We start from the raw sequence: 55321 nt of genomic DNA, 5'->3' as shown, positions 1-55321 counted from the left end.
AAATGCCATCGCCTTTGGAAAAACTGTGAGCGACAATTGAATACCAGCTTGCAATTCGTCAATTTGGCATTCCTCGCTTTGCTATTGCGGCGGGGGTGATCAAAAAGATCTCGAACAGGTTCTAAGGCTTGCTGTGAAGCAGGTACAATGCGCCTAATTTATTTAACGAGGTGAATGCGATGTGGCTATTAGCGCTGGAAGCAGGCGTTGCGATGTTTATATTGATTTTCATTGTCTGGTGGACGATGTTTCAAGGCCGTGCGCCAGAAACACCACCCAAGGAAGATAGAAAGCCAGCCGAAGAAGCCACGGATAGCGGCAATCCGCAATAAGTGAACGCAAGCTGGATTAATGCAGGGTACGCGGCAAGGATAAAACAAATTCCGGGATAGCGGCTTCAAAGCGATGCGCATCTTCTGCCACACAGAAGTAAATACCCTTCATGCTGCCCTGCGGGGTTTTCAGCGAACTGCCGCTGGTGTATTCAAAGCTCTGCCCCGGGGCCAGAAAAGGTTGATGGCCGACAACTCCCAGGCCCTTGACCTCTTCTACATGGTTTTTGCTGTCCGTAATGATCCAGTGACGGGAAATCACCTGCGCCGCCACGGTGCCGGTATTCTTGATGGTGATGGTATAGGCGAAAACAAAGTTGTTTTGCTCAGGGTCAGACTGGTCTTTCAGATATTGCGTGACCACAGATACGCTCATTTCATACGCTGCCATATTTTTCTTTCATGATGAATTGTGGTCATTGTGCCAGACCGGGGCAACAGCCGCTTGCCCTCACAAGGTAAAATAGCACATCTTTTTCAAGCGCGATTCCATCATGACCACTTTCCGCATTGCTCCCAGTATATTGTCTGCCGATTTCGCCCGCTTGGGAGAAGAAGTCCGCAATGTCGTCGCCGCTGGCGCTGACATGATCCATTTTGATGTCATGGACAATCATTATGTGCCCAACCTGACCATAGGCCCCATGGTTTGCGAAGCTATCCGCCCGCACGTGCAAGTGCCGATTGATGTACATCTGATGGTAAAACCGGTGGACCGCATCATCCCTGACTTTGCCAGGGCTGGCGCGAATATCATTAGCTTCCACCCGGAAGCGTCGGAGCACATAGATCGCAGCCTGCAAACCATCCGTGATCATGGCTGCAAGGCTGGCCTGGTATTTAACCCGGCCACGCCACTGAATGTACTGGAAAACGTCATCGACAAAATTGACCTCGTTCTCATCATGTCGATCAACCCCGGCTTCGGTGGCCAGACCTTTATCCCGCATACGCTGAAGAAGATCGCACAAGCTCGCAAGATCATTGATGAATCGGGCCGCAACATCATGCTGGAAGTGGACGGCGGCGTCAAAATCGAAAACATTGCAGAAATCGCCCGCGCCGGTGCTGATACCTTCGTTGCCGGCTCTGCCATTTTTGGCAAACCCGATTACAAAGCCATTATTGATGCCATGCGTAACGAATTGGCCAAGGTTTAATCCCATCGCTATTTCATCTTCAGGCTTTTCGTCATACCAGGCGAAAAGCCTTCTTCAGACTACCGCCCTACCATGTTCAGCCAAATCAAAGCCGCCATCATCGACCTCGACGGCACCATGATCGATACCGCACCAGACTTTTTGGTCGCCATCAACCGCATGCGTAGCGATTTTGCCCTGGCACCGCTGACGCTGGATGTTATCAAGACCTTGGTAGGCAAGGGTTCTGAGAATCTCATCCAGAAAGTGTTGTCCATAGATTTTGATGCCGATGGCGTAGCATCACGCTTTAACGATGCATTGGCAGCATATCAACGCCACTATCTGGCCATCAATGGTGACCACAGCCAACTTTACCCACAGGTGCAGGAAGGCTTGCAAGCCATGCGCGATCTGGGCATACGCCTGGTCTGCGTCACCAATAAACCACTGGCGTTTGCCTTGCCATTGATGCAAAAGAAAGAAATACTTCATTATTTCGAGCATGTCTATGGCGGTGACAGCTTTGCAAAAAAGAAACCTGATCCCTTACCCATGCAAGAAGCCTGCAAGACCTTGGGCTTGCCACCGGCACAAGTGCTGGCCATAGGGGATTCCAGCAATGATGCCATTGCTGCCCGTGCGGCAGCTTGCCCGGTCTTGACGGTGCCGTATGGATACAACCACGGCGAAGCTGTACAAAATATTCAAAGTGATGGTATAGTCGAAACCCTGTTGGTAGCAGCACAACTGCTGTCAGCGAAAAACTCTCATTGACTTTCAAACCATTCACATAACGAATGTTTCCCGATAAAAAACGTTCCATGATCACTCCAGGCACTTTTGAGGCCTGGCTATGGCGACGCTGGCAATTCTGTTAAACCACGAATGCCGCGAGTGGCTGTGCACATCCTAAGCACATCTTCTTGCTTGTTATATCAATCTGTCTTATCCGTCCTTACTCTGGTCTTGAGCGAATTTGCGTGCGTTGCTGTCGTAGACGCGTGCATCAGTTTCAAGAACAGGCAGACGGTTGAAAGAAAACCATGACCGAACTCGAATTCAAATCGTTGGCCGCGCAAGGCTACAACCGTATCCCCATGATTGCGGAAGCCTTCGCCGATCTGGAAACCCCGCTCACGCTGTATTTAAAACTCGCACAAACCCAAAACGCCGGCAAGAACACCTTCTTGCTGGAATCCGTCATGGGCGGCGAGCGCTTTGGCCGCTATTCTTTCATAGGCTTGCCCGCCAACACCCTGGTGCGCAGCTTTGGTGAAAAAGTCGAAGTCTTGAAAAATGGCCAGGTCATAGAAAGCCGCGACATGAATCCGCTGGATTTCATTGCCGAATTCCAGTCCCGTTTCAAGGTTGCCCTGCGCCCCGGCCTGCCGCGTTTTTGCGGTGGCCTGGCCGGTTATTTTGGTTACGATGCAGTACGTCATGTAGAAAAACGCCTGGCTGGCAAGGCGCCGAAAGATGATCTGGGCTTGCCGGAAATCCAGTTACTGGTCACCGAAGAACTGGCTGTCATCGACAATGTATCCGGCAAGCTTTACCTCATCGTATATGCCGACCCTACCCAGCCGGAAGCCTGGTCCAAAGCCCGCCAGCGCCTCAAAGAATTACGCGCCATGCTGCGCCGTAGTGTTGATGCCCCCGTGACATCCGCATCGGTGCGCACAGAATCAATACGCGACTTTGCCAAGGAAGATTATCTGAAGGCGGTCGAAAAAGCCAAGGAATACATCATGGCCGGCGACCTGATGCAGGTGCAGGTTGGTCAACGCATCAAGAAGCCGTATGTGGATTCACCGCTTTCACTGTACCGTGCCCTGCGTTCTCTGAATCCTTCGCCCTATATGTATTTTTATAATTTTGGCGATATGCAAATCATCGGTGCGTCACCAGAAATTTTGGTGCGCAATGAAAGCCTGAACGATGGCAGCAAGAAAGTCACCATACGTCCACTGGCGGGCACCCGCCCACGTGGTTCTACACCAGAACGTGATGCCGTACTGGCGAAAGAATTGCTGGCCGACCCGAAAGAAATCGCCGAACACGTGATGCTGATCGACCTGGCACGCAATGACATCGGCCGCATCGCCCAGACTGGCACAGTCAAAGTCACTGACCAGATGGTGATCGAAAAATACTCGCATGTACAACACATCGTCTCGAATGTAGAAGGTGTCTTGCTAGCCGACTTGTCCAATCTGGATGTATTGAAAGCCACTTTCCCTGCAGGCACCCTGTCTGGTGCACCAAAAGTCAGGGCAATGGAACTGATCGACGAGCTGGAACCGGTCAAACGCGGTATCTATGGCGGCGCCTGCGGCTACTTGTCCTTCGGTGGTGAAATGGATCTGGCAATTGCCATACGCACTGGCGTATTGAAGGATGGCATGCTGTATGTGCAAGCGGCCGCTGGCGTGGTGGCTGATTCAGTGCCGGAAATGGAATGGCAAGAAACCGAAAACAAGGCACGTGCAGTATTGCGTGCAGCAGAACAAGTGCAAGATGGCCTGGATGGGGAGATTTAAATGTTACTGATGATAGACAACTACGATTCCTTCACCTACAACCTGGTGCAGTATTTTGCCGAGCTGGGTGAAGATGTGCGTACTTATCGTAATGATGAAATTACGATTGCGGAAATCGAGGCCTTGAAGCCTGATCATATCTGCATTTCCCCCGGGCCTTGTACACCGGCAGAAGCAGGTATTTCAATCGCTGTGATAGAGCGCTTTGCCGGAAAAACACCTATTCTGGGCGTCTGTCTCGGGCATCAGGCCATAGGTGCGGCATTTGGCGGCAAGGTCATCCGCGCCAAACAAGTCATGCATGGCAAGACTTCTGTCATTGCCCACACTGGCGTTGGTGTCTTCAGGAATTTGCCAAGCCCTTACACGATTACCCGTTATCACTCCCTGGCGATAGAACGTGCCAGCCTGCCGGATTGCCTGGAAGTGACGGCATGGACAGATGATGGTGAAATCATGGGGGTGCGCCATAAAACCTTTAATCTGGAAGGCGTGCAATTCCACCCCGAATCCATCTTGTCCGAGCATGGCCACGCCCTGCTGAAAAACTTTTTGACTGGAACAGCATCATGACCATCTCTCAACAAGAAGCACTGACACGCCTGATTGAACACCGTGAAATTTTCCACGATGAAATGCTGTTCCTGTTCCGCAAACTGATGGGTGGCGAAATGTCGCCAGTCATGATTACCGCACTGACCATGGGCTTGCGCGTGAAGAAAGAAAGCGTAGGTGAAATCACCGCTGCAGCCCAGGTCATGCGTGAATTTTCGACCAAGGTACCGCTGGCGAATACCACCAACATGATCGACATCGTCGGTACGGGTGGTGATGGCGCGCATACCTTTAATATTTCTACGGCATCGATGTTTGTCACTGCAGCTGCCGGTGCGCGCGTCGCCAAGCATGGTGGCCGCAGTGTATCTTCATCCTCAGGCAGTGCTGACGTATTAGAGTCACTGGGTGTGAATATCAATCTCAAGCCGGAACAGATTGCCCAGTCAATAGCACAAACCGGCATAGGTTTCATGTTTGCGCCCAATCATCATGCGGCGATGAAGCATGCAGCACCGGTACGTCGTGAACTGGGAGTGCGTACCATCTTCAATATCCTGGGGCCACTGACCAACCCGGCTGGCGCGCCGAATATTCTGATGGGTGTGTTCCACCCTGATCTGGTGGGTATACAAATACGCGTCTTGCAACGTCTGGGGGCGCAACATGCGCTGGTGGTCTGGGGGCGTGACAATATGGATGAAGTCTCGCTCGGTGCACCGACCATGGTGGGTGAACTGGTGAATGGTGAAATTCGTGAATACGATATCCACCCCGAAGACTTTGGCTTACAGATGGTGTCCAATCGTAATCTGCGTGTATCGGGTGCGGATGAATCAAAGGCGAAGATACTCGACGTGATGAACAATGTAGCTGGTGCGGCTAACGACATCGTCGCCCTGAATGCGGGTGCGGCCTTATACGGTGCAGGCATCGCTACCTCGATTGCAGAAGGTGTCAAACTGGCCCAAGCTGCGATTGCATCCGGCGCAGCCAAGGCCAAGCTGGAACAGTTTATTGAAATCACCCAGCAATTAGGGAAGTAAGCTCATGTCCGATATTTTGAATAAAATCCTGGCCGTCAAAGCCGATGAAGTGACGGCTGCCAGGAAATACCAATCCTTTGCCAGCCTGCGTGCTGAAGTCGAATCGAACAAAGAAGCGCGGGCAGACCTGCGTGATTTTGAAGCCAGCTTGCGCGGCAAGATTAGCGCAGGCAAGGCAGCAGTGATTGCTGAAGTAAAAAAAGCCTCCCCTTCAAAAGGCGTGTTGCGTGCCGATTTTCGGCCGGCAGACATTGCGCAAAGTTATGCTGAACATGGGGCTGCGTGTTTGTCAGTGCTGACTGATGTGCAATTTTTCCAGGGTGCGCCAGAATACCTGCAACAGGCACGTGCTGCCTGCACCTTGCCAGCACTGCGCAAGGATTTTATGATCGATCCTTACCAGGTTTATCAAGCCAGGCATTGGGGCGCAGATTGCATACTGCTGATCGTCGCCGCACTCGACCATGGCTTGATGGCAGAACTGGAAGCCTGCGCGCATGAACTGGGCATGGGTGTGCTGGTGGAAGTGCACAATGGTGAAGAACTGGAAGCAGCCTTGAAACTCAACACAGCCATGCTGGGCATCAACAACCGCAACCTGCGCACGTTTGAAGTATCGCTGGATACGACAATAGGCTTGCTGCCACATATCACACCAGACAAACTGGTGATTACCGAATCCGGCATCATGTCTGCAACTGATGTCACCCGTATGCGCGAAGCGAACGTGCATGGCTTTCTGGTCGGCGAAGCTTTCATGCGGGCAGAGAACCCGGGGGCGGAACTGGCTAAGGTGTTTGGCTGATTTGCTGGCTACCGAGTTCCCCCTTCAGAGGAAGGGACTCGGTTAATCAAAACACCTGTGATTTACTGAACAAACTTTCTATACCTGCGTTGACAATAGACAATACACACTCACCACTTGCAACCCTTACCTGTCACCGTATCTGCCACAATCACTCCGGCGACCAGCAAACCGGCCAGCGCGACATTGCCTACTCGCGCTCCGTTTGAGTAGGCATTCAGGCAATCCTTCCGTCTGGCGTCCTGCACATCCCTGCCAAATTTCTCTTCAAATTTTAATTCCGCAGTTGCTGGTATTGGCATACGGTTGGCCTCGGTCCGTCTGTATTTTTTGTCCTCTGCCAATGCGGCTTTTCGTAAACCATTCAGGTCCAATGCGATGCCATCATGTAATGATGATGCTGTCGCGCTTGACGCCTCATGTTCGCTGACCTGATTGCTCATAGCTGGTGCAACTGCAGATGCCCGGGTTCTGTTGTCGCGCAATTGACGAGACAGTTGCGCGGTGGGCTTTGGCAAGGCCGCAGACGTAGGGGCTTGAGGCACCTGAACCTGGGCCCTGGGTATAGCTGCCACAAAACTGACCTCCAGATACTTGTAGATTTCTTGTTGCCCCGCATTTCTTTGCAAGGCCTGGCGTACAAGCAGCAGCAACAGCACATGCAAGAGCATGATGCCTGTCAAATAAGCAGGCTTTTGCCAACCCGGTTTCGACAGGTAAAAGTGCGATGCGGTCATGCGGGCGATGAGCGGAAGTGATGATGGTCTATGACCAAATCATACGCCAGAAAGTTCAGCTTTCCGGTTTTTGCCATAAAACAGTGACGCGCCCGGATGTTTTCCACAATGGAACTCGCAGCACTATAACGGCCAGGGCCGATCAGGTGGGCTTGGTCACCGTGCGAGGAAAAGTAGAATCAGCCGATGCCTTGACGAAATCGATGAAAGCCTTTTTTCCCGCTGGGTGGGTTCAACCCGCTGTAGTCAACCATCCTGTCGGACGTGGCTGTCCGCCTCGGTGCCACGCCCATGCAGGTAGCGCTCGCCTGGTTGCTGCGGCGCGCGCCAAACATCCTTCTGATTCCTGGCACCTCATCCATCGCGCATCTGCGGGAAAACCTGGCGACTGCAGAAATCAACTTGCCGGCTGACGCCATGACGGCACTTGACAGCATAGCGGCAACCGCTGGCAATACGTCATCATGAAATAAAAAAACCGCAATGCAGACATTCTGCATTGCGGTTTGCATTAGGAGCAATTCAGCGCTTATCGTTTACCGGTTTTTTGAAAACTAGGCCTGACAAAACTGCCGCCTTTGGCAGGTGCCTGTATCGACAGCGACAGCGCCGGTACATCATCTGCCTGCAATTTGGCTTGTACGGTCAACAGTTCATCACGACGGAAGGCATGAATCTGCACCGTTTCTCCGATGCGATAACGGCCCAATGCAGTTGCCAGGCTGTCCACCGCATCCGCTGCAGTCACTCTCAGCCCATTAATCGCCATCAATACATCATTGGCTGACAAACCGGCCAGATGGGCCGCACGACCCTCGTAGGCATTGGCGATCTTGCAGTCATTACCGTCACGCACCACGCGTACACCCAGGCTGGCTTTCTTGTTTGCCTTGCCATCATTGGCCAGCACAGCAAAGTCAGCATACATGGCAGCCAGCGGTACATCTTCCGTACCGCGTACATGCTTGTCCAGGAAACGGCGTACATTCACACCGGTGGTGGCTTCGACCAGTCCTTCAAATTCATTTTCAGCCAGCCCTTGTTGCTTGCCGGTCAGCACGCGCTCATAAAAATCACGACCAAATTTTTGCCACAACACGCGCATGACATCATCCAGCGATTTCTTGCCGGCGCTTTCTGCACGTATCGTCAAATCCAGCCCCAGGCCCACCAGTGAACCTTTGGTGTAATAACTGACGATGGCGTTCGGGGAATTTTCATCCTGACGATAATACTTGGTCCAGGCATCAAAGCTCGATTCCGCCACGCTTTGTTTCAGACGACCGCTGCCACGTGTCACCATGTTGATGGTTTTGGTGATCAGCTTCAGATACGCTGCCTCATCAATCACACCGGCACGCACCAGCATCAAATCATCGTAATAGCTGGTGAAACCTTCAAACAGCCACAACAGGCTGGTGTAATTTTCCTGCTGCAAATCATAATGGGCAAAAGCAGCAGGTTTGATGCGCTTCACGTTCCAGGTATGGAAATATTCGTGGCTGCACAGGCCCAGGAAACCGCGGTAACCATCTGTCATTTCTGTCTGATGCTTGAGCGGCAAATCGCTGCGGTTGCAAATCAGTGCGGTTGATGCACGATGTTCCAGGCCACCATAGCCTTCACCGACAACCATGGTCATGAACACATAGCGGTCCATCGGGGCTTTTTTGGTACGCGGTTCAAACAGGGCAATCTGGGTCTCGCAGATTTTTTTCACATCGGCAATGATGCGGTCCATATCCATATTCGGTACTTTGCCGGTCACCACAAAATCATGCGGCACGCCATGTGCTTCAAACGTAGCCATGGAAAAATCACCCATCTCAACCGGATGATCAATCAGCGCATCATAATTGGCAGCCACATAAGTACCAAAGCCATAGCGTTTTGCTTTCAGCTCAGGCAAAGAGGTAGCCACGCGCCAGGTCTTGCAGGCATCCAGATCAGCGCGCTGAATATCCACCACGTGCGGGCTCATTTCCTGTCCATGCACACACAAAAAGACACTGGTGCCGTTGAAGAAGCCATGGCTTTGATCCAGGTGCGCCGCACGTACCGACAGATCCCAGGCATACACTTCATAAGTGATGCGCAATGCTGCCTTGCAGGGGGCAGCCTGCCAGGTATTTTTATTCAGTTTTTTCAGCGTGATTTTTTTTCCGTCAGAACTGGCCTTGATCTGTACGATGTTGCGAGAAAATTCACGCACCATATAGCTGCCCGGTATCCATACCGGCAGGCTGAGCACTTGCCCGGCCACGTCTGGCGCAGCAATGTCCAGCGTAACCTGGTACAGATGCCCCGCAAGGTCTTTGGGCACGATGGAATACAGCAAACCATGCGCCGATGCGGTGGTGATTGTCCCTTGCTTCTTTGTAGTTATCGTTTTTTTCATTCTGAACGATCTTTCCGAATCTTTATTAATTGGTTTGCTGACTTATTTGAGGGCTTATTTGCCAACTTAGTAGCTACGCACATTCGCCGCAATAAAGGTAAATATCTGTGCGCCAACGACCACACGGGTCAGTTGCAAACGCAGGTCAATAAACCATTGCGGCACGCCATAACTCTGGTACAGACGCTTGTCGATGACATAAGCAGCGATAAAACCTGCCACCTGCACCACAAAGCCAAACAGCATGTTTATCATTGAACACCAGGCAATCAGGGTAGGAATCACACCCCAGATCAATGCTTTTTTGGTTTCTTCATGATCACTGCCGCCGGCCATGATGGTCACGCCCCAGTGCAAGCCACCGAGGAAAGACAAAATCACAATGCCGTAATATAACTGCGCCTTGATGAAGTAACCCAACCAGTCGGGATGCACAATCCAGCATGCCAAAGTCAGCAAGACAAAAGGCACCAGACCTAAAAAACCCAGACGTATCACCAGTTTCTGATTGAGATTATTCATAGAGTTGGGCTGCCGTACGACTGCCCCGCATTAAATCAAGTCGAAGAAAAACGCTATTCTAGGGCTAAATAGGCCGTATAGATATATCAGGTAAGGATTTCACTCCGGCAAATCCTGGCGCAAAGGTAAAACATTGTGGCAAAACGATGCGCATTTTGTCATATCCATGCGTATTGAGATATTTTATTTGCATCAATATGTGGATGCGGCCATAACCACCAGTGCACCAGATTAAAACCAGACCAGTGCAGCACAAAGGACTACAGGCGCGGAGTAAGCAAATCCTGAGGCAAGTCAATATCGTGGTGAATACCGGCATCGGCCACCTCAATCTGATGCAGATCAGGTGTTTGCAACAACTGGCGGGCGCCAGTATCACCCTGCAGGGCCAATAGTTGCGGCAGGTATTTTCTGGAGAAACCGACCGGGTTGCCTCTGCGGCCAGCATGTACCGGGGCCACCATGTCTTTGCCGTTTTGCAAAGCCTGCCATAGTTTTTGTATGGTATCCGGCTGCACAAAAGGCATATCCGCCAGGGCAATCAGCCAACCGGCACTGCTGGCACTGGCACGTAAGGCCGCTTGCAGTGAATGTGCCATGCCAGCATCGGCATCATCACAAAACACGCATTGCACACCCAGGGCCTGTAGTTGACCGGCCAGGATGTCACTGCCAGGACGCAGCACAGCTACGACCTGTGGCATGGCAGCCAATAGGTTCAGCGCGCTTTGGCTGGCCACGGTCTGGCCATTGTCCAGCGTTTGCAATAATTTGTTTTCGACACCGCTGGCATCAAAACGCCGCCCACGCCCTGCGGCCAGCAAGATTCCTGTCCAGTGAGCGGGCGATGACATGCGTGGAAGAATGTGTGCTAAGCAGCGTCAATCAATTTGGCTTAGGCGCTGCCATAGCAGTAGAAGCGGCTGCCATGCGGGCTTCCAGGACTTTGACATCCATCGCGCCAGGTACACGGGTGCCGTCCACAAAGAATACCGACGGGGTACCCGTCACACGCAATTTTTGGCCCAGAGCATAAATCTTTTCATGTGGCGTATTGCAGTTGGCCGCTGCTTCTGGCGCGGCTTTGCCATGTAACATCCATTCATCCCAAGCCTTGTTGCGGTCAGCGGAACACCAGATATTTTTTGACTTGACCTTGGAATCATCCGCCAAAATGTTATACATGAAGGTATACACCGTCACGTTATCCATGTTCGTCAGGGTCTTGCGGAACTGTTTGCAATAGCCGCAATTAGGGTCTTCAAACACCGCTATCACGCGCTTGCCATCGCCCTTGACCATTTTCAGGGCGGATTCCAGCGGCAGATCAGAAAACTTTATCTTGCTCAAATCATCCGTGCGCTGCTTGGTGTAGTTGGTGCCACTCTTGGAATCCAGCACATTGCCAATAAACAGGTACTGGGCTTTTTCATCGGTATAGATAATCTCGGACCCGATACGCACTTCATACATGCCGGCATACGGTGTCTTGACGACAGAATCCACCTTCACACCTTCACCCAGGCGCGGCTCTACCAGTTTGCGCACACTGGCTTCCACTGCGGTTTCTGTTGCAGCATTGGCCAGCCCGGCAACACCAAATGCCAACATCAACAGCGCTTGTTTTAATATATTCATCACTATCTATCTTTCAATTCATGGTCTGCCAACGAAGGCCATTCTCAATAGTCGCTATTGTATGCGAGCTTGCACACACCTGCATTCAGGCATTCATTTGCCCATGGCGTGGGCAATCAGCTTGCCTTTTATGACCGGTAATTTGTCCAGCAAGTTCAATCCAAAGTCACGTATCAGACGCAATGGCGTCAGATCAGACTCGAACAGGCGCGCCAGGCCATCTGTCGTCAATTGCATCAATAGCACTTCTTCCTTGCGTGCACGCTGATAACGTTCCAGCAAGCGGGCATCACCGCAATCGCGATGGGTTTCGCGTTCTTTGATGGTTTTCAGCAAATCGCGCACATCTGCAAAACCCAGGTTCATACCGTGACCTGCCAGCGGGTGCACCACATGGGCGGCATCACCGATCAATGCCACACGCTGTGCAATCGCACTGTGTGGTCGTATCAGCTTCAGAGGAAAGGCCCGTATCGCCTCTGGCAAAACCGGGCGCAAAGCGCCAAGCGCCTCGGCGCAATACGGCATCAGGCGTTCAATCAAGGCTGACAATGGCTCGCTCATCAAAGTCTGCGCCAGCGCATCGGGGGCCGACCACACCAGCGAAACACGATTGCCTGGCAGTGGCAGCAAGGCGATAATGCCCTGCTCTTGCACAAACCATTGGCGCGCGACGCCATGATGCGGCTTTTCACATTCAAAATTGGTCACCACACCCTGCTGATTATAGGAGCGGTAATCCAGCCCGATGTCGCAAGCCCCACGCACCCAGGACTGCGCACCATCCGCCCCGACCACCAAGGCTGCGCGCAAGATACTGCCATCTTCCAGCACGATATGCGCGCTATCTGCTTCCTGCACCAATTGTTTTGCACGCCCCTGTACCTGCGTCAGGTTTTGGGCAAAGCGCAAAGCCGTATCCAGCGCCTGGTTCAAATTCTTGTCTTCAACTATCCATGCCAACTCATTCGCATGTGCGCCATACGCATCAAAACCCAGCTTGCCTGCGTCCACCTCAGCACCGCCATGCACCTGCATGGCAGTCACAGGCGCAACACGCGACAAATCCAGCGCATCCCACACTTTTAATGAAGACAGCAAATCATGGGCGACGTGGTTCAGCGCATACACACGCACATCCCAGTCTGCAGACACCGGCACTACAGGCGCCGCCGGTGCCACCAACGTCGGCGCACCACCCGCACTCAACAAACTAACCCGCAAGCCCGCCTGCGCAAACCCCAGTGCCGCCGCCTTACCCACCGCACCGCTACCGACGATGCAAATATCTGTGTCGTAAATCTGAGTTGACATAAGCCCACCACCAAAACCCGATAATCACCCCATTATACGGTAAGCCTACCTACCTGCCAGATGTGCCAAATCAAAGCCCTGTCATAGAGAGAAGCAAAGCTTTTATCAGAAAAAGCTTGCAATCCACCCATTTCATCTCTATAATTCTTGGTCTTGGCCTGGTAGCTCAGTCGGTAGAGCAGAGGATTGAAAATCCTTGTGTCGGTGGTTCGATTCCGCCCCGGGCCACCAAGGAATATGTATAAAAAGAAGGGCTTACAGCGATGTAAGCCCTTTTTGCATTGGTCCTTAGTTCTACAAAAAATGATCGAGTTCTACAATTCTTCCATATCATGGTTTATTCGATCAAGAATCTTTCCTGTTCTGATCTTTCGATTCTGCTGAAATTAAGTGCTTCGGAAGAGTAATTCTCACTATCTGATTTTTCACCAAAGTGGAAGCAAGTGTTTTTTCCAATGCTTGAAGTGCGCCGATCATTTCCGCTTCATCCTCAATGAGTGCCTGATGTAATGCCGCAGTAGTAGATTCAATGCGTGCCGATAAATAGGCAGGAACTTTCTTTTCTGCTATATCTAAATTGATTGATCCATTTTGATTGTCGCCTTGCAGCTCGGAAAGAATCCTTTGCAGTTCCTGTGCATCTTTAAAATGCTGCTTTTGCAGATACACCAAATTTCTATATTTTCCCTGTGCAATGAGTATATGGTTCATCGCGTCCACAGAGTGAGGCCGGACCAAAAAAGTTAAAGACTGCATATCTATTGCAAGAGACTCATCAAACTCATGCAGGATTGGACGCATCTGCATCCACAATGGAAGGTTTGGCATCTTTTCCATAACATGCTTCTTATCTTCCAGCACCCCTTGTTTGTAGATCAAGAAAGCATTTATCATCCTTCCCAAGACCATGATCGCGAGATTTCCTGCTGCTACCTGGTCATCTTCTCTCTGACTCTGACGCATATGCCAATTAATATAGAATGCGGCAGCAGCACCGGCAAAAGAGCCGATCAACGCCTTGAGTAAATCTAAAAAAAAGGTATCTGGAAAAACCATACTCCACCCCCTTCAATATTCAATTAATAAGGATTATAAGTCGAAATATGGTGCACACTGACTTACATCACATGGAATAAAAAATCATTTTCGTTGTCGAAAATATGGAGTCACGTCATTTTAATGGCCGAACACGACTCAAAGGCTTGACCAAATCCCCCTTCCGTTCTCGTGTATAAATTTCTGTAGTTGTTCTATTTTTGTGACCAAGCAAGCTTTGAGCATGCGCCAAGTCTTCAGTATCGGTAGCCGCTTTTGCTCGCAAATCGCGAAACTGGAAATTCACACCCGATACCTCCCTAGCTTTATCAAACCGTGAACACATCGCAAAATATGTCAGGCGCTGCCCATCTGGGTCTTGCAGGAATGCATTATTGACCTTGTCACGTGGCTTCGCCAAGATTCGGGAGATTACATCGGCAAGTTCACCTTCAATGGCAATCCTCAATTTTTTACCGGTCTTATTTTTCTTGATGGATAGCTTGCCATCGGCAATATCAGCCACTGTGATTTTCAGCACGTCTGCCGGTCGCTGGCCGGTGCACAAAGCTAAATCCATTGCATCTTGCACTGTCGGGTGCGCCGCCACCCAGACCGCCGCATATTCGTCGTCAGCAACATCCCTGTCACGCGCCCGTTCCTTGAAGCCTTTAATGCCTATGCGTGCCCAGCAGGCACAGACTCAACCATATGCCGATTGTAACTTCCTTAGAAAACCCTTTCTTGACGCCTGCCAGCAGATTGGTCTTCTTTGAGAATACCGCAGCAAAGCGCACCGGTGAACCAGCGTGGGTTCGAGTGGTACTCCACACTGGACTACTAAGCACCAATCCTGTATCTGGAAAAATGTATTAATGAGGGGTAGTAGCAACGGAAGACAGTAAATTCGTACCTGGTGATGGTCGAATATTGAGAGAGACTCGGTTTTAAATTGTAAATATAAATGCAGAGGTTTCAATGCGGGTATTTTTCACGTTAGGCGGAATATATTCAGTCTATCGGACGTCGAACAGGGCACTCCCCAAAAAACTTTTACTGCAACTTTGTATGATTTTATGCTTGCGTCACTTCAGGATGTGTTTGTAGCGTATTGGCAGTCTTCACAAAGGCTTTATCAAATGTCTTAAATCCGCTTTCTTTGGCACTCATTGCAAGATGCAATGCATCTCCAAAATCCATGCCGCCTTCATACCAATGAAGCGCATAAGCTAGGGCATCCAGATTTTGGGGCTTGAAGTTATCCATCCCACACAGCAGCCGAATCGATTTGGCAATTTCCAAGCGGTCACAATCACAGGACTCCAGCACCCAGACCAGTTCCAAAAACACAGTTATCGGTGCAGTACAGGGTTCGGCGCCATGCAAAAGCTTCTCTGCCGCGCTTGCCTGCGCCGGTGAGTCGTTCAACAGGTAGCGAACAAGGATATTTGTATCAAGGGCTATCATTACACTCTATTCCTTACTTGCATCATCCTGCGCCTTCAGCCTTGCCTTGATTCGTGCTTTGATATCAGCATCATCAGGCAAGGTGCGCCCCTTTTTGGCAAGACATCCCCGCACCTCGCGACCAGCAGCTTTAGGGAAAAGGGTTTTCGGTGTCAGCGATATACCAGTTGCGGTAACGCTTATGACAAACTCTGTACCGGGCGGCAAGTGCATATCATCCCGCATTGCTTTTGGGATAACAATTTGCCCTTTGCTGGATAATTTGACGGTTTCCATATTCCACCTCTTTACGGTAAGTCTTAGCATCTTACCGCATGTCCCCCTTGGGGACAAACAACCCACTTAAAACATGAAATTTCATTCTACAAATGAAAATGCTCTGCGTGAACAAAGGCTCTTATGCAAGTTGTTGATTTTCATCATAATTGGCAAGACTTGAAAATCCTTGTGTCGGTGGTCGCGCTAACTCCCGCTCAGCGTTTGCAGCGATCAAAGGAAACTCAGTGGAAGGGACAATCGGTACGCAACCAACACATCACCAACCAACTCAAAGCACAAGTTAACATAGCTGGGGAATGGCAAACCTGAACTAATATTCATTGCACCACACTTATGCTACATTAGAACGTATAGAACAAATAACCGGTACGTACACTTGCGAAGCAGTGTGGGCAATCGTGCCGTAAGAATGGTAAAGCACTGTATTCAGCTAACAACGACGTTGGTAGCGCCAAAGTGATGCAGGAATAATTAAGAGAGGTAATAAGTTGAAAAATCTTCGTCCAATTGCTTTCGTACTAGCAAGTACAAATCACGGGTCCATGTTGGTGAATAGGCATGACTATCGCATGGTTGAAAATGGTGGATACGGTGTTGGTTATCAACTTTTGAACAATTCGGCATTTGATCCTGCTGAAGTTAATACAGCAGTTCAATTATTGCTATCCAGAAAAGCAAATTTTGGCGATGGCGTTGTTGCGATAGACTGCGGCGCAAATATCGGCGTTCACACCATTGAATGGGCGCAGGCCATGTACGGCTGGGGTGATGTCATTGCCTTTGAAGCGCAGGAGAGAATTTATTACGCCTTGGCGGGCAATATAGCGCTGAATAATTGTTTTAATGCAAAAGCTATTTTCGCCGCCGTAGGTTCCGCAAGCGGAGAAATACTAGTGCCAATCCCAAATTATTTTGCGCCTTCAAGCTTCGGAAGTTTAGAGATAAGACAAAATGAAAACACAGAATATATTGGGCAAGACATAGACTATTCTGAAGAAAATTGCACCAGAACGCGCATGATGTCCATTGATGAGCTGGCCTTAAAAAGACTTGATTTCATAAAAATTGATATTGAAGGCATGGAGATGGAAGCATTGACTGGTGCTGAACAATCCATCAAGCAATTCAAGCCTCAATTGCTGATTGAAAAGATCAAGTCGGATGAAGATGAAATACGCGACTTTTTAGAAGAGTATGATTATGAAATATTCAACGTTGGAATTAATTTGTTGGCGGTACACTCAAGCGACCCGGCAGTAAGTCTAATTGTGATTGAGTGAACAGAGTCAAATCTATTGCAGCGACTCACTATACTGCATTAGAACTCGATTCATAAAAAATCAAATAATATCGTCACAAGATGCACATTCAAAGCAGGGGCTTACGTAATGTAAGCCCCTGCTTTGATATCTGAAATTGCCAATCGAATGCCGAAGACGCATGGCAGTAGTTCCCTCCAGTGACTGTCACGTCCATCTACTCACCACCAAATCAAGCCGTAAAAGTATGAATAACTTCAATATCCCCAACAATATTGTCATTCATTAATTCAAGCTCTTCGGCAGGAATCCACCATTCGGTGTGGATGGCGCCGCCAACCGTCTGGATTTGGTAGTTGTCCATAAAAACCTTTTTCACCTGGAAGCGTGTCACATAACCTGTGCCACTGGCTTCTACATTCCAGTCCCTTGCGATCTGTATCGCATAATCGACATTCGTCACGGGATAAAAAATAGGTTGTTCCGGCAAGCGAGGCGGCCATTTTTTGTAGCCGCTGTCACGCACCAGCGCCAGTTCATGCGGACCAGTCGGGCGGTAGAGTGTGATGGTTTCTATCGTTGTATTTTTCATTTTTTGAATGCGCATACCTGAATATCTTGTGTTAATTTTTGATGGTATTCTGGCGCTTGCATATCCCGTACAAGTGGTAAAGACAGATTACTATAGGCCACTTATTTTAAGATTGAAACTAACTTAGTTACAGTTTGAGAATAAGACGTAGTCTCTTGACGAAATATAACAATGCTAGCGGGAAATAACATAGGCAACTGCAACAACAAGGCCTTCGCCGCTTCATTGTCTGGCTCAACTTGCAGCAAGTTTCCCAGCAAAGGTCACGCCTACTCATATTGCTCCATTTGCTCATTGCAGGTAGCTATATCGAACAAGGTGCCGGCGTGGCTGTCGTAGGTGTCTTGGGTGCTCTCAATATAATGCAGGACGGCTACCGCTCTTTGATTGATGCTTGACGATACGACCAGCGTGCTCAATGATACGCTTGCGCCATAAAAATTGCTGACCACCGTCATCCATGACAAAGCCAGTAAACCATAACGAGACAACTTGTATTTCATCCTCCCGGGAGAATCGATGAACAAGATTTTAAAACGCGCGGCGGTCAGCCTGCTGGTGCTGATTGCCTTGGGTTGCACTGCCGCCTATCTTAAAGTACGCAGTTCAGGCCATCCGCAAATCGATGGCGAAATGAAGCTGGCTGGCTTGACGGCAACGGTTAAAGTTCTGCGTGATGAACTGGGTGTCCCGTATATTTTTGCTGCCAATACCCCTGACCTGTTGCGAGCACAAGGTTTTGTCACAGCACAAAACCGGCTCATGCAGATGGAATTATTCCGCGCCACCTGGCGTGGTGAACTGTCTGCCAGCCTGGGTGCAGAAACCTTGCCCAGCGACATACGCATGCGCGTACTAGGTATACGCCGCAATGGCGAACGCCATGCCGAAAAACTGAGTCCGGAATCCAAAGCTTTCTTCCAGTATTACGTCGATGGTATCAACGCTTATATCAGGGCGTATCCGGATGAACATCCGATAGAACTGAAAGCCCTTGGCCTGGTGCCGCAGCCCTGGCAGGTAGCTGATCTGATCGCGCTGGTGCACTATGTGCATTACACCCATTCAACCAATTTCAAGGCTGAAGTCGTCGCGCAAAAACTGATCGATCACTTGGGCATGCAACGCGCCCGTGAGATTTTTCCGCTCACCATCAATCCTGACTGGAAAAATCCTGCCCCCACTCCGTCAACTAGTACCACTACGCCGCAGGCCCAGTCAGTGCAACTGAACCTGGCCTGGAAAGATTTGAACATCGCGCCAGAAACTCTGAACCATCAGGGGCTGGGATCGAACAACTGGGCGGTCGGGCCTTCACGTTCGCAATCCGGCAAGGCCATGGTCGCCAATGACCCGCATCTGGACAATCGCATCTTGCCTGGCACCTGGCACCCGGTAGGCTTGTTCACACCAGAGATACAGGCAGTGGGTGCAGCCCTGCCCGGCATGCCGGGGATTTTGGTAGGGCGCAACAAGCATGTGGCATTTGGTGTGACCAATGCCTATGGCGATGTGCAGGACTTGTATGTAGAAACCATAGATCCTGCCAACAAAGACCATTATATGGATGGTGGGCGCAGCGTGCCTTTCACTGTCATCAATGAAAGCATACGCATCAAGGATAAAAGTGCGCTGGGTGGATTTACCGAGCAGGCTTTGAAAATACGCTTTACCAAACGCGGACCTGTCGTTACTGATCACCCTGGCCTTGGCCCCAAGGGCGACAAATTGCTGGTCTTGCGCTCTACCGACGCCGAAGTTTTCGCCCCGCAAATCGGTATTGAAGGTTTGCTGACTGCTGCCAATGTCCAAGACTTTGACAAGGAAGTGCAGAAGATAGATTTGATGATGTTCAATTTTGTGTTTGGTGATGATCAGGGTAACATTGCCCACAGGGCGACCGGCGCGGTGCCGATACGTAGCGGGGCCGATGGCGGATTCCCGCGCCTGCCACCGGCTGATGGCAGCGATGACTGGACCGCCTTCATTCCCAAAGACAAAATGCCCGGCATGTTCAACCCGGAACGCGCCTGGGTGGGCACGGCCAATCATGACACGCGTCCCGAAGGTTTTCCCTGGTATTACACCAACTATGTGTCACCCAACTATCGTTATACGCGCATAGGACAAGTACTGGGTGCCACACAAAAAATGACAGTGGAAGACCACTGGAAGCTGATGCATGATGACCGCAATTTACAGTCGGATATACTGCGCCCCGCCCTGATTGCCACACTGGAAAACGACCCGGCCAACAAAGACCTGGCTGTCATTCTGAAAAACTGGGATGGCAGGGACAATGCCGATCTGGCGGCACCACTGGTTTACCAGGCGCTGTATCGTGAAACCGTGATAGGCACTTTCACAGATGAACTGGGGGAAGAGGTGGCGAAAGACATGCTGTCCACCTGGTATTTCTGGCAGCAGCGTTTTGACGCTCTGCTGGCTACCCCAGACTCGATCTGGTTCGACGATGTCCGTACCCCCAACAAGCGCGAAACGCTGGCAGATGTGATACGTGCAGCAGCACCACGTGCACGTGCCAGCCTGGAAGCCCTGCAGGGCAAAGATACCGCCAACTAGCGCTGGGGCAAGGCCCATACCGTGCGCTTCGTCAGCCCCTTGCGCCGCAACGGTGCCGGGCAGGAATTGCTGGGTGGTTTTACCGTAGAACGTTCAGGCAGCGGTGAAACCGTAAGCCGTGGGGTCTACGATTTCCAGAAACCCTATGAAGCGAATTTTTTCGCCTCGATGCAGGTCATCGTTGATTTTGGGGATAGCGATAAAATTGAAGCCGCCCTCGCTGGCGGTGTCAGTGAAAGGCATTTCCAGCCACATCAAAATGATATGGCAAAACTATGGGCACAAAACCAGCATCGCCCTTGGTGGTTTGCCAGCAAGCAGGTGGAAGCGCATGCAAGCAATCGACAAACCCTGGTGCCATAATTGTTCATACACTGAAAAGAACGGGCAACTTGCCACGAGTTGTCCGTTTTATTTTCTGGTTTAAGAACGTGTTTACGATCTGTAGCGAGCGAGCGTACGTGCATCAGCGGGGTAAGGGTAACAAAAGCGCCGCGCAAAAAACGGAATGTACTGTAGTACATGAGCATTTTGATGCAGCGCATGAGCCCCGCGTGGTATCTGATTGCGCCCGCGCTTAAGATCGTGAACAGGTTCTCAGATCAAATCTGCACTGGCCTGTTTTTGCCGGATGATTTTGGCGTGGCGATGGCGTGCCCGCAAACGCTTGTTGGTGACGACATGGCCAACGGTCTCGCCTATCACCATGGCAACGCCCAGCAATGGCAAGACCAGCATCAAGCCCGGCACGCCTGCCAGCTCACCGCCGACAAAAATCATCAGCACCGAAATCAGCGGATGCATATGCAGGCTGCGCCCCAGCGTCAGTGGCATGAAGATGAAATCATCCAGCAAACGCACCATGACAAAGACGGCAATTGCGCCATAAGCCAGCAAGGGTACATCAGGCGCATCAGTGGCGGCCACCAGCACCACCATGATGCATCCCATCACCGAGCCGACAAATGGCACCCAGGCCAGGATGGCCGATATCAGCGCCAGCAGCAATGGTGAAGACATGCCTATCATCCACAAACCCAGAGCGAGGATGACAGTGTCGATGACCGTCAGCTTCAGCAAACCCTGGAAATAACGACGTGCGGTCTGGTCGACTTCATACATCAGGTATAAAGTCTCTTCAAAAAAAGCATTCGGCACGGCGCGGGCCAGGAAATGCTTGAACTTGCGGCCATCGCGCAAAAAAAAGAAAGTCAGGAAAGGCGTCAGGAAAATAACTGGCAAAAAACTCGCCACGGACATCAGGATATTCGCTGCATATTGCTGGGCAAAATTATCAGTATTGGCTGCCATCCAGGCATTCACGGTATCGCGGGCATGTGCCTTGCGTAAGATCGATAAATTAGCTTCCAGGGTCTGCATGGTGTTGCGCACAAACTGCAAGCCGCCATCCACATAATGCGTCAACAGTTCTTGCAATGAGCCCATGCGGGTGGCGAAAGTGGTCATCGCATAGCCAAGCACCACACCCATGATGATGAAAAACAATCCACCTACCAGCATGGCAGCCGTTTCACGCGGTATGCCAAACAGGGTAAGGCGCGACACTGCCGGTATCAGGATGTAGTACAGTATCATCGCCAGCAGGAAGGGGACCACCAGCCACAATACCTTCGGCAGTAGAAAGAGCAGCAGACAGGTAGCAGTCAGCACGCCCAGCCAGACTACGGGGCCAGATTCGCGTTGATTCACAGTGCCTCGATACGTGTTGAGTCTGCCATGGAATCGCGCAGGCGACGGCTGATCAAGCGTGCCAGTTCCAGCGATATCTTGTAACCGATCACGGCGTTGGTTTCCAGCAGTGAGCTGAAGTCGGCCCGGAAAAACACGGCCACATCACAATTTTCGGCGGCGCGTGCCTGGGCACTGCGCGGTGAATTGTCCAGCAGGGCGACATCACCAAAGAAGTTACCAGCTGCCAATTCGGCAATCACATCGGTGATGACGGCATTGTCCTGCTCACGGGTACGACAGATGTGAATCCTGCCAGACAGAAGGATATATAAAGCCTGCCCTTCCTCGCCTTCGTCAAAAATCACCTCATTGGCGAGGTAGTGACGGTCGTGCAGCATGCCATCGATAATCTTCAATTCACGCGGGCTGAGGGTAGAAAAGAGCGCCACCCCTGACAAACGCCGCAGGCGATCAGATTGTTGCGATTGTTTTATCCAGCCAAGTGCCACTATGCCCCCGATGATGGTCAATGATGTGAATTTGCTGCCTGCTCAGGCGATAATTTGCCCCTAGGCTTGCCAGAAAGGCAGTATCTCGCAGGTTTACGCCCTGATTTGGCAATTTTTATAGCAGTTTTATCCAGATTATGCGGTAAGGCGGATTAATTTCCCATGAAAATTTGATTTTCCTGTCGCCTTAATCGAGGCAGCAAACTGACACGGCAGCGTACTGATACGGTTTGTCCTATGACAATGAGGCCATTCGCCGTCTGACTCCACCGGACTCCATCGCCGGTCTCATACGAATTTCAACTATCCAGATTCCATTTTCAACATAGACCTTTAACACATAAGCTATCGCAGATTTGTTCGTGTACGTGCTGGGCAGGCAATGTAATACTGATTTTCCACATTGTCTTCAACATCAGGTTCACCATGTCTTTTGCCTTGCACCGACAAGCCACGCCCACTTCATCCAGCGATCAGCACGACAACCTGCTTGCTGTCGCAACGGCGTTGGCCCATCGCCTGGCAAGCACTGCCGTGGAACGTGATCGCGTCGGCGGCCATGCCCAGCAGGAGCGAGAATGGATACGTGATTCCGGCTTGCTGACTTTATCCATACCGCGCGAATTCGGCGGGCAAGGTGCAGACTGGCCGGTGGTCTTTCAGGTCATACGTGTGCTGGCAAAAGCTGATAGTGCGCTGGCCCACGTGTTTGCCTTTCATCACTTGCAGTTGGCCGGCATACAACTGTATGGCAATGCGCAGCAACAGCGCAGCCTGTTGACCGCAACGGTGGAACAGCGACTGTTCTGGGGTAATGCGCTCAATCCGCTGGACCAAAGAACAACCGCAAAAAAGACTGAGGATGGCTATCTGTTAAATGGCATCAAGAGTTTTTCATCTGGCTCTGTCGGTGCTGACTGGCTGACGATTTCAGCCTGGGATATCGCCACTGAAAGTGCATTGATCGCAGTGATACCCAGCAAACAGAAAGGTATTGCCATACAGGCTGACTGGGATGCCTTTGGTCAAAAACAAACTGACAGCGGCAATGTGCATTTTGATGATGTCTTGCTTCCAACCGAACTGATATTGCAGCCGGCAGGGCAAAGCCCCACTCCACAGGCAACATTGCGCTCGCAAGTTGCGCAGCTCATTATGGCGAATCTATATCTGGGAATTGGCCTGGGTGCATTTGACAGTGCCCGCCAGTACACGCAAGAACAATCGAGAGCATGGTTTGCCGCCGCTGTCGATAAAGCGACTGAAGACCCTTTCATACAGCATCGCTATGGCGAATTATGGTTGCTGTTACGCCCGGCAGTGGTACTGGCAGATCAGGCGGCGCTGGCGCTGGAACAGGCATTTCGCCAGGGGCCACTGGTCACTGCAGAAACCCGAGGGGCACTGGCCATCTCGGTAGCGGAAGCAAAATGCCTGGCACACCGTGCCGGTATCGAGGTCAGTTCGCAAATGTTTGAATTGACAGGTGCACGTTCGACTTCGGCACGTTACGGCTATGACCGTTACTGGCGTAATGTCAGGGTACATACCCTGCATGACCCTATCGATTACAAATTGCGTGATCTTGGTCGCTTTGTACTGAATGGCAGTTTCCCTGAACCCACGGCCTATTCCTGAATGGTACCGATAGTGAACGCCCCCATCATACAAATCAAGTCTGTCAGCAAGGCATTTCCACTGGCAGATGGTACACTTTTCCAGGCGGTCAAATCTGTCAGCCTGGACATTGCCCAGGGTGATATCTACGGTTTGATAGGAAAAAGCGGCGCAGGAAAGTCGACACTGCTGCGCCTGATCAATTTACTCGAACGCCCGGATAGCGGCGAAGTCATCGTCGCCGACCAGGAACTCACCAGACTAAGCAAGACCGAGCTACGAATAGCCAGGCAAAACATAGGTATGATTTTCCAGCAATTCAACCTGCTGCAAAACGCCACTGTGTTTGAGAATGTCGCCTTCCCATTGAGGATACATACAAAGCAAAGCAAACAGGCAATTGCACTGCGTGTTGCCGAATGCCTGGACATCGTCGGCCTCGCCAACAAGGCAGACAGTTACCCGGCACAATTATCAGGCGGGCAAAAACAACGCGTAGCGATTGCCCGTGCGCTGGCCAGCAAACCCAATGTTGTCTTGTGCGATGAACCAACCTCTTCCCTGGATGCCGAAACCACCCGTGAAGTGCTGGATACCTTGCGCGATATCAATCAGCGCCTGGGAGTCAGCATCGTCATCGTCAGTCATGAGCTGTCAGTACTCAGTACCATCTGTAACAAGGTGGCCGTAATAGAAGATGGTGGAATTGCCGAGAGTTTTTCGCTGGCAGATACCGGCGTGTTGCGCAAAACGGCACTTGGTCGTGAACTAGCCTTTCATGGCCAGGAAGCGGGCAGCAATGCGCAGTGGAAGGAATTAAACCATGCTTGAAAACCTGATTTCACTGTTGCCTGAATTGGGCACGGCTATCTTGCAGACTTTCACCATGCTGGCCATAGGCCTGACTGCCGCAGTGGTGATAGGTGGCCCTTTGGGTATTCTTCTTTTTCTGGTAGCGGATGGGCAGTCACTACAAAACCGCCCACTGGCCGTCGTCTTGGGGTGGTTGGTGAATACCATACGTTCCTTCCCCTTCATCATTTTGCTGGTGGCGCTGGTACCGTTCACGCGCTTGCTGGTCGGCACATCAATTGGCCCACTAGCAGCAGCCGTGCCCTTGTCGATTGCTGCCATCCCTTACTTCGCCCGTTTGGTGGAACAGAATTTTCGTGAAGTACCACGCGGCGTGATTGAAGCAGCGCATGCCATGGGCGCGTCAGAGCTACAAATCATTCTTCGCGTCTTGCTGGTGGAAGCGCGCAGTGGCCTGGTATTGGCTCTGACCGTACTGGCGATCAGCTTCCTGTCGTATTCCGCAGTTGCCGGTGTGGTAGGTGGCGGCGGTATTGGTGACCTGGCGATTCGCTACGGTTATTACCGTTTCCAGACGGATGTCATGTTTATCACCGTGGCGCTGCTGATTGCACTGGTGCAGCTCATACAATTTACCGGGAACCGCGTTGCGCGTGCTCTCGACAAACGCTAATTACCTATTTTCCAAAAGGACTTCATCATGTACCGTCGCCCATTGTTACTCAGCGCACTTGCTCTTGCACTCACCACTTCCCTGGTCTCACCTGCCTTTGCCAAAGACCCGAAAGAACTGGTCATCGGTACTAGTGCAGGGCCGTATGCGGACCAGGTAAAACTGGGTATCAAACCGATACTGGAAAAACAGGGTTACAAAGTCAAGGTGGTGGAATTCAATGACTATATCCAGCCTAACTTCGCCCTGGCGGAAGGCGCGCTGGATGCAAATGCCTTCCAGCACATCATCTACCTCAAGAAATTCTCGACCGACAATAAACTGGCACTGTCAGAACTGATCAAGGTACCGACCGCACCCATCGCCATCTACAGCAAGAAGCATAAATCATTGAATGAAGTCAAGGAAGGCAGCACGATCGCCCTGCCCAATGACCCGACCAACCAGGCGCGGGCGCTGGTATTGCTGGATCAGTTGGGCTGGATCAAATTGCGGGCAAATATAGACCCGATACGTGCATCTGAAAAAGATGTAGCTGACAATCTGAAGAAGATCAAACTGATACCACTGGAAGCCGCGCAACTGCCGCGCTCGCTGGAAGATACGGACTTTTCTTTTGTAAATGGTAATTTCGCCCTGGCATCAGGCTTGAAACTGAATGATGCACTGGCACGCGAAAAAATCTCGGCCAACTATCAAAACCTGGTCGCCATACGTACCGAAGACAAAAGCAAACCCTGGGTAAAAGACCTGGAAGCCGCCTATCGCTCCAAAGAATTTCTGGAGGTGACCAACAAGCATTTCGCCGGGTTTTCCAAACCTGATTATCAGCAGGCGCTTGAAGTTGCGGCGAAATAAGTACGGCAATACGGCCATGACAAAAAAGCTGATACGTTTCAATGCCTTCCAGATGAACACGGTTGGGCATCAATCGCCCGGTATGTGGCGTCATCCCAGGGACAATAGTCATCAATATACCAGTGCCGAACACTGGACCGAACTGGCACGCCTGCTGGAATATGGTTTGTTTGATGCAGTCTTCCTGGCGGATGTACTGGGTGTATATGACGTGTACGCAGGCGATACCGATGCAGCATTGCGCCATGCCATACAGGTACCGCTGAATGACCCCTTGGCGCTGGTACCCATCATGGCCGCTGTCACCAAGCATCTGGGCTTTGGCGTGACCTGTGCATTGACCTATGAACACCCGTACACCTTTGCCCGCCGCATCTCTACCCTCGACCATCTGACGCAGGGGCGCATAGGCTGGAATATCGTGACGGGTTATCTGGACAGTGCTGCCAGAAATCTGGGTCTGCAACAGCAACTCAGCCATGATGAACGCTATGATCTGGCGGATGAGTATATGGAAGTGGTCTACAAGCTGTGGGAAAAAAGTTGGGATGAGCAGGCCGTGGTACGCGATAAAGCGCGTGGCATATATACCGACCCGGCGCATGTGCATGCCATCCATCACCATGGCAAATACTATACGGTGCCCGGTATACATTTGTCTGAGCCTTCACCGCAAAGAACGCCGTTGCTGTTCCAGGCAGGCAATTCTGCACGCGGCACCGCCTTTGCTGCACAACACGCCGAATGCACTTTCGTCAGCGGACCCAGCAAGCAAGTGGTCAAACGCTATGTCGATGATACCCGCGCTGCATTGAAGGCTGCCGGGCGTCAGGCTGACGATGTGTACATCTATGCGCAAGCCTTGATCATCACGGCAGAAAACAGCGCTGCTGCACACGCCAAATATCAAGATTACCGCCAATACATCGATATCGATGCGTCACTGGCCCTGCTGTCCGGCTGGACTGGTGTTGATTTTTCCAGGCTGCCACTGGATGCAAGCATCGACTACATAGAATCTGAAGCGGGTCGCTCTGCGCTGGCTTCATTCAGTTCTGCCGATCCGGACAAAAAATGGACCGTGCGCGAAGCCGCAGAATTTATCGCCCTCGGTGGTCGCGGGCCAGTATTTGTAGGTGATGCAAAAGAAGTGGCAGATCAACTGGAAGCATGGCTGGATGAAACCGGCATCGACGGTTTCAACCTGACTTTCGCACTGGCACATGAAACCATCAGGGATGTCGTGCACGTCATCGTGCCGGAACTGCAGCGACGCGGGCGTTATAAGACGCGTTACAGCACCGGCACTTTGCGTCAGCAATTATTCCAGCGCGGGCCACGCCTGCCAGCAAATCACATAGGCAGAAATACACAGATCAATCCCCCACTGGCTGATGCTGCCTAGTCTGGCATTGCATCACCGCTAAAACACAACACGATCTTCGAGGAAAACCATGAAACGTCGCCATTTCTTACAACTGACATCTGTTGCGGCAACCGCCGGCATCACGGCCCTGCCATCTCTTGCCCATGCCACATCCACACTCAAGGAATTACGACTGGACTATGCCTACTATTCCCCCACCAGCCTGGTATTGCGCCGCTTTGGCTGGCTGGAAGAAGAATTCAAGGCTGATGGCACGAATATCAAATGGGTACTGAGCGCTGGCAGTAACCGCGCCCTCGAATACTTGAATGCAAACAGCCTGGACATAGGCTCGACTGCCGGGCTGGCGGCCTTGCTGGCCAAGGCCAATGGCAACCCTATCAAGACGCCGTATATTTTTTCACGTCCTGAATGGACGGCACTGGTAGTACGCAAGGATTCTGCAATCCGCAGCCTGGCAGATTTGAAAGGAAAAAAAGTCGCGGCCACCAAGGGCACCGATCCGTATCTGTTTTTACTGCGTGCCCTGAAAACCGCAGGCCTGAAACGTGCCGACATTGAACACGTCAGCCTGCAACATGCCGATGGTCGCGCTGCACTGGAACAAGGCAAGGTGGATGCCTGGGCTGGCCTCGACCCTCACATGGCCGCCAGTGAACTGGAAGCCAATTCACGCCTGATTTATCGGAATGTCGCCTTTAATACCTATGGCTTTTTGAACGTACGCGAAGACTTCCTGAACAATCACGGCGCAGAAGTGAGCCGTGTGCTGCGCGCTTACGAAAGAGCGCGCGCCTGGGTACGCAACAATCCTTCCGATGCAGCAAAAATTTTATCTGAAGAAGCCAAAGTCAGCTTACCGGTCGCCTTGCTGCAAATCAAATTGCGCAGCGATTTCAGCCATGCCCTGCCATCGGCTGAACATATACAGGCTTTGCAGGTGGCTGCACCGATCTTGCAGGATGAAGGCCTGGTGAAGCCGGGGGTTGATCTGAGCCGTACCATACGCGATCTGATTGATACGCGCTTTGCCCAAAATCTGATCTTGGCCTAAATACACCAACACACCAACACACCAACACACTCGCAATTTAATCATGCCATCGCCCAGCGTCACTCTCATTGCGGATACACCTGCTGATACAACTACCAGCAGGCCACGAGCCGTCACGCCGGCCACATCGGCCACGCTAGGTTTTTTGTTGGGCCTGATACTACCGTTTGCTTTGATAGTGCTGGCCGAAGTCAGTGTCAGTCATGGATGGATTGCTGCCAATCTATTGCCTGCCCCCAGCGAGATTTTCACGACCATCGTCCATCTGGGGCAACAAGGTTTGCTTACGCACATAGGCGTCAGTACGCTACGGGTGGCTATAGGTTTTGTCGCCGGTGCCGGTCTGGCGGTAGTGACTGGCTCACTGGTTGGTTTAAGTGCACGTATGGAGGCGCTGCTTGATCCCAGCTTTCAGGCCTTGCGTGCCATTCCCTCGCTGGCATGGGTGCCCCTGCTCTTGCTGTGGCTGGGGATTGATGAAGCGCCCAAACTGGTGTTGATAGGAATAGGCGCGTTTTTCCCGGTGTACATGGGTGTGGTTGCGGGCATACGCGGGGTAGACCGGCGTCTGATAGAAGTAGGCAAGCTATATCACTTGTCAACCGTCGCCATGATCAGACGCATACTGTTGCCAGCAGCCTTGCCAGCCATTATCACCGGCTTGCGCAATGGACTTAGCCTGGCCTGGATGTTTATGGTGGCGGCAGAACTGATTGCCGCCAGTCAGGGTCTGGGCTACCTGTTGACGGATGGCCGCGAAACCAGCCGGGCCGACATCGTACTGGCAGCCATCGCCATCCTCGCCGTGCTGGGCAAATGCAGCGACTGGCTGATGCAAAGGCTGGAATCGCATCTGCTGGCCTGGCGCGATACCTATCAGCCGGGGAAATAAGATGCAGCCGCTATTGAAAGTGCGCATTGACAAGAAAAGCTATGGTACCCGCACCGTACTGAAAAATCTTCAGCTTGGTGTCCGGCAGGGTGACATTGTCAGCCTGATCGGTGCCAGTGGTTGCGGCAAGAGTACGCTGCTATCCATCATTGCAGGTCTCGATACCAGTCACGATGGCTATGTGGAACTGGCAGGCAAGCGCAGCACAGGCGTCAACCCGGATATCGGCTTTATCTTTCAGGAGCCACGCTTGTTCCCGTGGCTGACGGTAGAACAAAATATTGCCTTTAACGCCAGCGACGTTGACCGGGCGCGCGCCAGCGTCGCCCGACTATTGGCTGAAGTGGGCATGCATGGTTATGAACATGCCTTGCCCAAGCAGTTATCAGGTGGTCAGGCACAACGCGTGGCAATCGCCCGTGGATTATTTTCCAGCCCCAAACTATTGCTGCTGGATGAGCCTTTTTCTGCCGTGGATGCGTTTACCCGCATGAAATTGCAGGATTTGCTGATCAATATCGCCCAGGAGCATGGCCTGACCATCTTGCTGGTTACCCATGACATCGATGAAGCCCTGTATCTGAGCGACCGCATCGTGTTGATGGACCAGGCTACGGCAAGCCTGCACCAGGAATTTGAGGTAGTGCTGCAAAGGCCACGCAACCGTGCGGAAACGGCCACATCACAATTGAAAGTAGCTATTCTGGATAGCTTGCATGCAGCGCATGTATTCTAAAAAACATTGCCTGCAGCAATAAAATAGCAATAACACAAATACGATCCGGCAAAAGTATTTTGCTGCTTTGCAAAGAAAAAGTGCATATTTTTGCAATCCTGCCCATCAATTGGTAGGATTAGTCTTTTACGAACGAATTTGCTGTTCGTTCCTGCATGTGAATGATGTCATGAATACATATTAATACTTTCAGGCAACAATACATGGCTTAATGCATTGACAGCTGTATTCACTTTTTCATGGACTTTATGCAAAACAGTACGACGCGCAAGCCAATTGAGATCAAGATTTCTACTGTTGTTGCTGTTGCAATTCTACTCAATGAATCGTCCTTCCCTGCCGTCGAAGCGGCATTGAAGGAAATGACTGCGGGTTCCCCCGATTTTTTTGATGATGAATTTGCCGTTATCGATGTCGAAGCCATCACCGACCAGGAGCTGGACTGGAATGCGCTGATCCCCCTGTTCAAGACACATGGCCTGAACCCGGTCGCCGTCAGGCATGCGCGTGAAGAAGATCATGCCACCATTCGCGCCCATGGTTTGAGCATTGATGTCGTCAGCAAGCCAAGGGCAGAACCAGAAATACAGGCCAGCCAGGCGCAGAGTCAGGCACCGGTGCCAGTGGTGCAAGTGGTGCCAGAAGCAGCCCCAGTTGTCGCCGAGCCGCAAGTCATCATCCGCAATATGCCAGCCATGGTGATTGATACCCCGGTCAGGGCCGGGCAGCGCATCTATGCACGCGGTGCCGACCTGATTATCACTGCTTCAGTCAACAACGGTGCCGAAGTGATTGCCGATGGCAGCATCCACATCTATGCGTCCTTGCGCGGGCGTGCCCTGGCGGGTGCCACCGGTAATACCGAAGCCAGGATTTTTGCCCTGACGATGGAACCGGAACTGGTTTCCATTGCCGGCATTTACCGTACTTTTGAAAATGGTTTCCCTCCCTTGCAGGCACACCACCCGGCGCAAGTTAAGCTGAGTGGGGACAGTATTGAAGTATCATCAGTGAAATCAGCAGGCTAATCTGCGGGAAATCAGCCTCAATTTTGAGTATTTTCGGATAGATTAAAGGAGTTTTTTGTGGCAAGAATCATCGTTGTAACATCCGGCAAGGGCGGCGTGGGCAAAACTACCTCCAGCGCGAGTTTTGCTTCTGGCCTGGCCATGCGTGGTCATAAAACGGCAGTGCTGGATTTTGACGTCGGCCTGCGTAATCTTGACCTGATCATGGGTTGTGAGCGTCGGGTTGTGTATGATCTGGTGAATGTCATCAGTGGCGAAGCAACGCTGAACCAGGCCCTGATCAAGGACAAACACTGCGATAACCTGTTCATCCTGCCCGCGTCGCAAACCCGTGACAAGGATGCGCTGACGGAAGAAGGTGTAGAACGCGTGCTGAATGAACTGATCAAGATGGATTTTGAATTTATCGTCTGCGATTCGCCGGCCGGTATCGAGCGCGGTGCTGTCATGGCACTGACCTTTGCCGATGAAGCCATCGTGGTGACCAATCCTGAAGTCTCTTCGGTCAGAGATTCTGACCGTATCCTGGGCATCATTCAGGCTAAATCCAAACGTGCACAGGCAGGCGGCGAACCAGTCAAGGAACACCTGCTGATCACCCGTTATTCACCAAAACGGGTGGAAGCAGGCGAAATGCTGTCCCATACCGATGTGCAAGAAATCTTGCGTATCCCCCTGATTGGTGTTATTCCTGAATCCGAAGCCGTCCTGCACGCGTCTAATCAAGGTAATCCTGCCATTCATATGAAGGGAAGTGATGTTTCAGATGCTTATGAAGACGTGGTTTCGCGCTTTTTAGGCACGGACGTCCCTTTACGTTTCATCAATTATGAAAAACCGGGCCTGCTGCAACGCATTTTCGGAGGCAAATAAATATGGCTCTGCTTTCTTTTTTATTTAATACCAAGCCCAAAACGGCCAATGTAGCGAAAGAACGCCTGCAAATCATCATTGCACGCGAACGCACAGGCCGCGATGGCTATGATTTCTTGCCTGCTTTGCGGGAAGAATTGATCGCTGTGATTTCGAAATACACCAAGGTCAAACCAGAAGACATCAAGGTATCCCTGGACAAACAGGGCAATCTGGAAGTGCTGGACGTCAACGTGGTGTTACCAGAGCTGGAATTACGTAGTTAAATGTCGGGCATTTGGCTTTATCCCCCTGCAACACGGGGGGGTAAGCTGGTCTTGAGCTGGCCTTGCCCTGCGCCTGCACCTATTTGTATAGCCAATTTATTTCTCCCCGGCATGAAAACTCCGGGGAAAACGGCCTAATTTAGTGCAGACCCAACACCTGTAATAGTGAAATATTCACATTTCTTCACAATTACTTATTTTTTCACTTGCTTTCGATATAATGGAAGATATTCCACTTTATTTGCCGGCCATCAACGGTAACACTCCATGAGAATCGCTGTACTTGACGACGACAATAATTTGCTCGAACTGGTCTGCACCATTTTAAATGCTGCGGGGCACACAACCCATCCATTCCTGAGTGGGAAAGAGATGCTGCATCAGTTGCGTCGTGAAAGTTACGACATGCTGATCCTGGACTGGCAGGTACCAGACCTGAGTGGAACCGAGATTTTGCATTGGGTGCGAGAGAAACTTTCGCCTACCCTGCCGGTACTGTTCATGACCAGCCGCTCCGGCGAAGACGATATCGTCGCCGGTCTGGCTGCGGGTGCCGACGATTACATGATCAAACCCATACGCCGCAGTGAAATGGTGGCACGGGTACAGGCACTATTGCGCCGCGCCTACCCTACCCAGACGACATCAGAACATTTGCAATTTGGCATCTACAAGTTTGAAACCCGTGCAGGCCGTGTCAGCGTCAATGATGTCCCCGTAGAAATGACGCAAAAAGAATTCGACCTGGCCCTGTTATTGTTCCGCAATCTTGGTCGCCCACTTTCTCGTGCTTACATACTGGAAGCAGTATGGTCGCGCGATGTCGATATCCCCTCACGTACGATGGATACCCATATTTCCCGGGTACGCAGCAAGCTGGAATTGCGTCCTGAAAACGGCTATCGCCTGGCACCGGTCTACAGCTACGGTTATCGCCTGGAACAAATGACACCAGAATAAACCTCCGGGCCAGTTACACGCCGGCCCGGAATGCATCACCCAACGAGGAGTCCGCATGAGACTAACCCGCCCCCTACTCGTGCGACAAATATCCGTATGTTTCGCTTTCAGTCTGGTCCTGGTCTTCCCCATGTTATCCATGGCAGCCCAGACAACAGGAGCCGGCGGCGAACCAGGCAGTTTTATCAGCACGCCACCAGACATGACCTATTTTGCAGTACAGGGCGATACCCTGTCTGCCATTGCCAAGCGCTATACCGATAAAACCAGAAACTGGACTATCCTCGGCAAACGCAACAAGATTGACAACGACAGAACCATACCTATAGGTACCGCTATCCTGATCCCGCTGGAACTGCTGCCAGAGGAAGACAGTGAAGCAAAAGTCATCGCCATGACTGGCATCCCCAGCTACAAAGCCAAAGATGGCAGTAGCGGCAACCTGGCCCTGGGCACAGTCATCAAGGAAGGCACACAAATCACCACCGACAAAAATGGCTTTCTGACTTTGTCACTGATTGATGAATCGCGTCTTTCCATTCCCTCAAACAGCCAGATCAGTCTGACCAAATTACGCAAGACCAAATACACCGGCAGCCCACGTACCGAAGTTAATTTATTGCAAGGCAAGCTTGAATCGCGTGTGACTTCCCTGGTCAGTAACAAAGGGCGCTTTGAAGTCCGCACCAATCTGGCGGTGGCGGGTGTGCGCGGCACCAATTTCCGCGTTGGTGTGAATGAAGACGGCATTGCCAATGAAGTCTTGTCCGGTGGCGTTGCGGTTGCCAATACCACGGGCACGACAGGCAAGAAACCGGATGAATTATTGCTGACTGCCGGTAAAGGCAACATCATCAGCAGCAGCGGTGTCGGCAAGGCTGTCGATCTGTTGCCCGCCCCTGTGATGAGCGAACTGTATGTGTTGCAGGAACGCCCTACCCTGCAATTCCAGGTAGAGACAAATCCCGATGCAACTGGCTACCGTGTACAGATTGCCAAAGATGCCGAAATTCTGAATGTATTGGCAGAAAATCGCTTCAAGGACAACCGTTTCAAGTTTGACGGCTTCGCGGACGCCAATTATTTTGTGCGTATCACGGCAATCGACAAAGCCGGTCTGGAAGGTTTCCCGCTGGTCAAGGCAGTGACGCTGAAAGCCCGGCCTGAGCCGCCTTTCACTGTGCAGCCGAAGAATAAAGTCAGAGCCGAGCGCCTGGACTTTGCCTGGACAGAAGCCAGTGGTGCCGTTGCCTATCATCTGCAGGTTGCCAAAGATGCCGAATTCAAAAACCTGCTGATCGAAAAAAATGAGATCAAGGAAGTACAGTTCAGCAGCGACCGGCCAGCCGACGGCAATTACTATTGGCGCATCGCCACCATCACGCAAAAAGATGGCAAAGCTGATCATGGGCCTTTCAGCGACGTACAAAAGTTTGCGGTCTTGCCTGTCACCAGCCTGGCACCGCCGAGTGAAGGTAATGGCAACCAGTTATCGTTCAACTGGGCATCTGAGCCTGGGCAGAAGTTCCTGATACAGATCAGCACGGATGCCCAGTTCTCCAAGCTATTCCTGTCCCGCGAACTTGACCAGGCAGAGCTGAAAATTGATCGCCCACAGGCTGGCACCTATTTCATCCGGGTCCGTTCAACCGATCCGGATGGGTATGTCAGCGCCTTCTCGGCAACCCAGAAGATCACCATACAGCAGCGCTGGACCAGCGGTGATGGTTCGCCCATCAATAGCGGTGGGGCGGCGGTTGGGACGAATTTTTAATTCCTTGTTGCAGCCCACAGATAGCGGCATATGACAAACGGCCAATTCAAGGTAGAACGCATCGCCCTCAGAGAATGGCTGGTTCTCAGTGTGCTGATGCTGTTGCTGACTGCGGGTCTGCTGTTTTACAAGACACTGGAACGCGCCGACCTGGTGTTGTACGACAGGCTGATGCAGATCAATACCCGGCCAGCCCGGGACGACATCATCATCGTCGGTATAGACAGTTACAGCCTGAGCGAATTGGGTAAATGGCCCTGGTCCAGATCACGCCATGCAGAACTGATCAAGAAAATTGATGCCGCCCAGCCATTGGCCATAGGTATGGATTTTGTGTTTACCGAAGCCGAAGACAATAATCAAGAGCAGACTGTCAATGGTGACCAGGCGTTTGCGAATGCCATCACCCAAAGTGATAAAGTGGTATTGCCGCTGATTTCAGAAAACGCCGGCAAGGGTCTGATGACCGTGCGTCCCATACCCATATTGGCCAGCGCCGCCCGCCAGTTGGCCCATATCAACCTGGAACTGGATAAGGATGGGGTGGTACGCAGCATCTTCCTGCGCGAAGGCATGAACGGTGAATGGTGGCCGCATTTTGCCCTGGCACTGGCGGATCTGGGCAAGAACATCACCCCCGGTACCGAAACCAACCTGCCTGGCAACAGGCTCGCCGCCTCGCTGCGCAACACCCCGCCTGAGCCTGGCACCTGGCAGCGTGATTACCAGATGCATATCCCCTTTGCCGGTAGCAGCGGACATTTCCGGACGGTACCGTATGTGGCGGTACTCAGGGGTGAAGTGCTACCAGCCTTTTTCAAGAACAAGTATGTACTGGTAGGCCCGACCGCCAGCGCCATGGCCGATTCGTTCCCGACCCCGGTGTCTGGTAATGAGGGCATGATTTCGGGGGTGGAGATCAACGCCAATGTCCTCGCCGCCTTGCTGGATAAGCGCAGTATCGTGCCAGCCCCTCTGCTCTATAGTCTGATGTTCAACCTGCTGGCGGTGGGTCTGGCGATGTCGGCCTATCAGTTACTGTCGCCCAGAAAAGCCTTGCTGGCAACGGCAGCCATCGCTACTTTGGCCATGGCAGGCAGCTGGCTGGCGCTGCGCTACCTGGGTTACTGGGTAGCACCCACCGCCACCCTGCTGGCCCTGATCATTGCCTACCCACTATGGAGCTGGCGCCGGCTGGAAGCGGCAATCCGCTTTCTGGGCGAAGAATTCCGGGTGCTGGATCAGGAACCGCATTTGCTGCCAGAATTTGTCGATCAGGATGAAGTCCAGCCGGCACGTGCACTGACCGATACCCTGGAACAAAGCATCAACGCCATGCGCGAAGCGCTGGACAGGGTCAGGGATTTGCGTCAGTTCGTCAGTGACAGCCTGGTCAGCCTGCCAGATGCCACCCTGGTCACCACCACCGATGGCAATGTGCTGCTATCCAACCAGCCAGCCATCGATTATTTTGCCAGCATAGGCATGGCCAAGGTGAACGATGCACTGGTGCCTTACCTGTTTGCCAAGATGGCACCGCCCGAGCATGCGCAAGAAAGCAATTTTAGCTGGTGGAACATCCTTGATATCCAGCACACCAAGGCCATGTCGCAAGGCATAGAAGTGCGTGACCCGCAGGACAAGGATATGCTGATCAAGAGCGCGCCCTGTTACAACGGTGACAAACAGTTGGTAGGATGGATCGTCAGCCTGATCGATATCACCAGCGTACGGGCAGCAGAACGCAGCCGTGACGAAACCCTGCACTTTATCTCGCATGACATGCGTGCGCCACAGGCATCTATCCTGGCCTTGCTGGAATTGCAAAAAGACAGTGCGACCGCCCTGCCGACTGAAGAATTTATGTCCAGGATAGAAAAGGCCTCACGCTCGACGCTGGGACTGGCTGACAATTTCGTCCAACTGGCGCGTGCAGAATCCCAGAACTACCGCTATGAAGAAGCGGATTTCCAGGACATCCTGCTGGTAGCCACCGAAGAAATGTGGTCTTTGGCCAAAAACAAGAATATCCGCATCACTACCCAGATACAGGAAGAAGAATTCCCGGTACTGGTAGATCGCTCACTGATGACCCGGGTCCTGACCAATTTATTATCGAATGCTATCAAGTACAGTCCCAGGGATACCACCATCACCTGCTCGCTGACCAGTGAACAGCATCTGGCAGACGCCACCATTATTTGCTCCATCGCGGACCAGGGTTATGGCATTACCCGGGCCGACCAGAACAAGCTGTTCCAGCGCTTCCAGCGCTTCAAAACCAATGACCAGCCTAAAAACGATGGCGTGGGTCTGGGCATGGTCTTCGTCAAGGCGGTACTTAACCGTCATCAGGCCCACATAGATTTCACCAGCACACCAAATGAAGGCACGACGTTTCATATCAGAATCCCGGCCGATCTGGATTGAAAGCAAAATCTGCCTTACTGACATAACATGGCAAATTCAACAATAAGCATAGTGTTGTAAAAATAACATAATTTAACTGTTGTTAGCGTCCTTGATGCACATCAAATAGCCCTGCCCGGGAAAATGCCCTGCCGACGCGCTATAATGGAGGCTTATATCCTCCCTCAGCTTATTGCATGCAACTGTCTGCCGTTGGCCTCAACCACACGACCGCGCCGCTGTCCTTGCGCGAAAAGGTCGCCTTCTCTCCTGAGCAAGTTACCCAGGCGGTGGTGGCTGCACGTGGCTGGTTTGCCCGGCATGACAATGGCGGCAAGCTGGTGCATGGTAATGAAGCAGCGATTTTATCCACCTGTAACCGTACCGAACTGTATGCTGCCAGCAGCGCTGCCAATCCTGTCGACGCTGCGGCCCACTTTCTGGCAGACTTTCATCGCCTGCCGTATGCAGATTTACGTCCCCATTTGTATACCCTGCCGCAAGACAATGCGGTAAGACATGCTTTCCGCGTCGCATCCGGCCTGGATTCCATGGTCCTGGGCGAACCGCAAATCCTGGGGCAGATGAAAGATGCGGTCCGCCAGGCAGAAGCCGCCGGTGGCCTGGGTACCTATCTGCACCAGATGTTCCAGCGTACCTTCGCGGTCGCCAAGGAAGTCCGCAGCACCACAGAAATTGGTGCCCACAGTGTGTCCATGGCGGCGGCTGCCGTGCGTTTGTCCCAGCGTATTTTCGACAAGATAGCCGACCAGCATGTGCTGTTTATCGGTGCTGGCGAAATGATAGAACTGTGCGCCACCCATTTTGCGGCACAAAACCCAAAATCCCTGACGATTGCCAACCGCACGCTGGAACGCGGCGAAACCCTGGCCCATCGCTTCAATGGCAAAGCCATACGTCTGGCTGACTTGCCGCAGCAACTGGCACAATTCGACATCATCGTATCCTGCACTGCCTCGTCATTGCCGATTATCGGGCTGGGCCTGGTCGAGCGTGTAGTCAAGGCGCGCAAGCATCGCCCTATCTTCATGGTTGACCTCGCCGTACCACGTGACATCGAAGCCGAAGTGGCCAAACTGGATGACGTTTTTTTGTATACCGTCGATGATCTTGGCACCGTGGTGCAATCCGGGCTGGAAAATCGCCAGGCTGCCGTTGCGCAAGCCGAAGCCATTATCGAAACCCGCGTCCAGTCTTTCATGCACTGGATCGATGGTCGCGCCGTTGTCCCCGTGATACAAGACCTGCACGAAAGCAGCGAGCAATTGCGCCTGCTGGAACTGGAACGTGCGCGCAAGATGCTGGCCCGTGGTGAAGATATCGATACCGTACTGGAAGCCCTGTCAAAAGGCATCACTGCCAAATTCCTGCATGGCCCGCAACAGGCCCTGCACCAGGCCAGCGGCGACGAACGTGCCCGCCTCGCTGCTTTGCTGCCACAACTGTTCCGCACCAAGCGTTAGCGACTGCCTGCGCTGTCTGGCGTGCCGCATTGTTGCGCGCACCGCCCACTCCTTTACGGGCCCTGCCCCATCTCTGTCAATTGTCGATTAAAGTCACCGTATGAAACCATCAATGCTTACCAAGCTGGATCAACTGGCAGAACGCCTGGATGAAGTCAGCCACCTGCTGATGCAGGAAGGGGCCACCAATGATATGGATGCCTATCGCAAGCTCAATCGCGAGCATGCCGAACTGGATCCCCTGGTCGCCCTGTACAGCAATTACAAGCAGGCGCAAGCAGATACCGCCGAAGCGCAAGAGATGCTCAACGACCCTGACATGAAAGCTTTCGCCCAGGATGAAATCGAGGTCGCAAAAAGCACCATGCAGACACTGGAAAGTGATCTGCAAAAAATGCTGCTGCCAAAAGACCCGAATGACGAACGCAATATCCTGATGGAAATCCGCGCTGGCACAGGTGGTGACGAAGCCGCCCTGTTTGCCGGTGACTTGCTGCGCATGTATATGCGCTTTGCCGAACGTAACCGCTGGCAAACCGAAATCATGTCGGAATCGGCTTCTGAACTGGGTGGTTACAAAGAGGTGATTGTGCGACTGGCTGGTTTGGGCGTGTATTCCAAACTGAAATTTGAATCGGGTGGTCACCGTGTGCAACGTGTGCCTGCCACCGAAACCCAGGGCCGCATCCATACCTCAGCCTGTACTGTCGCTGTCATGCCGGAAGCCGACGAACTGGCCGACGTGATCATCAACAATGCCGATTTGCGTATCGACACCTTCCGCGCCAGCGGTGCCGGCGGGCAGCATATCAACAAAACCGATTCTGCCGTGCGCCTGACGCATCTTCCTACCGGCATCGTGGTCGAATGCCAGGATGGCCGCAGCCAGCATCAGAACAAGGCACAAGCCATGCGTGTGCTGGCTACCCGCATCATGGATGGCCAGTTGCGCGAGAAACAGGCCAAGGAAGCAGCAACCCGCAAAAGCCTGATCGGTTCCGGCGACCGCAGCGAGCGCATACGCACTTACAACTACCCGCAGGGGCGCATGACGGATCACCGTATCAACCTGACCCTGTACAAACTGGACTTCATCATGGATGGCGACCTGACCGAACTGACCAATGCACTGGTGGCAGAACACCAGGCAGAATTGCTGGCAGAGTTGGGGGAAGACGGTATTTGATCTGCGCTGCCAATCAGCCAGTATTTACAGTTTATTACCTGGCCCTTCACTTTTTTTATTGCCATAGGGCCTGAAACTGTCAGATACTCGCTAGCAGCCAGGCAAGGCACCAATCAATTTGGGTGCTTTGCATCAGGGATGCCAAACTAAAATCCATAGCCTGCATCCAACACCCATTCTTTCATTGCGCACACCATGAATCTGTCGAAAAAAATCCTACTGTCGATTGCCGTCATTTGTATCGCCTTGCTGGGCGCAGCCCTGTATCTGCAAATCGTTGAAAAAATGCTACCTTGCCCGTATTGCATTTTCCAGCGTTATGCCTTTGCCCTGGTCGCCGTCTTTTGCATCGTGGCTGTCGGGCTTCAAGGTGCCGGACACCGTCTGGCAACCGGTATGGCACTGATCTCTTCCATGGTCGGCCTGGCTGCCGCTGGCAAGCATGTCTGGATCATGTCCACCCCATCCATGTCCTGCGGTATAGACCCGCTGGAAACCGGCCTGAACAAGATGCTCATGGCACAGGTCTGGCCTGCCATGTTCAGGGCGGATGGATTATGTGAAACGCCTTACCCACCGACCCTGGGCCTGTCGTTGCCGGCATGGGCAGCGATCTTTTTCGGCATCTTTATCGTTGCCATACTGTACGTCCTGATCCGCAATCAAAAGACCCAGCGCGGCATGTTTGGCCCTTCACGCTAATGCTGGACTGGCTTTACCCCGGCATGACGATTGCCGCCTGCGAACAAGCCAGCCCGCTGGACCGTATTGATACCCGCGTCCTGCTCATGCATGGCCTGGATTTATTGCGCACACAACTGATCACGCAATCAGACCAGGTATTGAGCGATGAGCATCTGACGCAGATCAGCAATTTATTCCAGCGTCGCCTGGATGGCGAACCGGTCGCTTACATCGTGCAGGAGCGGGAATTTTTTGGCCTGCGCTTTCACGTCACACCCGATGTGCTGATCCCGCGGCCGGATACAGAACTGCTGGTGGAACTGGCCATCCAGCACGCGCCCGTCAATTCCAGCCTGCTGGATCTGGGTACCGGGTCTGGTGCGATTGCCGTCAGCGTCGCCCATCAAAGACCAGACCTGACAGTCACCGCATTGGATATCAGCGCAGCAGCACTGGCTGTGGCGCAAGAAAATGCCCACCGTCATCTAGCGCCAGGCAAGTTGGAATTATTGCAAAGTGACTGGTATGCGGCTGTACCGAACAGACAATTTCACACCATCGTCAGCAACCCACCCTACATCGTCGCTGGCGATAGTCATCTGCAACAAGGTGACCTGCGCTTTGAGCCAGCAGATGCATTGACAGATCATGCCGATGGCCTGACTGCCTACCGCCAGTTGATCGGTGCAGCACACCTGCATCTGCAAGCAAACGGCTGGATCTTGCTGGAACACGGTTATGACCAAGCAACAGCAGTACGTGCCATGCTGCTGCAGGCAGGTTTTGAACAGGTGCAAAGCTGGCAAGACCTGGCAGAAATTGAGCGGGTATCGGGCGGCAGGCTACCTCTCAAACAAGCGAAAGCAGACATAAAAAATGGCGCATGAAGCGCCATTTTTTAGGTAAGAGCTTAGCTTAATTCCTAGATGGGAAAATACCTTCCATCGCAATGATGTAGTTCAAACCCAGGTACGGTTGCATGACAGTGTTGTTCGATGTCGTGGTAACAGGGAATGATGTCGCTGTGCCAGTGCCTGTATTTGCATTGGTCACAGTACCCGTTCCTGCTATTGCAGTTGTAACACCACCCAAGGTTACCGGTGAAGTTGGAGGTGTGCCAGCAGGCAAGAAAATCGCTGCACCAGATGGCCCACCAGCTGAATTGGTCAAACCACCATTATTTGCTACAGCAGCAAGGCCGCCATTGGTGCCAGTGCCTACATTGATCGTTGTATTACCTGACAAGCCCGTCACATCCAGTACCGCTGTATGCGTGTGCGCAGGCAGATTCGCTACTGTCAAAGTCACACTACCGGTGCCTGTAGCAATCGCCGTCACACTGTTCGTACCAGCTTTCTCACCTTGTTCAACATTTGCAATACCAGGACCTGGGCCTTGTGAACCAACCGCAACCCGACCACGCAGATCTGGAATACCAAAGGTGCTCACTCCATCACCGCCATACATGGTGCCTAGCAAGGCAAACATTGCCGAGTTTTGTGCAATAGAAACTACTTGCCCATTACAAAATAGCCAGCCGCGTGGTGGAAAATTAAAACCAACAGCCAATACAGTACCCATAAATGCATCCATTATTTACTCCAATTCAAGTTGTGGTTGATACAGGGATTAAATAATCCGGCATACAGAGATGCCCTGATAAAAGTAAGGACTTTCATCAACTGCTTTAATCAGGAACTTTTCCGGAGGCTATGGCGACGTCAACACCTGACCATCTTAACTTTGCAACAACCTCGTATACTTGCGAAAAGCAATTTCAAAAAAAGCAAACCAATTCTACAATCCTTATTAGAAAAAATACACCTGCTTTTTTGTTTATAAGTTGCAAAGCGATTGCAACATACGCATGCGTCATCCTATAGGGAATAAGCCGCATTACGGCGGTGACGAGACGACGCAATTTTGCAACAGCCCATCACAAAAAATCATATTCCAGAGCGTAATTTTTCCAGTTCATCATAGATCTTCTGACATTGCTTTACGGCATCTCTATTCAATTGCTCCAATTGCTCCAATTGTGCCAACGGACTTTCACCAGCAGGCGGATCGCCCTGATAAGGCATGTGCCTGTGCTTGGAATGCAAAGTGCATCTTGCCTTCAGGCTGGACAATTGCACCTCGTCACAATCCAGCGCAAACAAGGCAAACAATTGATCCCATAGAATCGCCGGCAATTGCGCGTAATTCAACAAATGCAGATGCGATGCCTGGACCTGTTCCAAACCGGCTGCAAATAAGGCTGCCAACACCGCAGCCGCATAGCCATCCATGTCTGCAACAGGCAGATGCTGGTCCTGCACTTCCAGCCTGGTGATATCGAGCAGACCAGGTATCATTTGTGGCCCGCGCTGACGCCGGTGAGAAGCCAGCACCGCCTCCGGTTCACGATAAAGAAATATAAACGGCGTATCAGGAAATGCCTGACGTATGAATGCCAGCCATGGCATATGCCAGCTATCGAATTTGATGAAAAAATGCGTCTCGGCAACATGACGTTTTTGGCCCAGCACAGCCACCAGTTGCCGCAGCAAATCAAGGGCACCCGGCATGTCAGGCTGATGATGATAGTGGCGAAAAAATGCGTCCAGCACCGGTGGCTCTGACAGCACGACACACTGCGGCAGCGATGCCAGCATCTGTGTCAGCAAGGTTGAACCGCAACGTGACACATGAAAAATGAACGCGGTCGGCGCAATACTTTGCATGCCATGAGACAGCGCATCCAGCCTTGCCAGCGGCGTATGGCATACCTGTCTTTCCGCATAGGTTTGTGCGGACAGGCTGTCCTGGAAAAAAGATTCCGTGAAGCTTTTCTCGCCCAAATAACGCCACCACAAGCTATTCGTTTCCGCAGCAATCGCTACCGGAAACCAGCCCAGCATGCTGTCGATAGTGGATGCATCAATCTGCTGACCACGCAGCAATGCGCGTTCTTCGGCAGCAAAGCCTTGCTTCATATTCATTTTTTAAACGCTCATCCAAATCAGCCAGCCAACCTGATGGCATCGAGTGCATCCGCTAAGCTGATGCCGGCCACTTGATTGCCCGCCCGCAGTTGCTCAATTACGGCCAACACATTGCCATCATTGATGGAAGGGTCCGGATATTTTGATGCTGGTCTGGCGACCCAGCCCGCATCCCGGAACACTTCTTCCAGCCAGGCATTGCTGACACAATCCAGCATCAGATGCACCCTGGCTTGCGTACCAGGATTACGCACGGCATGCAGGCAACTGGCATTCAGGTACCAGGTGTCACCAGCCGAAAAATGCACTTCTTCTCCGTCAATGCGAAACAATACATCGGGCGTAGTGTTAATCGGTATATGCAAACGCGTAATACCGTCTTCCAGTGAGGTGGCGTCGTCCCTGTGTTCCTTGATGACGCCACCAGCTTCCAGCGACATCAGGCGTATCGAGGTTTTTTCGCATTGGAAGACATCAATCACCTCCCGCATATAGGGGCAGCCCAGCAATAACGCGGTATCCTGAAAGTGCCCTTCGTTGACCGGCATGATGTGATCGATACGCCCATCCACTGCGCGCAAAGGCAGACACAGCCAATTGTTTTCGTATGCATTGGTATTGAAATGGCTGATCCATTGCGATGCTTGCAACTGATTTAACTCTGCGCGTAAGCGCGTCAGATCAAAAGAAAATGGTAACTTCAAATAACGACTAGGCTGCGACATCAGGCTGCTCCATTTGTCTGCCAGTCGCAGCACCTATGCCAACACCACCAGGCCAACGCATTTGCTCAAACAAACCGTCACTGCTCTGTACCAAAAAACCCATTTGCAGATACAACGCCCTTGCCCCCGGGTTGCGCAATTCCACCGCAAGACTGATGCCCAGGTTTTTTTCCAGTGCCTGTTCTTGCATGGCCAACAATACCGATCTGGCGATACCATTGCGCTGCACTTCTGGTGCGATGGCTATATCCACCAGATGTAAGTCGTTTGCACCGGCATCAATGATCACGCGCCCCACTGACTTTCCAGCTAGTTCAACAATGTAATGTTGTGCTTCTGGATAATGTTGCCGCATACCAACCATCTGCAAATGTTGTTGCATCTTGATCATTTGTGCGACGACAACGGCGTCCATAGGCAATTGTTGCAAATCTTGACGGCGGCTCGCATACAGCGCATCCAGGAAAACCTGATCGTCCTCTCTTTGCATTCGCAATTGACGCTCGCCAGTTAATTTGTACACAAGTACTCCCAAGATGATTAAAATCACATGATTATCATCCTGCCTATGCTTGTGTTTTCTTGCAAGTGAAACTTTAACCACGTAAAACCATGACACTTTCCAAAGAGCAACTCAACGCCTATATTGGTAATATCTTTCGTATAGAAACCTCCATAGGTGACATCGAACTTAAACTGGAAGAAGTCGATGAGCGCTCGCGCCGTGGCTTGCCTGAACACTTCCCTACACCTTTGCTGCTGATATTTTCCGGCACGGGTACCAAGCTGCTGTCACAAGATAACTACATCGTCCATCACCCCGAGATGGGACAGAATGTATGGTTGATGGCACCCGTGATGCCCGATTACGACAAGGGACAAGACAAGCAGAAACATGAAGATGGCAGCACTTGCTTTTTTTACCAGGCATTCTTCAATTAATTAAAATTTCCGCAAGGAAATTACTGCTCAAATAAACAGCGAGAAGCACGTCTTTCTTGCCATTTTCAATTGCTTCAATGTTAGTATTGCAGTTATTCTTTTGATACTTTAGCCATGCAAATGTGGTGATGTCAGCGCAATCGATGATATCAAGTTGTTTCATGCTGCCCCCTCGAAAAACAAATGGGCAAATATCACTGAATCATTTATTGATGTGTTTGAAGTGATAAGTAATCAGATTTCAGTTTTGCAGTATCTCGTATCGGGCCTCAATGACTCCCGATGTTATTCAGGCTTATCGTTGGTGGTCGGATGCGTGATCAGGAACAAATAAAGACTCTTTCCAATACATACGAAGGTGGTGCAAAAACCTGGTGGCTAAGTGGCTTGCCGGGCGCGGGTAAAACCACCCTGGCACAAAACCTGGCAGATCGCCTGCGTGCGCATGCCCTGCCGGTTTGTGTTCTGGATGGCGATGAATTGCGCAAGGGCCTGTCACATGATCTGGGCTTTAGCCCTGCTGATCGCGAAGAGCAAGGTCGCCGTACGGCAGAAATGGCCAGGCTGCTCAACAGCAATGGCATTCATGCGATAGTTGCACTGGTATCTCCTACCATCAGCGGCAGGGCGCTGGCCAGAGACATCGTGGGCACACAGCGCTTCATTGAAACCTATGTCGCCACGCCTTTGCATATCTGCCAGCAACGCGATCCCAAAGGCTGGTATGCCAGGGCAAAAAACGACCCAGCATTGCAATTGACTGGCGTTTCTGCGCCTTACGAAGCACCTGTATCACCAGACTGCGTGATCGATACCAGTCAGACAGCGCTGCCTGATGCGATCGATCAACTTTTCTCTTACGCTAAAGAATTCAGTACTTTATGACAGCAGCAAAATACCATTTCATTTCTGGCTTGCCACGCTCGGGCTCGACCTTGCTGGCAGCACTGTTGCTGCAAAATCCGCGTTTTCATGCAGGCATGACCAGCCCGGTTGGCAGTCTGTTTCGCGGCATGCTGAATCAATTGGGTGCAGGTAGCGAATTTGGTACTGTCGTCAGCAAAGAACAAAGACGTCGGCTGACACGCGGCATCTTTGATTCCTATTATGCAGACCAGGCGGGCAAGGAGGTCATCTTCGACACCAACCGCATGTGGAGTGCCCATATGCCGGTATTAATGGATCAGTTTCCGGACTCCAAGGTGATTGCCTGCGTGCGTAATGTGGCTTGGATCATGGATAGCCTGGAGCGTCGTTACCGCGCCAATCCCTATGAAATTACCCGCCTGTTTAATGACGACGTGGAACGCAATACCGTGTACAGTCGGGTAGAAACCCTGGCCCAGGCAAACCGCCTGGTCGGCTATCCATGGACTGCACTCAAGGAAGCATTTTACGGTGAACATGCGAACTCTTTGCTTATCGTTGACTATGACATCCTGGCGCAGGTGCCAGAAAAGGTGATGCCTCTGATTTATCAATTCCTGGGTGAACCTGAATTTGAGCATAACTACCGCAATGTCAGCTATGACGCGCCGGAATTTGATGCGCCACTTGGTATGCATGGCTTGCACAAAGTGCGTCAATACGTCAGTTTTGAAAAACGCAAAACCATTTTGCCGCCAGATCTGTTTGAAAAATTTGCTTCTTTATCGTTTTGGAATGACACCAGCAATAGCCTCAGCAATGTCATTACGGCAAAAGTACCGGCTAATGTGGAGATATAAATCCGTGAACATCGCTTGTCGTCCCTGTCAGCAAATCAGAACGCGCTCTTACGATCTGCTTACACTGTAGAAATATACTGTTTTACTTTTTTGCATTTCGTCCGAAATTTGTACATGAAGTTAACGTCCACACTTTAGCCAGGCCCGATGATGATGAATACGCCCAATTCCCTTCGCCCACAAGACAATCTGTCTGAACACGATAATGCACCTGTTCAGGCCCATGACATTCAGGTAGCGGCGGCCACCTTGGCACCACCAGCCCTGACTGCACCTGCGCCAGCAACTATGATAGCCACTATGATGGCAACACCAGCGGCACCTGCCCCGCTTGCCAGTGCAAGCAATCCCATTGCCCATGATGTCGTATTTGTTGATAGCCGGGTAACAGATAGCGCAAGTTTGCTGAAGGGCCTGGCCCCGAATGCAGAAGTCGTTTTCCTGGATAAAACTGCTGACGGCCTGCAACAAATGGCCGATTACCTGGCTGGGCACCAGGTCAATTCTGTGCAAATCGTCGCGCATGGCTTTGAGGGCCAGCTCTGGTTAGGCAAAACTTTCCTTGATAACACTACCCTCAATACCCACAGCGAGGCCTTGGCCAGCATTGGTAAGGCACTGGTACCTGGTGGCGACATTCTGGTGTATTCATGCAACCTGGCAGCAGGCGATGACGGCGCAAGTTTCGTCGCCAGTCTGGCGACGTTGACCGGTGCGGATGTGGCGGCTTCCAGCAACCGTACTGGCGTAGGTGGTGATTGGGATTTGGAAGTTACTACCGGCAAGATTGAAGCAACATCGGCTTTATCCAAGGATGCGGAAAGTCACTATGATCATTCGCTGGCGACGGTCACGATTACCAATGGTAATGACACGGGTGCCGGTTCCCTGCGCAACGCCATTGCTGCAGCCGGTATTGGCGATACCGTCACCTCGAATGCCAGCCGGACAGTCACACTGAGCTCTGGCGCGCTCGTCATCAACACAAACATGACCATAGACGGCGATCTTGACGATAACGGTACGCCCGATGTCACCATAGATGCCAACTATACTAGCGGGGTCTTGAGTATTTCATCAGGCAAGACTGTCACGCTTGATGGCTTGATTATCACCCACGGTTCTTTGTCTGGTACTGGTGGCAGTGGTGGTACAACTGCCACAAATGGCTTGGATGCGCTAGGTGCTGGCATTTCCAATGCAGGTACATTGACAATAAAAAATTCGACCATAACGGCCAATGGTGCCGCAGCTGGCGGCGGTGGTGGCGGTGTAAGCGGTGCTTATGTCGGCAGCGGCGGCGGCGGTGGTGGACCGCTTATCAACGGAGGCAGTCAAGGGACGGGGGCATCAGGTGGTGCAGCCACTGGGTATACATCTACTGCGGGTACTAGCGGTGCAGGAGGTAAAGGTGCCGGCGCCGGATCTATGGGAGGCAATGGTGGTACTACAAATGGTGGTGCTGGTGGTATAGGGGCCGCCTATAATTATTCCAACGGTGGTGCCGGAGCCACTGCTACCAGTGGTTCACTCAGGGTTGGTGGTGGTGGTGGTGGCACCGGCTGGAGTGCTGTAGGTAAAGCTGGTGGCAATGCAGTTGGTGGTATATACAATGCGAGCACCGGCACAATTAACGTTATTGGTACCTCAGTTATCAGTAACAACGTTGGTGCCGGCGGAGGAGGTGGTGGTGGCGGTGCTGGTACAGGCATAGGTTCATCGAACGACAATGGCGGTGCTGGCGGGATAGGTGCCGGTGGTGTTTATAACAAAGGTACATTCAACATTACTAGTGCCAACTTTACTGCCATGACCGGGAACGTTGGCGTTAGTGGTTCAGGCGGTTTGGAGAATGGGACAGGGGTTACTGGTAGTTCACCGTCAGCCGTACTTAATGTTGGTGGTACAGGTACCCAAAATACGAGCTACGTCCCACCGCCAGAAACTATCACCAACGTTACTTCTTCTAAAACCAATGGCAGCTATACCGTCGGTGAAGTAATTACTATCACCATAAGCTTTAGTGGTGCAGTGGATGTCACTGGTACCCCACAGCTTTTGCTTGAAACAGGCACGACAGACCGTACCATCAATTACACCGGTGGCACAGGCACCAGTATATTAACTTTTACCTACACTGTTCTATCTGGCGACACCTCTGGAGACCTCGACTATCACGACACAGCGGCATTGTCATTGAATGGAGGAACAATCAAAAATGCAGGGACGTCTACCGTTGCAACGCTGACTTTATTTAGTCCTGCCGCCGCTGGGTCTTTGGGTGCCAACAAAGCCATCGTCATTGACACTACCGCCCCAGCCGCACCTGGGACACCTGCAATGACTGCAGGTACCGATACCGGCAGTTCAAGCTCAGACGCGATCACCACCAACACGACGCCCGCCTTTACTGGAACGGCAGAAGCCAACAGCACCGTCAAACTGTACGACACAGATGGTGTCACTTTACTAGGTACAAGCACGGCAGATGGTTCTGGCAACTGGAGCATCACCAGTTCGGCACTGACTCTCGGTGCCCACACCATCAAAGCCACGGCAACCGATGCCGCTGGCAATATCAGCGTCCTGAGTACAGGTCTGCCAGTGTCGATAGCCGCACCAACCATTACCAGTGCCAGCTATGATGCCAGTGCCGGAACCTTGCTGGTCACCGGCACAGGCATGGTCACCGGTGACGCCATCATTGCAGCCAATTTGACACTGACAGGTCAAAGCGGCGGCACCTATGCACTCACCCCCGGCAGCAACACTACCGCCACCAGTGCTACCAGCTTTACGGTCACTTTGAGTGCGGCTGACAAACTGGCGATCAATGGTTTGTTGAATAATAATGGAACCAATGCGGTCAGTGGTACCACATTCAATCTGGCTGGTGCCCTGAACTGGGATAACACGGCTGGTGCAGCAGCAGACGCTACCAATGGTGTGACAGTCTCCAACGTCACAGCACCAACGATTACCTCAGCCGCCTATAACGCTGCAACAGGTATCTTGACTGTCACAGGCACGGGCCTGGTCAGTGTCATTGGTGGGCCCAATGATATTACAGTGAATAAACTGCGCATCGTTGGCGAAGGAGGAACAGGGCGTACACTTACCATTTCCACCAATGTTGAGATTACAGATGCCACCACTTTTTCTGTTCAGTTAAGCGGTAATGACAGGATTATTGTTGATAGTTTACTCAATAAAAACGGTACAACGTCGACCAGCGGGTCAACATATAATGTGGTCGCATTCGACGACTGGAACAGCACAATTACGAATGGCGATATTTCTGACGCCACCAATCCGCTGACTGTGTCGAATGTACCTGTACCAACCATCACTTCTGCCACCTACGATACCGCTACAGGAACACTGCTGGTCACCGGCACAGGTTTCCTGCAACTTACTGGTGCAAATAACGATATTGTCGCGAATAAGTTCACGCTGACTGGTGAAGGCGGCAGCACATATACTCTGACCAACACCAGCAATGTCGATATCGCTAGCACTAGTAATACCCTATTTACTCTGGTCCTGAGCGCCACCGACAAATCTGGCATCAATCAGATCATCAACAAAAACGGTACCAGTTCCACCGGTGGCACCACTTATAACCTGGCCGCCGCTGAAGACTGGACAGCAGGTGCTGATGCTGCGGTCGTCGTTGCTGATCTGACTGGCAACGGTATCACCGCCACTGTCGCGGTGCCCGTGATTACTTCGGCCACCTATGATGTTGCTACGGGCAATCTGGTTATCACTGGTACAGGATTTACCCATCTGACAGGTGCGACCAATGACATCGTCGCCAACAAGTTCACCATCAAAGGCCAGGCCAACGGTACTTATACCCTGACTGATACCGCGAACGTAGAAATTACGTCGGACACCAGCTTCACCTTGGTCTTGTCCACCACCGACAAGGCAGGTGTGAGAACCCTGCTCAATGCCAATGGCACCTCTTCTGGCGACAGCACCACCTATAACCTGGCTGCGGCTGAGGACTGGACTGCTGGCGCAGACGCTGCTGTCGTCGTTGCCGACCTGACAGGTAACGGGATTACTGTTTCAAATGTTGTGGTACCGACGATTACCTCGGCCACTTATGATGCCAGTGCCGGAACCTTGCTGGTGACTGGCACAGGCATGGCCACTGGTGACGCCATCGTTGCAGCCAATTTAACACTGACGGGTGAAAGCGGCGGCACCTATGCACTCACCCCCGGCAGCAACACTACCGCCACCAGCGCTACCAGCTTTACGATCACCTTGAGTGCGGCTGACAAACTGGCGATCAATGGTTTGTTGAATAATAATGGAACCAATGCGGTCAGTGGTACCACATTCAATCTGGCTGGTGCCCTGAGCTGGGATAGCACGGTTGGCGCAGCAGCAGACGCTACCAATGCTGTGACAGTCTCCAACGTCGCAGCACCAACGATTACATCTGCGACTTACGACGGTACCACGCACGTCTTCACCATCACTGGCACCAACTTGGTCCAGACTATCGGTGCCACCAATGACGTCACGATTTCCAAACTGACGATTACCGGTGAAGGCGGCGCCACACGTACGTTGTCTACCACTGGCAACGTCGAAGTCACCTCAGCCACCAGCTTTACCTTTACGCTGGCCGGTGCCGACATCGCCGCTGTCGATAGTTTGCTCAACAAGAACGGCACTTCATCCGCCAGCAGCTCCACCAGCTACAACCTGGCTGCTGCCGACGACTGGAATAGCGTCATCACTGGCGGCAACATCGCTGACCTGACCGGCAACGGCATCACCGTGTCGAACGCCGTACCGAGCATCATCAGTTCCACCTACAATGCCGCCACTGGTGTCCTGAGTGTGTCTGCCGTCAACATCGTCACTGGCGACACCATCGATGTCACCAAATTAAGCCTCACTGGCCAGGGCGGTTCCTACACCCTGACAGCGGCCACCAGCAACCCAACTGCCAGCGGTGCCACGTCTTTCACGGTCACGCTGGGGGCTGTCGACAAACTGGCCGTCAATGGCATCCTGAACAACAATGGCACCTCTGCCGTTGATACCACCACCTTCAACCTGGCAGCCGCTGCGTCCTGGGATCAGACAAGAACTTCCGGTGCCGACCTGACTGGCAATGCCGTCACCGTCTCCAATGTATCTGCCCCGACGATTACGTCCGCCACTTATGACGGTACTTCTCATATCTTTACCGTCACCGGTACCAATTTGGTTAACACCATCGGTGCGACAAACGATGTCACCATTTCGACATTAACGATCACCGGTGAAGGCGGCGCCACACGTACGTTGTCTACGACTGGCAATGTCGAAGTCACCAGTGCCACCAGCTTTACCTTTACCTTAGCTGGTGCTGATATTGCTGCGGTAGATGCCATTTTAAATAAAAACGGTACCTCGTCCGCCAGCAGCGCCACCTCCTACAACCTGGCCGCTGCCGACGACTGGAACAGCGCCATCACCGGTGGCAACATCCAGGATTTGACCGGCAACGGCATTACCGTCTCCAATGCCGCACCCAGTATTTTGAGTTCCACCTACGATGCCAGCACCGGCATTCTGAGCGTGTCCGCCGTCAACATCGTCGGTGGCGACACCATCGATGTCAGTAAGTTATCTGTGACTGGCCAGGCTGGTTCCTACACCCTGACCACCGCCAATGTCACCGCCAGCAGCAGTACCGCCTTTGCCGTAACCTTGAACGCTGCCGACAAGCTCGCCATCAACGGCATCCTGAACAAGAACGGTACATCTGCCGTTGATACCACCACCTTCAACCTGGCAGCCGCTGCTTCCTGGAATCAGACAACCACCTCCAGTGCCGACCTGACCGGCAATGCCGTCACCGTATCGAATGTATCTGCCCCGACGATCACCTCTGCGACTTATGACGGTACCTCTCATATCTTTACCGTCACCGGTACCAATCTGGTTAAAACCATCGGTGCCACCAACGACGTCACCATTTCCACCCTGACCATTACCGGTGAAGGTGGTGCAACCCGTACTTTGTCCACCACCGGCAATGTAGAAATTACATCCGCCACCAGCTTTACCTTTACCCTCGCTGGTGCTGATATTGCTGCGGTAGATGCTATTTTAAATAAAAACGGCACCTCGTCCGCCAGCAGCGCCACCACCTACAACCTGGCCGCTGCCGATGACTGGAACAGCGCCATCACTGGCGGCAACATCCAGGATTTGACCGGTAACGGCATTACCGTCTCCAATGCCGCACCAAGTATTTTGAGTTCAACCTATGATGCAACTACCGGCATCCTGAGCGTGTCCGCCGTCAACATCGTCGGTGGCGACACCATCGATGTATCAAAACTGTCTATCGTTGGCCAGGGGGGCGGTTCTTACACCCTGACCACCGCCAACGTCACCGCCAGCAGCAGTACCGCCTTCGCCGTAACCCTGAGCGCCACCGACAAGCTCGCCATCAACGGCATCCTGAACAAGAACGGTACATCTGCCGTTGATACCACCACCTTCAACCTGGCAGCCGCTGCTTCCTGGAATCAGACAACCACCTCCAGTGCCGACCTGACCGGCAATGCCGTCACCGTCTCAAATGTATCTGCCCCCACGATTACTTCAGCCACCTACGATGTCACCACCCACATCCTGAGCGTCACCGGCACCAACCTGGTCAGCACCCTGGGTGCCGCCAATGACATCACCGTTTCTGCCCTTACCATCAAAGGCGAAGGCGCTGCTACCCGGACCCTGTCTACCAGCGTCAATGTCGAAGTCACCTCCGCCACCAGCTTTAATGTCGCCGTGGCAGGTGCCGACCAGGCTGCTGTGGAAGCCCTGTTCAACAAAAACGGCACCGCCTCCACCAGTGGCACCACCTACAACCTGGCCGCAGCGGACGATTGGGACAGCGTCATTACCGGTGGCAACATCGCCGTCACCACCACCGCCATTACCGTCTCCAATGTCCCGGTCCCCACCATCACCTCCTCGATCTACAACGCCAACACCGGCGTGCTGACCGTGACAGGGACTGGCATGACTGGTTTGACCGGTGCCACCAACGACATCATCGCCAACAAATTCAGCCTGCAAGGCGAAGGCGGTGCCAGCTATACCCTGACCACCACCAGTAATGTCGAGATCACCTCCGACACCTCGTTCACCCTGACCCTGAGTGCCGCAGACAGGCTGGGGGCCAATCTCATCATGAACAAGAATGGTCCCAGCTCCACCAGTGTCAACACCTACAACCTGATCGCCGCCGAAGACTGGAATGCCGGGGCCGATGCCGCTGTCGTCATTGCCGATTTGACCGGCAATGGCATTACCGTCACCAACGTGGTGGCACCGACCGTTACTTCGGCCACCTACAACGTCGCCACCGGTGTCCTGGTGGTCACCGGCAACAACTTCCTGACACTCACCGGTGCCAACAACGACATCACCGCCAACCGCATCCGCTTCCTCGGACAAGGTGCCTTCAACTACACCCTGACCGATACCGCCAACGTCGACATCACCTCCAACACCAGCTTCAGCATGACCATGAGTGTCAACGACAAGGCGGCCCTGGCACTGCGGATGAACAAGGATGGCACCTCGTCCACTGACACCACCACCTACAACATCGGCATGCTGGAAGACTGGAATACCGGTGCTAACGTTGCCGTCGTCATTGCGGATCTGTTTGGCAACCCCATTACCGTCACCGGCAACAACGTCGCCCCCGTCATCGGCGGCGTCGTCGCTGGCCAGGCCGGCAGCGAAACCACCCCGGTATCGCCATTTGCTG

At 52.2% G+C, this 55321-nt stretch carries 50 protein-coding genes, 1 tRNA gene and 3 pseudogenes; 34 read left to right on the top strand and 20 right to left on the bottom strand.

The genetic code is table 11. The features are described from left to right. Positions 1 to 99: pseudogene (locus ACO0LM_RS26190) on the top strand (IS5/IS1182 family transposase); the annotation flags it as partial. A gap of 80 nt (positions 100 to 179) precedes the next feature. Continuing rightward, on the top strand, positions 180 to 332 hold the full coding sequence (locus tag ACO0LM_RS26185) for a hypothetical protein (protein ID WP_423041473.1): 153 nt from the start codon (positions 180 to 182) through the stop codon (positions 330 to 332). 16 nt (positions 333 to 348) lie between these two features. Here ACO0LM_RS26185 and apaG read toward each other — a convergent pair whose 3' ends face one another. Further along, positions 349 to 723, bottom strand: a complete 375-nt coding sequence (gene apaG, locus ACO0LM_RS26180) for a Co2+/Mg2+ efflux protein ApaG (protein ID WP_422990301.1) — start codon at positions 721 to 723, stop codon at positions 349 to 351. 103 nt (positions 724 to 826) lie between these two features. Between apaG and rpe the strand changes: the two genes are divergently transcribed. The 6 genes from rpe (at position 827) to trpC (ending at position 6420) form a co-directional block, all read left to right on the top strand. Beyond that, positions 827 to 1492 carry a ribulose-phosphate 3-epimerase gene (gene rpe, locus ACO0LM_RS26175; protein WP_423041471.1) on the top strand — a complete coding sequence of 222 codons (666 nt, stop codon included), beginning with the start codon at positions 827 to 829 and terminating at the stop codon, positions 1490 to 1492. A 72-nt stretch (positions 1493 to 1564) separates the two neighbouring features. Continuing rightward, positions 1565 to 2248 carry a phosphoglycolate phosphatase gene (locus ACO0LM_RS26170; protein WP_423041469.1) on the top strand — a complete coding sequence of 228 codons (684 nt, stop codon included), beginning with the start codon at positions 1565 to 1567 and terminating at the stop codon, positions 2246 to 2248. A gap of 269 nt (positions 2249 to 2517) precedes the next feature. After that, positions 2518 to 4014: an anthranilate synthase component I gene (gene trpE / locus ACO0LM_RS26165; protein ID WP_423041467.1), complete on the top strand. Its 1497-nt coding sequence runs from the start codon at positions 2518 to 2520 to the stop codon at positions 4012 to 4014. Continuing rightward, complete coding sequence (locus ACO0LM_RS26160; protein WP_423041465.1) at positions 4015 to 4587, top strand: anthranilate synthase component II; 573 nt, start codon at positions 4015 to 4017, stop codon at positions 4585 to 4587. Continuing rightward, positions 4584 to 5615, top strand: a complete 1032-nt coding sequence (trpD, locus tag ACO0LM_RS26155) for an anthranilate phosphoribosyltransferase (RefSeq protein WP_423041463.1) — start codon at positions 4584 to 4586, stop codon at positions 5613 to 5615. Before ACO0LM_RS26160 ends, trpD begins: the two co-directional genes overlap by 4 nt. Positions 5616 to 5619: 4 nt before the next feature. Further along, the gene (trpC, locus tag ACO0LM_RS26150) at positions 5620 to 6420 is read left to right on the top strand and encodes an indole-3-glycerol phosphate synthase TrpC (RefSeq protein WP_423041461.1); all 801 of its coding nucleotides are present in this window, start codon (positions 5620 to 5622) and stop codon (positions 6418 to 6420) included. Positions 6421 to 6530: 110 nt separating this feature from the next. On the opposite strand, the gene ACO0LM_RS26145 is transcribed toward trpC, so the two are convergent. After that, complete coding sequence (locus ACO0LM_RS26145; protein WP_423041459.1) at positions 6531 to 7157, bottom strand: hypothetical protein; 627 nt, start codon at positions 7155 to 7157, stop codon at positions 6531 to 6533. A gap of 210 nt (positions 7158 to 7367) precedes the next feature. Here ACO0LM_RS26145 and ACO0LM_RS26140 point away from each other — a divergent pair. Next, positions 7368 to 7625: pseudogene (locus ACO0LM_RS26140) on the top strand (aldo/keto reductase); the annotation flags it as partial. Between the two features lie 61 nt (positions 7626 to 7686). Here the strand turns inward: ACO0LM_RS26140 and ACO0LM_RS26135 are convergent. From ACO0LM_RS26135 to ACO0LM_RS26115, 5 genes are all read right to left on the bottom strand, one after another. Next, positions 7687 to 9555 (bottom strand): M61 family metallopeptidase, encoded by a 1869-nt coding sequence (locus tag ACO0LM_RS26135; RefSeq protein ID WP_423041457.1) that lies wholly within the window; start codon positions 9553 to 9555, stop codon positions 7687 to 7689. 66 nt (positions 9556 to 9621) lie between these two features. Next, positions 9622 to 10077, bottom strand: a complete 456-nt coding sequence (locus ACO0LM_RS26130) for a DUF3429 domain-containing protein (RefSeq protein ID WP_423041455.1) — start codon at positions 10075 to 10077, stop codon at positions 9622 to 9624. A 260-nt stretch (positions 10078 to 10337) separates the two neighbouring features. After that, on the bottom strand, positions 10338 to 10931 hold the full coding sequence (locus tag ACO0LM_RS26125) for a nucleotidyltransferase family protein (protein ID WP_423041453.1): 594 nt from the start codon (positions 10929 to 10931) through the stop codon (positions 10338 to 10340). Between the two features lie 31 nt (positions 10932 to 10962). Beyond that, positions 10963 to 11715, bottom strand: coding sequence for a DsbC family protein (locus ACO0LM_RS26120; protein WP_423041451.1), 753 nt, complete (start codon positions 11713 to 11715; stop codon positions 10963 to 10965). 93 nt (positions 11716 to 11808) lie between these two features. Then, complete coding sequence (locus ACO0LM_RS26115) at positions 11809 to 13029, bottom strand: FAD-dependent monooxygenase (RefSeq protein ID WP_423041449.1); 1221 nt, start codon at positions 13027 to 13029, stop codon at positions 11809 to 11811. Positions 13030 to 13184: 155 nt separating this feature from the next. On the opposite strand from ACO0LM_RS26115, the gene ACO0LM_RS26110 reads away from it, so the two are divergent. Further along, positions 13185 to 13260: transfer RNA gene (locus ACO0LM_RS26110), tRNA-Phe, on the top strand. Positions 13261 to 13374: 114 nt separating this feature from the next. Here ACO0LM_RS26110 and ACO0LM_RS26105 read toward each other — a convergent pair. The 4 genes from ACO0LM_RS26105 to ACO0LM_RS26090 all read right to left on the bottom strand — a co-directional run bounded on the left by ACO0LM_RS26105 (position 13375) and on the right by ACO0LM_RS26090 (position 15807). Beyond that, positions 13375 to 14085 carry a hypothetical protein gene (locus ACO0LM_RS26105; protein ID WP_423041447.1) on the bottom strand — a complete coding sequence of 237 codons (711 nt, stop codon included), beginning with the start codon at positions 14083 to 14085 and terminating at the stop codon, positions 13375 to 13377. A gap of 115 nt (positions 14086 to 14200) precedes the next feature. Continuing rightward, a complete protein-coding gene (locus ACO0LM_RS26100; RefSeq protein ID WP_423041445.1) occupies positions 14201 to 14644 on the bottom strand; it encodes a tyrosine-type recombinase/integrase in 444 nt (147 codons plus the stop codon). Positions 14645 to 15138: 494 nt separating this feature from the next. After that, positions 15139 to 15531 (bottom strand): type II toxin-antitoxin system VapC family toxin, encoded by a 393-nt coding sequence (locus ACO0LM_RS26095; RefSeq protein ID WP_423041443.1) that lies wholly within the window; start codon positions 15529 to 15531, stop codon positions 15139 to 15141. Between the two features lie 6 nt (positions 15532 to 15537). Further along, entirely contained in the window at positions 15538 to 15807 is a 270-nt protein-coding gene (locus ACO0LM_RS26090) for an AbrB/MazE/SpoVT family DNA-binding domain-containing protein (protein ID WP_423041441.1), read from the bottom strand. Between the two features lie 491 nt (positions 15808 to 16298). Between ACO0LM_RS26090 and ACO0LM_RS26085 the strand changes: the two genes are divergently transcribed. Continuing rightward, a complete protein-coding gene (locus ACO0LM_RS26085) occupies positions 16299 to 17090 on the top strand; it encodes an FkbM family methyltransferase (protein WP_423041439.1) in 792 nt (263 codons plus the stop codon). 211 nt (positions 17091 to 17301) lie between these two features. On the opposite strand, the gene ACO0LM_RS26080 is transcribed toward ACO0LM_RS26085, so the two are convergent. Then, positions 17302 to 17676: a hypothetical protein gene (locus tag ACO0LM_RS26080; RefSeq protein WP_423041437.1), complete on the bottom strand. Its 375-nt coding sequence runs from the start codon at positions 17674 to 17676 to the stop codon at positions 17302 to 17304. A gap of 254 nt (positions 17677 to 17930) precedes the next feature. Continuing rightward, on the bottom strand, positions 17931 to 18152 hold the full coding sequence (locus ACO0LM_RS26075; RefSeq protein ID WP_423041435.1) for a hypothetical protein: 222 nt from the start codon (positions 18150 to 18152) through the stop codon (positions 17931 to 17933). Between the two features lie 28 nt (positions 18153 to 18180). Here ACO0LM_RS26075 and ACO0LM_RS26070 point away from each other — a divergent pair. Continuing rightward, positions 18181 to 20607 (top strand): annotated as a pseudogene (locus ACO0LM_RS26070) (penicillin acylase family protein). 234 nt (positions 20608 to 20841) lie between these two features. Here the strand turns inward: ACO0LM_RS26070 and ACO0LM_RS26065 are convergent. After that, on the bottom strand, positions 20842 to 21954 hold the full coding sequence (locus tag ACO0LM_RS26065) for an AI-2E family transporter (RefSeq protein WP_423041433.1): 1113 nt from the start codon (positions 21952 to 21954) through the stop codon (positions 20842 to 20844). Next, entirely contained in the window at positions 21951 to 22466 is a 516-nt protein-coding gene (locus tag ACO0LM_RS26060) for a cyclic nucleotide-binding domain-containing protein (protein ID WP_423041431.1), read from the bottom strand. Before ACO0LM_RS26060 ends, ACO0LM_RS26065 begins: the two co-directional genes overlap by 4 nt. A 405-nt stretch (positions 22467 to 22871) precedes the next feature. Here ACO0LM_RS26060 and ACO0LM_RS26055 point away from each other — a divergent pair, with 405 nt between their 5' ends. The 18 genes from ACO0LM_RS26055 (at position 22872) to prmC (ending at position 42026) form a co-directional block, all read left to right on the top strand. After that, positions 22872 to 24083 carry an acyl-CoA dehydrogenase family protein gene (locus tag ACO0LM_RS26055; protein WP_423041429.1) on the top strand — a complete coding sequence of 404 codons (1212 nt, stop codon included), beginning with the start codon at positions 22872 to 22874 and terminating at the stop codon, positions 24081 to 24083. Then, positions 24084 to 24893 carry a methionine ABC transporter ATP-binding protein gene (locus ACO0LM_RS26050; RefSeq protein WP_423041427.1) on the top strand — a complete coding sequence of 270 codons (810 nt, stop codon included), beginning with the start codon at positions 24084 to 24086 and terminating at the stop codon, positions 24891 to 24893. Further along, the gene (locus ACO0LM_RS26045) at positions 24886 to 25548 is read left to right on the top strand and encodes a methionine ABC transporter permease (RefSeq protein ID WP_423041425.1); all 663 of its coding nucleotides are present in this window, start codon (positions 24886 to 24888) and stop codon (positions 25546 to 25548) included. Before ACO0LM_RS26050 ends, ACO0LM_RS26045 begins: the two co-directional genes overlap by 8 nt. Before the next feature lie 27 nt (positions 25549 to 25575). Further along, the gene (locus ACO0LM_RS26040) at positions 25576 to 26406 is read left to right on the top strand and encodes a MetQ/NlpA family ABC transporter substrate-binding protein (protein WP_423041423.1); all 831 of its coding nucleotides are present in this window, start codon (positions 25576 to 25578) and stop codon (positions 26404 to 26406) included. A gap of 16 nt (positions 26407 to 26422) precedes the next feature. Beyond that, positions 26423 to 27811, top strand: a complete 1389-nt coding sequence (locus ACO0LM_RS26035; RefSeq protein WP_423041421.1) for an LLM class flavin-dependent oxidoreductase — start codon at positions 26423 to 26425, stop codon at positions 27809 to 27811. Between the two features lie 49 nt (positions 27812 to 27860). Further along, positions 27861 to 28847 (top strand): aliphatic sulfonate ABC transporter substrate-binding protein, encoded by a 987-nt coding sequence (locus ACO0LM_RS26030; protein WP_423041419.1) that lies wholly within the window; start codon positions 27861 to 27863, stop codon positions 28845 to 28847. Between the two features lie 43 nt (positions 28848 to 28890). Then, positions 28891 to 29739, top strand: coding sequence for an ABC transporter permease (locus ACO0LM_RS26025; RefSeq protein ID WP_423041417.1), 849 nt, complete (start codon positions 28891 to 28893; stop codon positions 29737 to 29739). A gap of 1 nt (position 29740) precedes the next feature. Continuing rightward, positions 29741 to 30475 (top strand): ABC transporter ATP-binding protein, encoded by a 735-nt coding sequence (locus tag ACO0LM_RS26020; RefSeq protein WP_423041415.1) that lies wholly within the window; start codon positions 29741 to 29743, stop codon positions 30473 to 30475. Positions 30476 to 30723: 248 nt separating this feature from the next. After that, complete coding sequence (gene minC, locus ACO0LM_RS26015; protein ID WP_423041413.1) at positions 30724 to 31503, top strand: septum site-determining protein MinC; 780 nt, start codon at positions 30724 to 30726, stop codon at positions 31501 to 31503. Between the two features lie 57 nt (positions 31504 to 31560). Beyond that, positions 31561 to 32376 carry a septum site-determining protein MinD gene (gene minD / locus ACO0LM_RS26010; RefSeq protein WP_423041411.1) on the top strand — a complete coding sequence of 272 codons (816 nt, stop codon included), beginning with the start codon at positions 31561 to 31563 and terminating at the stop codon, positions 32374 to 32376. 2 nt (positions 32377 to 32378) lie between these two features. Beyond that, complete coding sequence (gene minE / locus ACO0LM_RS26005) at positions 32379 to 32642, top strand: cell division topological specificity factor MinE (protein ID WP_422990206.1); 264 nt, start codon at positions 32379 to 32381, stop codon at positions 32640 to 32642. A gap of 267 nt (positions 32643 to 32909) precedes the next feature. Further along, complete coding sequence (locus tag ACO0LM_RS26000) at positions 32910 to 33602, top strand: response regulator transcription factor (RefSeq protein WP_186950807.1); 693 nt, start codon at positions 32910 to 32912, stop codon at positions 33600 to 33602. Positions 33603 to 33657: 55 nt separating this feature from the next. Beyond that, positions 33658 to 35376 (top strand): FecR domain-containing protein, encoded by a 1719-nt coding sequence (locus ACO0LM_RS25995; RefSeq protein ID WP_423041409.1) that lies wholly within the window; start codon positions 33658 to 33660, stop codon positions 35374 to 35376. A 30-nt stretch (positions 35377 to 35406) separates the two neighbouring features. Further along, the gene (locus tag ACO0LM_RS25990) at positions 35407 to 37806 is read left to right on the top strand and encodes a CHASE2 domain-containing protein (RefSeq protein ID WP_423041407.1); all 2400 of its coding nucleotides are present in this window, start codon (positions 35407 to 35409) and stop codon (positions 37804 to 37806) included. Between the two features lie 176 nt (positions 37807 to 37982). Next, entirely contained in the window at positions 37983 to 39269 is a 1287-nt protein-coding gene (gene hemA, locus ACO0LM_RS25985) for a glutamyl-tRNA reductase (protein WP_423041405.1), read from the top strand. A 100-nt stretch (positions 39270 to 39369) separates the two neighbouring features. Continuing rightward, a complete protein-coding gene (prfA, locus tag ACO0LM_RS25980; RefSeq protein ID WP_423041403.1) occupies positions 39370 to 40455 on the top strand; it encodes a peptide chain release factor 1 in 1086 nt (361 codons plus the stop codon). Between the two features lie 195 nt (positions 40456 to 40650). Next, positions 40651 to 41157, top strand: coding sequence for a disulfide bond formation protein B (locus tag ACO0LM_RS25975; RefSeq protein ID WP_423041402.1), 507 nt, complete (start codon positions 40651 to 40653; stop codon positions 41155 to 41157). After that, entirely contained in the window at positions 41157 to 42026 is an 870-nt protein-coding gene (gene prmC, locus ACO0LM_RS25970) for a peptide chain release factor N(5)-glutamine methyltransferase (RefSeq protein ID WP_423041400.1), read from the top strand. Before ACO0LM_RS25975 ends, prmC begins: the two co-directional genes overlap by 1 nt. Positions 42027 to 42054: 28 nt before the next feature. Here prmC and ACO0LM_RS25965 read toward each other — a convergent pair whose 3' ends face one another. The 4 genes from ACO0LM_RS25965 to ACO0LM_RS25950 form a co-directional block, all read right to left on the bottom strand. After that, the gene (locus ACO0LM_RS25965; RefSeq protein ID WP_423041398.1) at positions 42055 to 42732 is read right to left on the bottom strand and encodes a phage tail protein; all 678 of its coding nucleotides are present in this window, start codon (positions 42730 to 42732) and stop codon (positions 42055 to 42057) included. A gap of 353 nt (positions 42733 to 43085) precedes the next feature. Beyond that, positions 43086 to 44123, bottom strand: a complete 1038-nt coding sequence (locus ACO0LM_RS25960) for a sulfotransferase (RefSeq protein ID WP_423041396.1) — start codon at positions 44121 to 44123, stop codon at positions 43086 to 43088. 20 nt (positions 44124 to 44143) lie between these two features. Then, positions 44144 to 44851: an aspartyl/asparaginyl beta-hydroxylase domain-containing protein gene (locus tag ACO0LM_RS25955; protein WP_423041394.1), complete on the bottom strand. Its 708-nt coding sequence runs from the start codon at positions 44849 to 44851 to the stop codon at positions 44144 to 44146. Further along, positions 44838 to 45374 carry a GNAT family N-acetyltransferase gene (locus ACO0LM_RS25950; RefSeq protein ID WP_423041392.1) on the bottom strand — a complete coding sequence of 179 codons (537 nt, stop codon included), beginning with the start codon at positions 45372 to 45374 and terminating at the stop codon, positions 44838 to 44840. Before ACO0LM_RS25950 ends, ACO0LM_RS25955 begins: the two co-directional genes overlap by 14 nt. Before the next feature lie 89 nt (positions 45375 to 45463). On the opposite strand from ACO0LM_RS25950, the gene ACO0LM_RS25945 reads away from it, so the two are divergent. Next, complete coding sequence (locus ACO0LM_RS25945; protein ID WP_423041390.1) at positions 45464 to 45793, top strand: DUF6916 family protein; 330 nt, start codon at positions 45464 to 45466, stop codon at positions 45791 to 45793. Here ACO0LM_RS25945 and ACO0LM_RS25940 read toward each other — a convergent pair. Next, a complete protein-coding gene (locus ACO0LM_RS25940) occupies positions 45786 to 45956 on the bottom strand; it encodes a hypothetical protein (protein ID WP_423041388.1) in 171 nt (56 codons plus the stop codon). The genes ACO0LM_RS25945 and ACO0LM_RS25940 overlap by 8 nt on opposite strands. 119 nt (positions 45957 to 46075) lie before the next feature. On the opposite strand from ACO0LM_RS25940, the gene cysC reads away from it, so the two are divergent. From cysC to ACO0LM_RS25925, 3 genes are all read left to right on the top strand, one after another. Continuing rightward, positions 46076 to 46678 carry an adenylyl-sulfate kinase gene (cysC, locus tag ACO0LM_RS25935; RefSeq protein WP_423041386.1) on the top strand — a complete coding sequence of 201 codons (603 nt, stop codon included), beginning with the start codon at positions 46076 to 46078 and terminating at the stop codon, positions 46676 to 46678. Beyond that, on the top strand, positions 46675 to 47520 hold the full coding sequence (locus tag ACO0LM_RS25930) for a sulfotransferase (RefSeq protein WP_423041384.1): 846 nt from the start codon (positions 46675 to 46677) through the stop codon (positions 47518 to 47520). The genes cysC and ACO0LM_RS25930 overlap by 4 nt, the downstream gene beginning before the upstream one ends. A 147-nt stretch (positions 47521 to 47667) precedes the next feature. Continuing rightward, positions 47668 to 55321, top strand: a 7654-nt coding sequence (locus ACO0LM_RS25925; RefSeq protein ID WP_423041382.1) for a DUF4347 domain-containing protein, incomplete at its 3' end; no start/stop codon positions are given.

The organism is Undibacterium sp. Di26W (genome assembly GCF_049340265.1).
Lineage (GTDB): Bacteria > Pseudomonadota > Gammaproteobacteria > Burkholderiales > Burkholderiaceae_D > Undibacterium.
Note: the sequence above shows the minus strand (reverse complement) of the source record. Positions and strands in the feature narration are given on the sequence as shown.

What these genes read in the sequence shown, in the direction of transcription:
- ACO0LM_RS25945 (WP_423041390.1), top strand. Translation starts at nt 45,464, where the DNA reads ATGACACTTTCCAAAGAGCAACTCAACGCCTATATTGGTAATATCTTT.
- ACO0LM_RS26135 (WP_423041457.1), bottom strand. Translation starts at nt 9,555, where the DNA reads ATGAAAAAAACGATAACTACAAAGAAGCAAGGGACAATCACCACCGCA.
- ACO0LM_RS26095 (WP_423041443.1), bottom strand. Translation starts at nt 15,531, where the DNA reads ATGATAGCCCTTGATACAAATATCCTTGTTCGCTACCTGTTGAACGAC.
- minC (WP_423041413.1), top strand. Translation starts at nt 30,724, where the DNA reads ATGCAAAACAGTACGACGCGCAAGCCAATTGAGATCAAGATTTCTACT.
- minE (WP_422990206.1), top strand. Translation starts at nt 32,379, where the DNA reads ATGGCTCTGCTTTCTTTTTTATTTAATACCAAGCCCAAAACGGCCAAT.
- ACO0LM_RS26125 (WP_423041453.1), bottom strand. Translation starts at nt 10,931, where the DNA reads ATGTCATCGCCCGCTCACTGGACAGGAATCTTGCTGGCCGCAGGGCGT.
- ACO0LM_RS26035 (WP_423041421.1), top strand. Translation starts at nt 26,423, where the DNA reads ATGACAAAAAAGCTGATACGTTTCAATGCCTTCCAGATGAACACGGTT.
- prmC (WP_423041400.1), top strand. Translation starts at nt 41,157, where the DNA reads ATGCTGGACTGGCTTTACCCCGGCATGACGATTGCCGCCTGCGAACAA.
- ACO0LM_RS26130 (WP_423041455.1), bottom strand. Translation starts at nt 10,077, where the DNA reads ATGAATAATCTCAATCAGAAACTGGTGATACGTCTGGGTTTTTTAGGT.
- rpe (WP_423041471.1), top strand. Translation starts at nt 827, where the DNA reads ATGACCACTTTCCGCATTGCTCCCAGTATATTGTCTGCCGATTTCGCC.
- ACO0LM_RS25990 (WP_423041407.1), top strand. Translation starts at nt 35,407, where the DNA reads ATGACAAACGGCCAATTCAAGGTAGAACGCATCGCCCTCAGAGAATGG.
- ACO0LM_RS26120 (WP_423041451.1), bottom strand. Translation starts at nt 11,715, where the DNA reads ATGAATATATTAAAACAAGCGCTGTTGATGTTGGCATTTGGTGTTGCC.
- ACO0LM_RS25975 (WP_423041402.1), top strand. Translation starts at nt 40,651, where the DNA reads ATGAATCTGTCGAAAAAAATCCTACTGTCGATTGCCGTCATTTGTATC.
- ACO0LM_RS26040 (WP_423041423.1), top strand. Translation starts at nt 25,576, where the DNA reads ATGTACCGTCGCCCATTGTTACTCAGCGCACTTGCTCTTGCACTCACC.
- trpD (WP_423041463.1), top strand. Translation starts at nt 4,584, where the DNA reads ATGACCATCTCTCAACAAGAAGCACTGACACGCCTGATTGAACACCGT.
- ACO0LM_RS25930 (WP_423041384.1), top strand. Translation starts at nt 46,675, where the DNA reads ATGACAGCAGCAAAATACCATTTCATTTCTGGCTTGCCACGCTCGGGC.
- ACO0LM_RS26050 (WP_423041427.1), top strand. Translation starts at nt 24,084, where the DNA reads ATGGTACCGATAGTGAACGCCCCCATCATACAAATCAAGTCTGTCAGC.
- ACO0LM_RS26000 (WP_186950807.1), top strand. Translation starts at nt 32,910, where the DNA reads ATGAGAATCGCTGTACTTGACGACGACAATAATTTGCTCGAACTGGTC.
- ACO0LM_RS26170 (WP_423041469.1), top strand. Translation starts at nt 1,565, where the DNA reads ATGTTCAGCCAAATCAAAGCCGCCATCATCGACCTCGACGGCACCATG.
- ACO0LM_RS26030 (WP_423041419.1), top strand. Translation starts at nt 27,861, where the DNA reads ATGAAACGTCGCCATTTCTTACAACTGACATCTGTTGCGGCAACCGCC.
- ACO0LM_RS25940 (WP_423041388.1), bottom strand. Translation starts at nt 45,956, where the DNA reads ATGAAACAACTTGATATCATCGATTGCGCTGACATCACCACATTTGCA.
- ACO0LM_RS26090 (WP_423041441.1), bottom strand. Translation starts at nt 15,807, where the DNA reads ATGGAAACCGTCAAATTATCCAGCAAAGGGCAAATTGTTATCCCAAAA.
- ACO0LM_RS26145 (WP_423041459.1), bottom strand. Translation starts at nt 7,157, where the DNA reads ATGACCGCATCGCACTTTTACCTGTCGAAACCGGGTTGGCAAAAGCCT.
- ACO0LM_RS26115 (WP_423041449.1), bottom strand. Translation starts at nt 13,029, where the DNA reads ATGTCAACTCAGATTTACGACACAGATATTTGCATCGTCGGTAGCGGT.
- ACO0LM_RS26105 (WP_423041447.1), bottom strand. Translation starts at nt 14,085, where the DNA reads ATGGTTTTTCCAGATACCTTTTTTTTAGATTTACTCAAGGCGTTGATC.
- hemA (WP_423041405.1), top strand. Translation starts at nt 37,983, where the DNA reads ATGCAACTGTCTGCCGTTGGCCTCAACCACACGACCGCGCCGCTGTCC.
- trpC (WP_423041461.1), top strand. Translation starts at nt 5,620, where the DNA reads ATGTCCGATATTTTGAATAAAATCCTGGCCGTCAAAGCCGATGAAGTG.
- ACO0LM_RS26185 (WP_423041473.1), top strand. Translation starts at nt 180, where the DNA reads ATGTGGCTATTAGCGCTGGAAGCAGGCGTTGCGATGTTTATATTGATT.
- ACO0LM_RS26020 (WP_423041415.1), top strand. Translation starts at nt 29,741, where the DNA reads ATGCAGCCGCTATTGAAAGTGCGCATTGACAAGAAAAGCTATGGTACC.
- apaG (WP_422990301.1), bottom strand. Translation starts at nt 723, where the DNA reads ATGGCAGCGTATGAAATGAGCGTATCTGTGGTCACGCAATATCTGAAA.
- ACO0LM_RS26100 (WP_423041445.1), bottom strand. Translation starts at nt 14,644, where the DNA reads ATGGATTTAGCTTTGTGCACCGGCCAGCGACCGGCAGACGTGCTGAAA.
- ACO0LM_RS26025 (WP_423041417.1), top strand. Translation starts at nt 28,891, where the DNA reads ATGCCATCGCCCAGCGTCACTCTCATTGCGGATACACCTGCTGATACA.
- ACO0LM_RS25955 (WP_423041394.1), bottom strand. Translation starts at nt 44,851, where the DNA reads ATGTCGCAGCCTAGTCGTTATTTGAAGTTACCATTTTCTTTTGATCTG.
- ACO0LM_RS25965 (WP_423041398.1), bottom strand. Translation starts at nt 42,732, where the DNA reads ATGGATGCATTTATGGGTACTGTATTGGCTGTTGGTTTTAATTTTCCA.
- ACO0LM_RS25960 (WP_423041396.1), bottom strand. Translation starts at nt 44,123, where the DNA reads ATGAATATGAAGCAAGGCTTTGCTGCCGAAGAACGCGCATTGCTGCGT.
- ACO0LM_RS26045 (WP_423041425.1), top strand. Translation starts at nt 24,886, where the DNA reads ATGCTTGAAAACCTGATTTCACTGTTGCCTGAATTGGGCACGGCTATC.
- ACO0LM_RS25995 (WP_423041409.1), top strand. Translation starts at nt 33,658, where the DNA reads ATGAGACTAACCCGCCCCCTACTCGTGCGACAAATATCCGTATGTTTC.
- ACO0LM_RS26055 (WP_423041429.1), top strand. Translation starts at nt 22,872, where the DNA reads ATGTCTTTTGCCTTGCACCGACAAGCCACGCCCACTTCATCCAGCGAT.
- ACO0LM_RS26160 (WP_423041465.1), top strand. Translation starts at nt 4,015, where the DNA reads ATGTTACTGATGATAGACAACTACGATTCCTTCACCTACAACCTGGTG.
- prfA (WP_423041403.1), top strand. Translation starts at nt 39,370, where the DNA reads ATGAAACCATCAATGCTTACCAAGCTGGATCAACTGGCAGAACGCCTG.
- trpE (WP_423041467.1), top strand. Translation starts at nt 2,518, where the DNA reads ATGACCGAACTCGAATTCAAATCGTTGGCCGCGCAAGGCTACAACCGT.
- ACO0LM_RS26080 (WP_423041437.1), bottom strand. Translation starts at nt 17,676, where the DNA reads ATGCGCATTCAAAAAATGAAAAATACAACGATAGAAACCATCACACTC.
- cysC (WP_423041386.1), top strand. Translation starts at nt 46,076, where the DNA reads ATGTTATTCAGGCTTATCGTTGGTGGTCGGATGCGTGATCAGGAACAA.